Annotated in this window: 52 protein-coding genes (2 of these 52 running past the window's edge); 37 read left to right on the top strand and 15 right to left on the bottom strand. The window is 62.8% G+C overall.

The genetic code is table 11. From position 1 onward, the window contains the following. Positions 1-2176, bottom strand: the 5' portion of a protein-coding gene (locus tag B0G73_RS11135) for a type VI secretion system tip protein VgrG (RefSeq protein ID WP_308706117.1). 518 nt of this gene lie to the left of the window's left edge; only the first 2176 of its 2694 coding nucleotides appear in the window; the start codon lies at positions 2174-2176; its stop codon lies beyond the left edge, outside the window. Between the two features lie 297 nt (positions 2177-2473). Here B0G73_RS11135 and tssB point away from each other — a divergent pair, with 297 nt between their 5' ends. The 20 genes from tssB (at position 2474) to B0G73_RS41870 (ending at position 22721) form a co-directional block, all read left to right on the top strand. Beyond that, positions 2474-2983 carry a type VI secretion system contractile sheath small subunit gene (gene tssB, locus B0G73_RS11130; RefSeq protein WP_106280635.1) on the top strand — a complete coding sequence of 170 codons (510 nt, stop codon included), beginning with the start codon at positions 2474-2476 and terminating at the stop codon, positions 2981-2983. A 33-nt stretch (positions 2984-3016) separates the two neighbouring features. Next, positions 3017-4561: a type VI secretion system contractile sheath large subunit gene (tssC, locus tag B0G73_RS11125; protein ID WP_106280634.1), complete on the top strand. Its 1545-nt coding sequence runs from the start codon at positions 3017-3019 to the stop codon at positions 4559-4561. A 129-nt stretch (positions 4562-4690) separates the two neighbouring features. Further along, on the top strand, positions 4691-6037 hold the full coding sequence (tssK, locus tag B0G73_RS11120; protein WP_106280632.1) for a type VI secretion system baseplate subunit TssK: 1347 nt from the start codon (positions 4691-4693) through the stop codon (positions 6035-6037). Continuing rightward, positions 6034-6690, top strand: a complete 657-nt coding sequence (locus B0G73_RS11115) for a DotU/TssL family secretion system protein (protein ID WP_106280630.1) — start codon at positions 6034-6036, stop codon at positions 6688-6690. The genes tssK and B0G73_RS11115 overlap by 4 nt, the downstream gene beginning before the upstream one ends. Then, positions 6654-8483: an OmpA family protein gene (locus B0G73_RS11110; RefSeq protein WP_106280629.1), complete on the top strand. Its 1830-nt coding sequence runs from the start codon at positions 6654-6656 to the stop codon at positions 8481-8483. The genes B0G73_RS11115 and B0G73_RS11110 overlap by 37 nt, the downstream gene beginning before the upstream one ends. Positions 8484-8499: 16 nt before the next feature. Next, a complete protein-coding gene (locus B0G73_RS11105; RefSeq protein WP_106280627.1) occupies positions 8500-8985 on the top strand; it encodes an Hcp family type VI secretion system effector in 486 nt (161 codons plus the stop codon). Between the two features lie 132 nt (positions 8986-9117). Then, positions 9118-11805 carry a type VI secretion system ATPase TssH gene (gene tssH, locus B0G73_RS11100; protein ID WP_106280625.1) on the top strand — a complete coding sequence of 896 codons (2688 nt, stop codon included), beginning with the start codon at positions 9118-9120 and terminating at the stop codon, positions 11803-11805. Then, positions 11802-12236 carry a type VI secretion system baseplate subunit TssE gene (tssE, locus tag B0G73_RS11095; RefSeq protein WP_106280624.1) on the top strand — a complete coding sequence of 145 codons (435 nt, stop codon included), beginning with the start codon at positions 11802-11804 and terminating at the stop codon, positions 12234-12236. The genes tssH and tssE overlap by 4 nt, the downstream gene beginning before the upstream one ends. A gap of 128 nt (positions 12237-12364) precedes the next feature. Continuing rightward, positions 12365-13252: a DMT family transporter gene (locus B0G73_RS11090; RefSeq protein ID WP_106280622.1), complete on the top strand. Its 888-nt coding sequence runs from the start codon at positions 12365-12367 to the stop codon at positions 13250-13252. A gap of 104 nt (positions 13253-13356) precedes the next feature. Further along, the gene (gene sapR, locus B0G73_RS11085) at positions 13357-14253 is read left to right on the top strand and encodes a sap1 transcriptional regulator SapR (RefSeq protein WP_106280620.1); all 897 of its coding nucleotides are present in this window, start codon (positions 13357-13359) and stop codon (positions 14251-14253) included. A gap of 22 nt (positions 14254-14275) precedes the next feature. Beyond that, positions 14276-14839, top strand: coding sequence for a D-alanyl-D-alanine dipeptidase (gene ddpX / locus B0G73_RS11080; RefSeq protein ID WP_106280618.1), 564 nt, complete (start codon positions 14276-14278; stop codon positions 14837-14839). Between the two features lie 55 nt (positions 14840-14894). Beyond that, a complete protein-coding gene (locus B0G73_RS11075) occupies positions 14895-15155 on the top strand; it encodes a hypothetical protein (RefSeq protein WP_106280617.1) in 261 nt (86 codons plus the stop codon). Positions 15156-15292: 137 nt separating this feature from the next. Beyond that, on the top strand, positions 15293-15886 hold the full coding sequence (locus B0G73_RS11070) for a GNAT family N-acetyltransferase (RefSeq protein WP_106280615.1): 594 nt from the start codon (positions 15293-15295) through the stop codon (positions 15884-15886). Positions 15887-15909: 23 nt separating this feature from the next. Then, a complete protein-coding gene (locus B0G73_RS11065) occupies positions 15910-16776 on the top strand; it encodes a MerR family transcriptional regulator (RefSeq protein WP_106280613.1) in 867 nt (288 codons plus the stop codon). Positions 16777-17096: 320 nt separating this feature from the next. Beyond that, positions 17097-18089: a sulfonate ABC transporter substrate-binding protein gene (locus tag B0G73_RS11060; protein ID WP_106280611.1), complete on the top strand. Its 993-nt coding sequence runs from the start codon at positions 17097-17099 to the stop codon at positions 18087-18089. 123 nt (positions 18090-18212) lie between these two features. Further along, the gene (locus B0G73_RS11055; protein ID WP_106280610.1) at positions 18213-19814 is read left to right on the top strand and encodes an NAD(P)/FAD-dependent oxidoreductase; all 1602 of its coding nucleotides are present in this window, start codon (positions 18213-18215) and stop codon (positions 19812-19814) included. Between the two features lie 74 nt (positions 19815-19888). After that, positions 19889-20797 (top strand): SDR family oxidoreductase, encoded by a 909-nt coding sequence (locus tag B0G73_RS11050; protein ID WP_106280608.1) that lies wholly within the window; start codon positions 19889-19891, stop codon positions 20795-20797. Positions 20798-20879: 82 nt separating this feature from the next. After that, positions 20880-21761, top strand: a complete 882-nt coding sequence (locus B0G73_RS11045; RefSeq protein WP_106280606.1) for a metal-dependent hydrolase — start codon at positions 20880-20882, stop codon at positions 21759-21761. After that, positions 21758-22513 carry an alpha/beta fold hydrolase gene (locus B0G73_RS11040; RefSeq protein ID WP_374957004.1) on the top strand — a complete coding sequence of 252 codons (756 nt, stop codon included), beginning with the start codon at positions 21758-21760 and terminating at the stop codon, positions 22511-22513. Before B0G73_RS11045 ends, B0G73_RS11040 begins: the two co-directional genes overlap by 4 nt. Continuing rightward, positions 22488-22721, top strand: coding sequence for a hypothetical protein (locus B0G73_RS41870; RefSeq protein ID WP_374957003.1), 234 nt, complete (start codon positions 22488-22490; stop codon positions 22719-22721). The genes B0G73_RS11040 and B0G73_RS41870 overlap by 26 nt, the downstream gene beginning before the upstream one ends. Here B0G73_RS41870 and B0G73_RS11035 read toward each other — a convergent pair. Beyond that, positions 22696-23250 (bottom strand): putative glycolipid-binding domain-containing protein, encoded by a 555-nt coding sequence (locus B0G73_RS11035; RefSeq protein WP_106280604.1) that lies wholly within the window; start codon positions 23248-23250, stop codon positions 22696-22698. The two genes, B0G73_RS41870 and B0G73_RS11035, sit on opposite strands and share 26 nt — an antisense overlap. Positions 23251-23508: 258 nt before the next feature. Here B0G73_RS11035 and B0G73_RS11030 point away from each other — a divergent pair, with 258 nt between their 5' ends. The 4 genes from B0G73_RS11030 to B0G73_RS11015 all read left to right on the top strand — a co-directional run bounded on the left by B0G73_RS11030 (position 23509) and on the right by B0G73_RS11015 (position 25857). Continuing rightward, entirely contained in the window at positions 23509-24462 is a 954-nt protein-coding gene (locus tag B0G73_RS11030) for an urea transporter (RefSeq protein ID WP_106280602.1), read from the top strand. A gap of 85 nt (positions 24463-24547) precedes the next feature. Next, positions 24548-25324 carry a class II aldolase/adducin family protein gene (locus tag B0G73_RS11025; protein ID WP_106280600.1) on the top strand — a complete coding sequence of 259 codons (777 nt, stop codon included), beginning with the start codon at positions 24548-24550 and terminating at the stop codon, positions 25322-25324. 52 nt (positions 25325-25376) lie between these two features. Next, positions 25377-25562 carry a 4-oxalocrotonate tautomerase gene (locus B0G73_RS11020; RefSeq protein ID WP_106280598.1) on the top strand — a complete coding sequence of 62 codons (186 nt, stop codon included), beginning with the start codon at positions 25377-25379 and terminating at the stop codon, positions 25560-25562. A gap of 112 nt (positions 25563-25674) precedes the next feature. Further along, positions 25675-25857 (top strand): hypothetical protein, encoded by a 183-nt coding sequence (locus B0G73_RS11015; RefSeq protein WP_146144166.1) that lies wholly within the window; start codon positions 25675-25677, stop codon positions 25855-25857. Between the two features lie 53 nt (positions 25858-25910). Here B0G73_RS11015 and B0G73_RS11010 read toward each other — a convergent pair whose 3' ends face one another. The 7 genes from B0G73_RS11010 to garD form a co-directional block, all read right to left on the bottom strand. Then, positions 25911-27110 (bottom strand): porin, encoded by a 1200-nt coding sequence (locus tag B0G73_RS11010; RefSeq protein WP_106280594.1) that lies wholly within the window; start codon positions 27108-27110, stop codon positions 25911-25913. 99 nt (positions 27111-27209) lie between these two features. Next, a complete protein-coding gene (locus tag B0G73_RS11005; protein ID WP_012426747.1) occupies positions 27210-28562 on the bottom strand; it encodes a TRAP transporter large permease in 1353 nt (450 codons plus the stop codon). A 7-nt stretch (positions 28563-28569) separates the two neighbouring features. Continuing rightward, on the bottom strand, positions 28570-29049 hold the full coding sequence (locus B0G73_RS11000) for a TRAP transporter small permease (RefSeq protein WP_106280592.1): 480 nt from the start codon (positions 29047-29049) through the stop codon (positions 28570-28572). 158 nt (positions 29050-29207) lie between these two features. After that, positions 29208-30200 (bottom strand): TRAP transporter substrate-binding protein, encoded by a 993-nt coding sequence (locus B0G73_RS10995; RefSeq protein ID WP_106280590.1) that lies wholly within the window; start codon positions 30198-30200, stop codon positions 29208-29210. Positions 30201-30825: 625 nt separating this feature from the next. Further along, positions 30826-31755: an SMP-30/gluconolactonase/LRE family protein gene (locus B0G73_RS10990; RefSeq protein WP_106280589.1), complete on the bottom strand. Its 930-nt coding sequence runs from the start codon at positions 31753-31755 to the stop codon at positions 30826-30828. After that, positions 31752-32594 (bottom strand): NAD(P)-dependent oxidoreductase, encoded by an 843-nt coding sequence (locus B0G73_RS10985; protein WP_106280587.1) that lies wholly within the window; start codon positions 32592-32594, stop codon positions 31752-31754. Before B0G73_RS10985 ends, B0G73_RS10990 begins: the two co-directional genes overlap by 4 nt. Before the next feature lie 49 nt (positions 32595-32643). Next, the gene (garD, locus tag B0G73_RS10980) at positions 32644-34233 is read right to left on the bottom strand and encodes a galactarate dehydratase (RefSeq protein WP_106280585.1); all 1590 of its coding nucleotides are present in this window, start codon (positions 34231-34233) and stop codon (positions 32644-32646) included. Positions 34234-34459: 226 nt separating this feature from the next. Here garD and kdgD point away from each other — a divergent pair, with 226 nt between their 5' ends. The 3 genes from kdgD to B0G73_RS10965 all read left to right on the top strand — a co-directional run bounded on the left by kdgD (position 34460) and on the right by B0G73_RS10965 (position 37899). Further along, a complete protein-coding gene (gene kdgD, locus B0G73_RS10975) occupies positions 34460-35377 on the top strand; it encodes a 5-dehydro-4-deoxyglucarate dehydratase (RefSeq protein ID WP_106280583.1) in 918 nt (305 codons plus the stop codon). 225 nt (positions 35378-35602) lie between these two features. Next, a complete protein-coding gene (locus B0G73_RS10970; protein WP_106280581.1) occupies positions 35603-36955 on the top strand; it encodes an MFS transporter in 1353 nt (450 codons plus the stop codon). A gap of 200 nt (positions 36956-37155) precedes the next feature. Beyond that, positions 37156-37899: a FadR/GntR family transcriptional regulator gene (locus B0G73_RS10965; protein ID WP_106280579.1), complete on the top strand. Its 744-nt coding sequence runs from the start codon at positions 37156-37158 to the stop codon at positions 37897-37899. 81 nt (positions 37900-37980) lie between these two features. Here the strand turns inward: B0G73_RS10965 and B0G73_RS10960 are convergent, their stop codons facing one another. Continuing rightward, positions 37981-39564 (bottom strand): aldehyde dehydrogenase (NADP(+)), encoded by a 1584-nt coding sequence (locus tag B0G73_RS10960; protein WP_106280578.1) that lies wholly within the window; start codon positions 39562-39564, stop codon positions 37981-37983. Positions 39565-39786: 222 nt separating this feature from the next. Between B0G73_RS10960 and garL the strand changes: the two genes are divergently transcribed. The 3 genes from garL (at position 39787) to B0G73_RS10945 (ending at position 43769) form a co-directional block, all read left to right on the top strand. Then, positions 39787-40587, top strand: a complete 801-nt coding sequence (garL, locus tag B0G73_RS10955; RefSeq protein WP_106280576.1) for a 2-dehydro-3-deoxyglucarate aldolase — start codon at positions 39787-39789, stop codon at positions 40585-40587. A 31-nt stretch (positions 40588-40618) separates the two neighbouring features. Then, entirely contained in the window at positions 40619-41512 is an 894-nt protein-coding gene (locus B0G73_RS10950; protein WP_258193267.1) for a 2-hydroxy-3-oxopropionate reductase, read from the top strand. 241 nt (positions 41513-41753) lie between these two features. Beyond that, on the top strand, positions 41754-43769 hold the full coding sequence (locus tag B0G73_RS10945) for a glycoside hydrolase family 28 protein (RefSeq protein ID WP_106280573.1): 2016 nt from the start codon (positions 41754-41756) through the stop codon (positions 43767-43769). A gap of 167 nt (positions 43770-43936) precedes the next feature. On the opposite strand, the gene B0G73_RS10940 is transcribed toward B0G73_RS10945, so the two are convergent. Both B0G73_RS10940 and B0G73_RS10935 read right to left on the bottom strand, forming a co-directional pair. Further along, entirely contained in the window at positions 43937-45229 is a 1293-nt protein-coding gene (locus B0G73_RS10940; RefSeq protein ID WP_106280571.1) for an MFS transporter, read from the bottom strand. Between the two features lie 29 nt (positions 45230-45258). After that, complete coding sequence (locus B0G73_RS10935) at positions 45259-46095, bottom strand: NAD(P)-dependent oxidoreductase (protein ID WP_106280569.1); 837 nt, start codon at positions 46093-46095, stop codon at positions 45259-45261. 390 nt (positions 46096-46485) lie between these two features. Between B0G73_RS10935 and B0G73_RS10930 the strand changes: the two genes are divergently transcribed. Continuing rightward, complete coding sequence (locus B0G73_RS10930) at positions 46486-47028, top strand: DUF2867 domain-containing protein (RefSeq protein ID WP_106280568.1); 543 nt, start codon at positions 46486-46488, stop codon at positions 47026-47028. Positions 47029-47146: 118 nt separating this feature from the next. On the opposite strand, the gene B0G73_RS10925 is transcribed toward B0G73_RS10930, so the two are convergent. Continuing rightward, positions 47147-47968, bottom strand: coding sequence for an alpha/beta fold hydrolase (locus B0G73_RS10925; protein ID WP_106280566.1), 822 nt, complete (start codon positions 47966-47968; stop codon positions 47147-47149). 282 nt (positions 47969-48250) lie between these two features. Then, positions 48251-48559 carry a hypothetical protein gene (locus tag B0G73_RS10920; protein WP_146144165.1) on the bottom strand — a complete coding sequence of 103 codons (309 nt, stop codon included), beginning with the start codon at positions 48557-48559 and terminating at the stop codon, positions 48251-48253. A gap of 171 nt (positions 48560-48730) precedes the next feature. Here B0G73_RS10920 and B0G73_RS10910 point away from each other — a divergent pair, with 171 nt between their 5' ends. The 4 genes from B0G73_RS10910 (at position 48731) to B0G73_RS10895 (ending at position 52472) form a co-directional block, all read left to right on the top strand. Then, positions 48731-50143, top strand: a complete 1413-nt coding sequence (locus B0G73_RS10910; protein ID WP_106280561.1) for a cytochrome ubiquinol oxidase subunit I — start codon at positions 48731-48733, stop codon at positions 50141-50143. A 40-nt stretch (positions 50144-50183) separates the two neighbouring features. After that, entirely contained in the window at positions 50184-51188 is a 1005-nt protein-coding gene (gene cydB / locus B0G73_RS10905) for a cytochrome d ubiquinol oxidase subunit II (protein WP_106280559.1), read from the top strand. Continuing rightward, positions 51163-51372: a hypothetical protein gene (locus B0G73_RS10900; RefSeq protein ID WP_106280558.1), complete on the top strand. Its 210-nt coding sequence runs from the start codon at positions 51163-51165 to the stop codon at positions 51370-51372. The genes cydB and B0G73_RS10900 overlap by 26 nt, the downstream gene beginning before the upstream one ends. Before the next feature lie 329 nt (positions 51373-51701). Then, positions 51702-52472 carry a response regulator transcription factor gene (locus B0G73_RS10895; RefSeq protein ID WP_106280556.1) on the top strand — a complete coding sequence of 257 codons (771 nt, stop codon included), beginning with the start codon at positions 51702-51704 and terminating at the stop codon, positions 52470-52472. A gap of 129 nt (positions 52473-52601) precedes the next feature. On the opposite strand, the gene B0G73_RS10890 is transcribed toward B0G73_RS10895, so the two are convergent. After that, positions 52602-54629: a hybrid sensor histidine kinase/response regulator gene (locus B0G73_RS10890; RefSeq protein WP_106280554.1), complete on the bottom strand. Its 2028-nt coding sequence runs from the start codon at positions 54627-54629 to the stop codon at positions 52602-52604. A gap of 366 nt (positions 54630-54995) precedes the next feature. Between B0G73_RS10890 and B0G73_RS10885 the strand changes: the two genes are divergently transcribed. Further along, a complete protein-coding gene (locus B0G73_RS10885) occupies positions 54996-55787 on the top strand; it encodes a hypothetical protein (protein WP_106280553.1) in 792 nt (263 codons plus the stop codon). A gap of 204 nt (positions 55788-55991) precedes the next feature. Then, positions 55992-57671: the 5' portion of an alpha/beta fold hydrolase gene (locus B0G73_RS10880; protein ID WP_106280551.1), read on the top strand. 1779 nt of this gene lie beyond the right edge of the window; only the first 1680 of its 3459 coding nucleotides appear in the window; it begins with the start codon at positions 55992-55994; the stop codon falls past the right edge of the window.

The raw sequence follows: 57671 nt of genomic DNA, 5'->3' as shown, positions 1-57671 counted from the left end.
TTACCGTATGGCAAAGTATGTTGTCCGGCGTACCGAGATGAATCTTGCCGTCCTTCAACTGTATGTAAGCCCGGCCGCACGTGAGCAACAGCTCGTCTTTTGCCGTGACCACGACCTTGCGCTCAGTGCTGGTGATGGACAGATCGTGTCGTGCCGTCAATTCCAATGCATCGTTCTGCGCCTGAACCTGGATCTTGCCCTTGTTCGCAAACAGCTTGATGCCGGACTTCTGCGCAAACAGACTAATTGCATCGCCGGCGCCGACAGCGAACCGTTTCCATGCGCTCACCTGCACATCGCGCGCGGCATCGAACACGACGTCGACGCCGGCGCTTTGTCGAATATTTCCAGGCGTGGTGGCCACAATCGCGGCCGGAGATGAAAGCAGCAGCACTGCTGCCTGCAATCCCTTTACCTGATCATGGAGCAGATCGTTTTGTGTCTTCAGGTCGAGCAGGTCCGCCTGTGCGGTCTGCGCGGCGTCATTGAGCAGTCGCATTCTTTCGTGTGATTGCTCGAGCTGCTGCAACGCTGCCCGCATCTCCAACTGCAATCCACCCGCCTTCGGCTGATCGTCTGCCGAAATAAAAAGTCCCTTTCCACCGCGAATCGCACCCCAGCCCGACGAGCGCAATTCAAACCCTTCACCGCGCTTCTGCTTCTTGCTGTCGACCAGATGCCCAAGATTCAGCTGACTCTTCCCCGAATGCTCAGTGGACAACTTGATCCCTTCCTGCCCCTCCCAATCCTCCATGCGCAGCTTGTTATTTGCCTGCGTCCGGATCACATTGCGCGAGAGCCAGCGGTCCTGATTCGTGATCAGATCGATGGCCTGGCTGTGGTGATGAAACTGTGAGATATATGGCTTATCCGGATTGCCGTCGCGGAACTCCACCACGGCTTCGTCGCCGTCAAGCGCCGGAAAGTGAAACCCCGTCTGCAATTTGCCCGCGAATGGCTTCGCCAGCCGCAGCGGCACGCTCTCTCCGCCCGGATTCCATTCGTCGAAGTCCAGGTCGAAGCGCACCACATAGTGGCCCTGCTGCGTCAGATAGGCATACTTGTACTGATCGGGGGAAGTCACCCGCGCGCTGAGCGTGCCGGGGATCTTCGGCCACGTGTCCTCTTCGAGTCTCAGCCGGAAGCGCCGGTCAGCGGGAATTGCCCGGTAGCTGTTGCGGTACGCCTGATCACGCGCGCCACTGTGTGTCACTTCGACAATCACCTGGCCATTGGGCGCGTCGGGCAAATCGTCATCCATGCGCAGCACGCGCGCCGGCCGCACACCGAGCACGTTGCTCTCGCCTTCGTAGACCACTTGCCACGCGATCTCGGCCTCGTGGCGCAGTTGAGCTTCCCACTGCGCCCCGCCCTGATCGAGATGATGCGTGCCGTACACGTATGACTGGCCGTAGGTCGTGGTGTCCTTCATCGCCACGTTCGCGTCGGCTTTGAAGCGCTCCCACGCCTGATCGGGGTTGTAGTCCGCGACACGAATCGATTGCGGCACCGCGCGCGCGTGCATCTCCAGCGCGAAGACCGCCTCGATACCGGACTCCAGTCCAGCCTTCTCGCGGTACGGCACCTTCAGTTCCGGCGTGTAGACGTAATGGTCGATGTCATCGGCTATCACCACGACGTCGCCGAATTTTCCCCTCTCGGTGTAGCTGTAGATACCCTCCTTCTGCATCAGGATCTGGATGTAAGACCAGTCATCGATCTGATACTGAAAGCGGAACGCGTGCTGCGGAAAGTTCCGACGTAGCCTGAATACAAACTGGTTACCGTTCAAACCGTGACGACGCAGGATCGCCTCGATGATCTGCGGCGCAGTCTGCCGCTGATAGATGCGGCTCGTACGCGTGAGCTTCAGACGCGCGATGTGCGCCTCGACCACGATGCGGTAGCCGCTGAAATCCTTCGTCGTCTTCGTCCTGCTGAAGCCCGTGATGCAGCCGGCAAATACGCGTGGCGCGGTGCCGTCCGCTGGCTGGATAGTGAACGTGGCATCACGGCCCAGGTAATCGGCCCGCGCGAGACTTTCCGGATGCGTGAGTTCGACGGTGACCCGGTAGGGCTCGCCCATTCGTTCAACCGCTGTGAACGACACTACCGAGAGGTCCCGGCCATTGCCCGGCCCTGTCACGTCCAGAAAATACGACTGCTGCACAGTCATGGGCCTCAAACTACTCCCGTACGTCTCCACGTCCCCCAGCAGACTCGCCATTGCTTTTATCCCCCACGTATAGCTTCGACCATAAGCACTCGAAAAAAGTGCTTATGGCATTCCGTCAGATGAGCCGAGGTGCAACGGTAAACGCTTTGGATTCCTTTGTGAATATGCCACCACTCTTTTTCTTACCAATTCTCAAAAAATACTGGGCAGGATATTTCGAGATGAAATTTATATGCTATTAATAAAAAACGCGATTCTGTTGCACTGATCGTTGTCTCAAACTAAAAGGAAATAAAAATGGCAGAGAGCTTCCAGAACGAGGTGCCCAAGGCAAGAATTAACATCAAACTAGACCTGCATACAGGAGGCGCGCAAAAGAAGGTCGAGCTGCCGCTCAAACTTCTGGTCATGGGCGATTACAGCAACGGTCAGGACACTCGGGTGCTGGCGGAGCGCGCCAAGGTCGACATCAACAGGAACAATTTCAACGCGGTACTCGCCGGCTACAACCCGAAGGCAAAGATTGCCGTCGAGAACACGCTCGCGGGCGACGGCTCAGAATTGCCAGTGGACCTCGACTTTAAATCAATGGACGATTTCAAGCCCGACGCGGTGGCCGGCAAAGTTCCGGAGTTACGCGCGTTAATGGCTGCGCGCAATCTGCTGCGTGATTTGAAATCCAACTTGCTCGATAACGCAATGTTCCGGCGCGAGCTCGAGAAAATCCTGAGAGACCCTGGCCTTTCCGATCGCCTTCGCGCCGATTTGCAGAAGATTGGTGAAACCGCTCCGTCGAACCAGAAATAAACACTGACCATTGCGGAAATTTCCTTAAAACAAATGGCTAAAAACGAAACCCGTCTTCAAGAATCGGCAGCGGATACGACAACACTCGACGCACCGGGTAAAAGCGTCTATGAATCGCTATGCGAGAAAATTAATCTGACACCTGTCAGGGAAACTCGATCATTCGAATCCTTTCAGAATCCGGACGCGCTGTCGGAATCATCGCTCGACGAACGCGTCGCACAAGCCATGAGCGTGTTCCTGAAGATGATCAAGGACTCGTCGCAGCAGGTGGACCGGCTGGACAAGAGCTTGCTCGATTTTCACATCGCTCATCTGGACCAGCAGATCAGCCGCCAGCTCGACGCGGTCATGCACAATGAAACGTTCCAGCAGATCGAATCGGCATGGCGCGGGCTGAAGTTCCTGGTCGATCGCACCGACTTCCGCAAGAATGTCCGCATCGAAGTGCTGGACGTGTCGAAAGATCAACTACGTCAGGATTTCGAAGACACGCCTGAGGTAATTCAGAGCGGGTTGTACCTGCACACCTACATCCAGGAATACGATACGCCGGGCGGCCAGCCCATCGGCTCGATCATTTCGAACTACGAGTTCGACCGCAGCCCGCAAGACATCGCGCTGCTACGCAATATATCGAAGGTGTCGGCGGCAGCGCATATGCCATTCATTGGTTCAGTCTCGCCGCAGTTCTTCGGCAAGGACTCAATGGAAGAAGTCGCGAGTATCCGCGACATCGGCAACTATTTCGATCGCGCCGAGTATCTGAAGTGGAAGAGCTTCCGCGAATCGGACGACGCGCGCTACATCGGTCTCACGCTGCCCCGCTTTCTCGCGCGCCTGCCGTACGGTCCGGACACAACGCCGGTGCGCGCGTTCAACTACGAGGAAGCGGTCAAGGGTCCTGATCACACGCGCTATCTGTGGGCGAACGCATCCTTTGCGTTCGCGGCCAACATGGTGAATAGCTTTGTCAAAAACGGTTGGTGCGTGCAGATTCGCGGGCCGCAAGCGGGCGGTCTGGTCGAAGACCTGCCGATCCACCTTTACGACCTTGGCACGGGCAATCAGGCCAAGATTCCGAGCGAGGTATTGATCCCCGAAACGCGTGAATTCGAATTCGCCAATCTCGGCTTCATTCCGCTGTCGTACTACAAGAACCACGATTTCGCGTGCTTCTTTTCGGCACACTCGGCGCAAAAGCCGGCCCTGTACGAAACCAAGGAAGCGAGTGCGAACAGTCGCGTCAACGCGCGTCTACCGTACATCTTCCTGCTCTCGCGGATTGCGCACTACTTGAAACTGATCCAGCGCGAAAACATCGGCACGACGAAAGACCGCCGTCTGCTCGAACTGGAACTGAACACGTGGGTCAAGTCGCTCGTCACCGAAATGACGGATCCGGGTGACGATCTGCAGGCTTCGCACCCGCTGCGCGAAGCCAAGGTAATTGTCGAGGACATCGAGGACAACCCGGGGTTCTTCCGCGTCAAGCTGTTCATCGTGCCGCACTTCCAGATTGAAGGAATGGATATCAATCTGTCGCTCGTGTCACAAATGCCAAAGGCGAAAAGCTAAATACGGCCCCACAGAGGTAAGCAAGAGATTTAACCCAGACGTAATCGGGTAGTTCCCGCGCGGCGCCCAGTGAGGTGTCGCGCGGCATGCATTCAATACGAAACGCTGTTCGAGCATCATCCAATAACGATGAACATAACCAGACCGCTGTGGGCGCAGGGGATTTTCATGACGCCCCAGCATTTCCAGCAACAGGCACTGTGGGAACGCTTTGCTGATGAACGCATCGCGCGCATCGCCAGCCCTGAACCGTGGGGGGCATCACGCGTTGTCTTCGACGCACAAGCGTTGTCGATCAATCGTCTGCAGTTGTCGGTGCTCGATCTGAGGCTGCCTGACGGCACGCAGATCGATACGGAATCCGCCGACCGTCTGCCGGCTCCGCGCGACCTGGGGGATGTGCCCGCGCAGAACGATTCGGTCGTCGTGCTAGCCGCGCTGCCGCTGCTCGATCCGCAAGGCGGCAACTGCTTCGAAACCGGCGAGAAGCCCGCTCGTCCACGCCGCTTCGCGCGTGAATATCTGCTGATCGCAGACCTCAACGGTGACGGCAAGGAAGAAATCAGCGTCGAGCGACATGCGCTGGCGCTACTGTTCGACTTCGAAGAACCGGACAACTACGTCACGTGCCCGATCGGCCGGATCGTGCGCAACGCACAGGGCCGCTTCGAACTGGATCCGGCGTTCGTGCCGCCATGTCTCGTGCTGTCGGCGAGCACCCAATTGACCGCCCGCATGAACCGTCTGTCGGAAATACTGAGCGCCAAAAGCGCCAGTCTGGCGGTGCGCCGGCGCGAACGCTCCGATCAGATCGCCGACTACGCGGTCGCCGACGTGTCACTGTTCTGGCTGCTGCACAGTGTGAACAGCAACTGGCCCGATCTCGCGCGTCTGTGCCAGGCGCCCGATCAGCATCCCGAACGACTGCATGCAGTCCTGGCACGTCTGGCCGGCTCCCTGCTCACGTTCTCGACCACTGAGACGCTTCAGGCGATTCCCCGGTACGACCATCACGCGCCCGAGCCTGTATTCGCCGAGCTGGAATCGCTGATCCGCACGCTGCTCGATACGGTCATTCCGTCGCGCGTCGTGCCGATCGCACTGGAGCGGATTCGAGGCACGGCATGGCTCGGCAAGATCTTCGACGAGCGACTCGTCGAAGGCGCCGACTATTACCTGTCGGTTCAGTCCGGATTGCCCGCGCACGCACTGCTCGAACAGTTGCCGCGTCTGTGCAAGGCGGGAGCACCCGATGAAGTCGAGCAGATCGTCAACTCAGCGCTGCCCGGCATCCCGTTGCGGCCAATGTCCCGATTGCCGGCGGCAATTCCGGTGCGCATTGAAAATCAATACTTCGCTCTCGATAGCGCCTCTCCCGCTTTCAAGCGCATGGTAGATGCACGCGCGTGCCAGTTTTACATCCCGGCTTCCATGCCGGAGGTTTCGCTCGAACTTTACGCGGTGTTGCCGGCATGAACTCCGCACCTGACGCCGACACGATCTTGCTGCCGGTCGCCTTGCGCGACACCGCGTTGAGCATCGCGAGTCTCGCCGGCAATTCGGCGCCGCAGTCCTTCACGACGTTCCGAGACACGTGCAAGCAACAGGTCCGTGCTCTGCGTCAACAGCTGACAGCCGCGGGGCATCCGTCCGACGTCGTCGAAGACGCTGTCTATGCGCAGTGCGCCTTGCTCGACGAGAAGGCGCTCAGCAACCTGAAGGGCAACGATCGCGACGCATGGGAACGCGAGCCGCTGCAGGTCGACGAGTTCCAGAGTCATGACGCGGGCGACGAACTGATCCGGCGCATCGAGCGCCGTCTTGCGCAACCGCAACCGGTTCTGCCGCTGCTGGCCATCTTCGGCGCAGTGCTCGACCTCGGATTCGTCGGGAAGTTCGCGCTGGTGGGTCACGATGCCCGCACGGCACTCATGCGGGCGATCAGTGAGCGGCTCTGTCGGGATCCGGATACGAGCAGCGTTCTCGTCGTCAAACCCGAGGGTGTGCGTCGCTGGAACGTTCGCCTTTCGCCGCTTATGTGGGTCGCCATCTCAAGCATCGTGGCCGGCATCGCATACCTTGCGCTCGATCAATGGCTCAACGCCTCGATCGCTCGGATCACACATTGACGGGGTCGCGCTTGACTGGTTATCCCAACGGTTATCCCTACCGCACGCTTGTCCTGTGGATCTCGATCCTTGCATTGATCTGGCTCACGCTATCTTCACCCTGGTCGGCGGGATGGAACGCGTGTGGCGCCATGATCGTCGTCGGCCTCGCGCTCGTTGCGACGGTAGTCGCGACCCGACGCGTGCGGGCGCGCCGTGAAGCCACGCACCATCTACTGAGTGCTGTTGATGCCGCGCTCAGTTCGCTTCCTGCCGATCTGAAACGTAACACGCCACTGGTGCTCGTCATCGGCGACACCAGCGGTACCCTAGGGTACGTATTCGGCGAGGACCTCGTGCGCATCACCGACGCCGCGATCTGGGTGCGTGGCGACGATCCGGTCCGCCTCGCCCATCTGGCCGACGCGCTGAAGCGCTGGCGCGAAGGCCAAGGGCCCGACGCCCTCGCCTACCTGCTTGCAGCGGATCACGCGACGGGCGCCGTGACCCTGCAGGCAGGATTGCGGCGTTGGCGCTCGGCAATTGGCGAGGCGAGCCGCGCGATCGGCTACCCGCTACCTGTGTGCGTGGCGATATATGCACGAGCAATGGACCGCACCGCGGACGAATCCCCGTGGTTCGGCGTGTCGGGGGCGCAGCCCCTGCAGTTCGACAATCTGCCGGCACTCATTGCAAGGCGCCTCGCGCAATACATACGCGTGGCCAGCCCGGGCATTCAGCACGAGCGCCAATCGCGGGCTTATCGCGCAGCCCGGCTCGACGCTGTCACGCGCTGGGCGAGTGAAACGGTGCTGCCTGCGTTAGCCGATACTCAGCGTGGCATGCCGCCGTTGCAGACCGTCGCGTTCGGCGTGACGGCGATAGACGGACTGCCCGCCGCGGACTCGCTCAGTGGCGAGTTTGTCGCAAAGCTGACGGCGTTGCCGCTTTCCCCCGCGCAAGGCGCGGTAATCTCTCAGGCACGGCAAAAGCAAACGTATTGCCCGTTGCCGGAAGCGCTTATTCGCGGCATTCCCCTTCAGCCAGTACGGCGTGCGTTGCCGCGTGCACTCGCGCATGCGTTCGGATGGCTGGCGGTGTACTTTTGCGCGGCTGCCGCCGCGTCGGCCTGGCAGAATCGCGCGCTGGTCGAACGGGTGATGAGCGACATGAGCCGTTATAAGACCATCGCGCCCGCCCGCGACGCGGCCCGCGTCGACGCGCTCAACGCCGTCAAGCGCGATCGCGACGAACTCGAACGCTACGCAAGCGTCGGCGTGCCTCCGCGACTAGGCCTGGGTTTCTATCGAGGCGCGTCGCTGCTGCCGTCGGTCGGCGAACTGATTGCCGGCTACCAGCCGCCGGCTCCCGCGCCGGCCATGATCGAACTGGACAGCATGTCCCTGTTCCGATCAGGCAGCGCGGTCCTGAATCCGGGTTCAAACGGTGTGCTGGTCAGTTCGCTGGACCTGATCAAGGCGCACGCGAACAAACGCGTACTGATCGCCGGCCACACCGACTCGGTCGGCAATCCGGCGAGCAACCTGAAACTGTCCGAGGCGCGCGCCGCATCCGTACGTGACTGGCTCGCGGACGCGTCAGGTATCGCGCTCACTCATTTCGCGATTCAGGGTTATGGCGACACGCGTCCCAAGGCTTTGAACGACACAGAGGCAGGACGCGCCGCAAACCGCCGCGTCGAAATCACGCTCGTTCCAGAGTGCAGAGACACCGAAAGAGTCAGCCCGGACAGCAAGAGCCGCAATAACGGCAGTTCAACCACCCAAGGCCAAACGGCCTGTTCAATCGAGTAAAAAGGAGAACAACAAGATGGCAATTCCAGCCTACATGTGGATCAAGGACGATGGCGGCGCCGACATCAAAGGCTCGGTCACGGTGCAAGGACGTGAAGGCAGTGTTGAGGTCGTGGCTCTCGATCACGGCGTGAGCATTCCCACTGACTCGAACACCGGCAAGCTGACCGGCACGCGCCTTCATCTGCCAATCACCTTCACAAAAGAAACCGACGCGTCGACGCCCTATCTGTACAAGGCCGTGACGAGCGGCCAAACCCTCAAGTCGATCGAGATCAAGTGGTACAAAATCGACGACGCGGGCAAGGAAAAAGAGTACTTCAACACGAAGCTCGACAACGTCAAGGTCGTGTCGGTCAATCCGAAGATGCTCGATATCAAGAACCCGGCGTTCGAGAAGCACAACCACCTGGAGAACGTCCAGTTGCGCTACGAGAAGATCACGTGGTCGTACAAGGACGGCAACATCATCCATACCGACACCTGGAACGAACGCTCGTAACGACGTGTGACATCGCGGCTGGCGTTCGCTCCTTTTCCGATCCATCACAGGTGTCGAACCTCAGCCGCTCTTCGCCAGACCGCCCGGCGCGGGCTGGCATTTTTTAGTCGCACTTCCTGGGTGCTTGCTGCCATGACTCATCGCGATCTCTCCGCGCTTCTGCGCCGTCTCAACGATCACTGCGCTCGCGCGCTTGCCGACGCAGCGAGCCTTTGCGCGACACGTGCGCATCGCGAAGTCGAAGTCGAACATTGGCTGATCAAGCTGCTCGAATTGGGCGAAGGCGATCTTGTCGCCATTGTCGGCAGCTATGAACTGGACGTGAACGGTATCCGGAACGGCCTCCTCAGCGCAATCGAACGGTTGCCGCATGACCTGCGCGGCAAACCCGGGCTGTCCCGCCGGCTTGGCAAACTTCTTGAAGCCGCGTGGATGCGCGCCTCGCTGGAAGCGGACTCGCCGTCCATCCGTTCCGCGCATCTGCTGGCTGCGCTCGCCGACGCGCCGCATCTGCTGCACGCGCCGGACGCGTGGGCGCTGCTCTCGCTGTCCGCGACGCAGATCGAGCGTCTCCTGCCGGAACTCGATTGGACGTCCGTCGAGGCGCCGGTCGTCGATACCGACGCGCGCGATTTCGGCCATGCCCGCTCTGCGACACCGGCAGAAGCAGAAGCGCCCGGTCGCCGATCCGCTATCCAACGCACGCAACCGGGCGCCGATGCGCTCGGCCGCTTCACCATCGACATCACGCAGAAGGCTCGCGAGGGCCGCATCGATCCGGTCTTTGGCCGCGACGTCGAGATCCGGCAAATGATCGACATCCTCACCCGGCGGCGCAAAAACAATCCGATTCTCGTCGGCGAGCCCGGGGTCGGCAAAACCGCGCTGGTCGAAGGTCTGGCGCTGAAGATCGCGCAAGGCGACGTGCCCTCGGTGATTCGTGACGTCGGTGTCCTCACGCTCGACCTGGGCTTGCTGCAGGCAGGCGCTGGCGTCAAGGGCGAATTCGAGCAGCGTCTGAAGAACGTCATTGAAGCGGTCCAGCAGTCGCCAACGCCCATTCTGCTTTTCATCGACGAAGCCCACACCCTGATCGGCGCAGGCAATACCGCCGGCGGCGCCGACGCTGCGAACCTGCTGAAGCCTGCATTGGCGCGCGGTGAATTGCGCACCATCGCCGCGACAACCTGGTCCGAATACAAACAGTACTTCGAGCGCGACGCGGCGCTGGAGCGGCGTTTCCAGATGGTCAAGGTCGAGGAACCCGACGACGACAATGCGTGCGTGATGCTGCGCGGTCTGAAGGAGCGCTACGCACAACACCACGGCGTGCACATCACCGAGGCCGCGGTCGGCGCCGCGGTGCGTCTGTCGCGTCGCTATCTGACGGGACGCCAATTGCCGGACAAGGCCGTCGATCTGCTCGACACCGCCGCCGCGCGCGTGCGCATGAGCACCGACGCGACGCCGGTCGCAATTTCCGCGTGTCTGGCACGACGGACCGCGCTCGAAGTCGAGCGCGCGGCGCTCCAGGAAGATCAGGGTGCGATGTCGGCCGACGTCGGCGAACGGCTCGGTGCGATCGAACTGCGCCTCGTCGAGATTGCGGACGAGTTTCATACGCTCGACCAAGCCCATGCAGAACAGAAAAAACTCGTCACCGCCCTCGTTGCGCTGCGTGAGCAATGGCGAACCGCGACCGACGTTTCAACGCGGCGCGATTTTCAACACGAGATCAAGGCCGTGCACGACAAACTCGCGGCATGGGGCACGAATGCGCTGCTCATGGCCGAAGTCGACGAAGCCGCGATTGCGCGTGTCATCGCCGACTGGACCGGCGTACCGGTAGGAAGCCTGCTCGAAGATGAACTGACCGCCCTGCTCGAACTGGAAACGCGGCTCGGACACGTGGTCGTAGGGCAGGACGACGCCCTCGAAGCCATCGGCAAAAGTCTGCGCGGCGCCAAGGCCGGCCTGACTTCCGAAGAGGCGCCGTTGGGCGTGTTCCTGCTTGTCGGTCCTTCGGGCGTGGGCAAGACCGAGACGGCGCGCGCGCTGGCCGACCTGATGTTCGGTGGTGAACGTGCGCTCGTGACGATCAACCTGTCGGAGTATCAGGAAGCCCACACCGTTTCGCAGCTCAAGGGCTCGCCGCCAGGCTATGTCGGGTACGGCCAGGGTGGCGTGCTGACCGAAGCGGTGCGTCAGCGTCCATACAGCGTGATCTTGCTCGATGAAGTTGAAAAGGCTCACCGCGACGTACTGAACCTGTTCTATCAGGTGTTCGACCGCGGCTCCATGCGTGACGGTGAAGGTCGCGTGATCGACTTCCGCAACACGGTGATCGTGATGACGTCCAACCTCGGCAGCGAGCAGATCATGGCCGCGACCGAACCCCATGCCGAAGTGACAACCGCCCTGCTACTGGAAGCGATACGGCCGCTGCTCGTCGAGCACTTCCAGCCCGCGTTGCTCGCGCGCTTCCAGACCGTGGTGTACCGGCCGCTCTCGCCCGACACTCTGGCAAGAATCGTGCGAATGAAGCTCGACAAGGTCGCGCGAAGGATCGAGCGCCGCTTCAGCGTGCCGCTCGACTGCAGCGACGCGCTGGTCGCCGAACTCGTGCGCGCATGCCTGTTGCCCAACTCTGGCGCGCGCAATATCGACAGCCTGCTCGATCAACAGATCCTGCCCGTGCTGTCGCGTGCACTGCTCGAACGAATCGGCAGACAGGCGTTGCCGCGACGCGTCGGTCTCGCGTATTCGGACGAGCGCGGTATTGCAGTCGACTTCGACGACGCCGTCGAGGTGGCGACATGACACGCGGCGGACCTGGACTTTTCGAAGCCATCACGGGTCATTTCGCAAACGGCGCGCCAGTCGATAATTTCGACGTGGAAACCCAAACGTTCCTGTCGGTGCAGGACAACATTCAACGCATCCTGAATAGCCGCCGCAATGGACTCGCCCATCTGCCCGACTACGGACTGGACGACCTGTCGGAGATTTACCGGCATCTTCCGTCGTCGGCGCACAGGCTTCGCCGTGCGATCGAATCGACGGTGCTGAAGTACGAACCGCGAGTGAAGGCGATCGACACCCTGATCAGGGAAACCGAACCGGGCATGCTGCTAAGCTTCACGATGTGTTGCCACCTGCATCGGGAGGGGCTGGTGCGCTTCGGCACGCACTTCACGCCTGACGGACAGACACGGCTCGATTTGCTGAGAGCGGAGCTGGATCGTGACTGACGGCGGCCCGACCGCTGTACCGCCCCATTCCTCGGTACAGTTTGGACGATTTGCATCGATCCGTACCTTACTGTCCATAGCCGGATAGCGGATGCTATCAATCCTCTTTCCCGCGCACGGACTCTCCGATGGACAAAACGACGAATGGCTGGCTGAGCGGCTTCATAGGGGTATTGATCTTCAGCGGCTCGTTGCCGGCCACGCGCGTCGCCGTGCAGGGCCTCGACCCGCTATTCCTGACGGTCGCCCGCGCAACGATCGCCGGCACGCTCGGTCTGCTGCTCCTGCTCGTATTCCGGCAGGCGCGGCCGTCCCGCCCTGACCTGATTCCGCTGGTAATCGTCGCACTTGGTGTGGTGATCGGATTTCCGTTACTGACGGCGCTGGCGCTGCGCCACGTGAGCGCGGCGCATGCGGTGGTGTTCGTTGGCCTCCTGCCGCTCGCCACGGCGATCTTCGGCGTGCTGCGTGGCGGCGAGCGTCCACAGCCGGCGTTCTGGCTGTTCTCGGCGCTCGGCAGCGGCGCGGTGGTGGCCTTTGCCCTGCGTCACGGCCTTGACGCAGCGCCGCTCGGCGACGCGCTGATGCTGGCCGCCATCGTCGCATGCGGGCTCGGCTATGCCGAAGGCGCGCGGCTGTCGCGCCGCCTCGGCGGCTGGCAGGTGATCTCGTGGGCGCTCGTGCTGTCGTTGCCCCTCATGCTGCCGCTTGCGGTGTGGACACGGCCCGCGTCGCTCGACGGCGTCAGTCAGGCGTCGCTCTGGGGTCTCGCCTATGTGTCGCTCTTCAGCATGCTGATCGGCTTCGTGTTCTGGTATCGCGGCCTCGCGCTCGGCGGCATCGCGGGCGTCGGGCAGTTGCAGTTGCTGCAGCCGTTCTTCGGCTTGCTGCTCGCGGGACTGCTGCTGCACGAGCAGGTGCCGCCCGCGATGATCCTGGTTACCGTCGTCGTGGTGGGCTGCGTGGCGGGCGCGCGGCACTTCTCGCGGGCGGCCCCGGCGCGGCCGGCAGTCTGATGCGTGCCCGGCATCGACTTTCGAGAACCCGCGCGGCGCGGGCGGCCGGTCGAGTATGTCATCATTCCACGTTCGACTAACCACCACCCAGCGCCGCGACTACGATGCCGACCGCTTTTGCTCAAACCGTCGAAGCCCGCTTTGCCGAACTCACGCCCACCTCCAAGCGCGTCGCCAGCTACATGCTGGCCAATCTCGACCGGCTCGGCCTCGAAACCGCCGACCAGATCGCCCAGCAAGCCGGCACGAGCGGCATATCGGTCGGCCGTTTCCTGCGCAGCGTCGGCTATCAGAATCTCGACGACCTGAAGCGCGAACTGCGCGGCGCTCAGGAGCGTCCGTGGCTGATCACGGACCGGCTCGATGCGTTCCGCCGCGTCGCCGGTCAGCACGACGGCACCACGCCGGACGCTAGTTCGCCTGCCGAGCCCAACCCCGCGCTCGCCCATTCGCTCGAACTCGAAATCGGCGCGATCCAGCACGTTTACCAACTCGCGCAATCGCCGGTGTTCGCGCACGTGGCCGAGCGCATCTCGAACGCGGATGCCGTCTACATTCTCGGCATTCAGTCCACGCGCGGCATCAGCAACGCGTTCTACAGTTACCTCGAATACATCCGTCCGCGCGTGTTCTATTCAGACGGCATGTCGGGCTCGTACGTCGATTCGCTGAACGCCGGCTTCGAATCGCCGTATCTGATCGTCACCGACACACGCGCCTACTCGAAGGTCGCGCGACGCTATTGCGAAGCCGCCACGCGCCGCGGCTTGCCCTTCGCGCTCGTTACCGACATTTACTGTCCGTGGGCGCGCGAATTCAACGGCGACCTGCTGCAGGTGAAAACCGACGTCGGCCAGTTCTGGGATTCACTCGCGCCGCTCACCTGCCTTTTCAATCTGCTGATCTCGGCGGTCGTCGAAAGACTCGGGCCGCGTATCGACGAACGGGTCGCGCGCAACCGCGAACTGCAAAGCGAATTCGATCAATTCGACGACCTCTGATGCACGCCACGTCCTTCGCCTCATGACCGACCATCGACTCATCGAAATCACGCCCGCCACGCATGGCGTGGATCTCGACCTCGTCTACGCCACCGCGCGTAACCTCACCGGGAAACCGATCTACCAGGCCGCGCATTGTCTTCTGCTCGAACCAGCGGAAGCGGCACTGCGCCGTGCGATCGAACTCGCCCGCCAGATCGGCACGACGTTACGCATTTTCGATGCATACCGGCCGCCGCAAGCGCAGCAGGTGCTGTGGGATTTTCTGCCCGATCCGACCTACGTGGCGGACCTGACGCGCGGCTCGAACCATAGCCGCGGGACAGCGCTCGACCTGACATTGCTCGACGCGCACGGCGAAGAACTCGACATGGGCACCGGCTTCGACGCCATGACGATCGAATCGGAGCACTTTCATCCCGGCTTGCCGGAAGAGGTGCAGCGCAATCGCATGCTGTTGCTGGGTGTGATGCATGGCGCGGGCTTCACGCACATCAAGAGTGAATGGTGGCATTACGAGTTGCCCGGTTCTCGCGCATTGCCGCTGATCGACAACAGCGCGAGCGGGCCGCTTCGCCTGATGTGACGATCGATCGCCAGGAAAACAGGTATCCTCACCGGCTCGTTCAGAAGGAGGATCCATGAAGTTTTCAATTTGCCTGGCGGTTGCCGCCCTGACGGTTTCTGCCGGCGCATATGCCCAGACCGCGCAAACCTTCCGCTTCGGCGAGGGCCAAAGCTCGCTGCCGTCCGGTCATGCACAGGCCCAGCAGGCGCCGGCTCCGCGGCAATCCGCCGAACAGCATGCGCCGACAACCGAGGCCAAACCGAAACATAAGGTCAGGCATAAACGGCATCATCGTGGGTACGTGACGCAGCCCGATACGTACTCGCATAGCTAAGCGGTGCCAGGCGCGTGGGCGTGGGTGTGTGTCACCTTCGCCATACGTCGCGGCGATTTTTGACTCGCTTCAAATTCGCGCGCGCGGCGGGCATAGTCAAGCGTATCCGCCGAATGATCGCCACGACAGGACCACGTATGAGCATCACCCACACCACGACCGCCACTTCAGGATCAGCGTCCGCAACCGCCCCGCTGATCCGCGACGCCACCGAAGCCGATCTTCCGGCGATCCAGGCGATCTACGCCCACCACGTGCTGACCGGCGTCGCCTCGTTCGAAGAAACCCCGCCCTCCGTCGACGATCTGCGCACGCGGCTCGCGTCGGTACGCAGCCACGGGCTGCCGTACATGGTGGCGGAGATCGACGGCGAAGTCGCCGGCTATTGCTACGCGACGCCTTATCGGCCGCGCGCCGCGTATCGCAACACCATCGAAGATTCCATCTATGTGAACGACGCCTATCGAGGCCGCGGTCTGGGGCGCGTGCTGCTCCAGGCGCTGATCGAACGCTGCGAAACCGGACCATGGCGTCAGATGATCGCCGTGATCGCGGACGGCGGCAGCGGCGGTTCGCTGTCGCTGCATACGCAGTTGGGTTTCGAGCTAACCGGCACGCTGAAGGCGGTGGGCTTCAAACACGGCCGCTGGCTCGACACAACGCTGATGCAGCGCGCACTCGGCAAGGGTGATTCGAGCGTGCCGGACGACGTGTCGGCAGGACGCGACTGAAGCGCCGCGCTAGAATCCCTCCCATGCCCAACACCCCGCCTCCTGTCCCACCGTTGTCCGCCGACGCGCACGAAGCAGCCGGCGCCACGCCGCGCAACGAATACACCGTCGACGAACTCGCGCGCGTTACCGACACCACCGTGCGCAATGTGCGCGCCTATCAGGATCGAGGCCTGCTCGCGCCGCCGGAAAAACGCGGCCGCGTCGGCGTGTACGACGACACGCACGCTTCGCGTCTGAAGCTGATCAACCATCTGCTCGCGCGCGGCTATACGCTCGCGAACATCCAGGACCTGATCATGGCCGTCGACGAAGGCCACGATCTGCGCTCCATCCTCGGCCTGGAAACGGCGATCGGCGGTCGCTGGTCGCGCGAGCGGCCGAAAAAATACTCGCTGCTCGAACTGCTGCACATGTTCGGCGACAAGGCTTCGCCGAGCGCGCTCGGCAAGGCGGTCGACCTCGGTCTGCTGGAGCGCGACGGTCTCTCGTTCGTGTCGGGCAGCCCGACGGCGCTGGCCGCCGGCGCGACCATGGCGAAGGAAGGCATTCCGCTTGCCGATCTGCTCGACGCGGTAGGCATCGCGCGGCCGCATTTCAACGCGGTCGCTAAAGCGCTCGTCGATCTGGTGGTCCGTCAACTGGACCGCTACGACGCCGACGCGCTGCCGCCGCCCGCCGACGTGCCGGCTCTAGTCGAAGCGATCTGGCGCCTGCGGCCGCTCGCGATGGTGCTGGTGGAAAGCGAAATGAACCGGGCGCTGGAAGAAGCCTCGGGCGATTACCTCGGCGACCGTGTCGCGGCGATCATGGAAAAAAAACTGGGGCATCCTGCGGAAGGCGCTGCGAGCGCTGCGGGCACGACAAAGAAGCACAAAACAAAGAAGTAGTCTGCACGCGCGGTCTCGCTCTCGCCTTCGCGTCCGCCTGCGCCCGCGTACTACCCTTCGCCTTCACTCGTGCTTATACGCACGCCCGCTTGCGCGTGCTCGCTGGACGCACCGGGACCGCGCATGTTCCGCCCCGCGTCATATTCAAATCTGCATTGCTTCGTTTGAACCGCGCGAGCTCCATGCGACGATCCCCGAACGTCGCCGCAACGCGTTTTCTGCCGCATCCGCGAGTCCGCGCCATGCTTTTAGCGGACCGAACGAAGCCCGCAGACAACCCACGGCGGCCACACCAATCGAACGCAATGGAGATTCGCAGGATGGTCCGTCACGCCCGTTATTCGCTTCAACTCGCCGCCTTGCTCGCGGCCTTCACCACCTTGAACGCCACCGCGCAGACCGGCGGCAACGGCAGCGAGCCGGCCAAGGTACTGCGCATCGGCTATCAGAAATCGGGGCTGCTCGCGATTCTCAAGGCGCAAGGCTCGCTCGACGAAAAACTCAAACCGCTCGGCTACAGCATCAAGTGGTTCGAATTCCCCGCTGGCCCGCAGCTGCTCGAAGCGTTGAACGCGAACAGCATCGACTTCGGCTACACGGGCGCGCCGCCACCGGTGTTTGCTCAAGCCGGCGGCGTGCGCTTCGTGTACGTCGGCGCCGAGCCTTCGGGACGCCACGCCGAGGCGATCCTCGTCAAAGGCGACTCGCCGCTGCATAGCGTGGCCGATCTGAAAGGCAAACGCGTCGCGCTGCAAAAAGGCTCCAGCTCGAACTATCTGATACTCGAAGCGCTCAAGAAAGCGGGCCTGCGCTACGAGGATATTCGCCCGGTGTACCTGCCGCCCGCCGACGCGCGCGCCGCCTTCGAAAGCGGCAGCGTCGATGCATGGGTGATCTGGGATCCGTACTACGCGTCCGCGCAGCAGGCGTTGAAAGCGCGCACGCTGGCCGACTACACCGAACTCAACGCCCCGTACAACTTCTATGAAGCGACGCGCGACTTCGCGCAGCAGCATCCCGACGTGATCGGCGCGATTCTTGGACAGTTGCGCACCGCCGGGCTGTGGGTCAACACGCACCCGGTGGAAACCGCCGCGCTGATCGCGCCGAAGGTCGGTCTCGATCAGAAGCTGGTCGAAACATGGGTGCGCCGCTATCCGTATGGCACCACCGCCGTCACGGACGAGATCGTGCGTTCGCAGCAGAACGTCGCCGATGCGTTCTACGGCGCCAATCTGATCCCGGCGAAAATCATCGTCAAAGACAGCGTCTGGCAAAACCGCGAAATCACGTCGGCACTGGCCGCAAAGTAGCCCGGCGGCGGGCCTCCGCGCCTAGAGGCGGGCGTCTAACCGTCAACTTGCGTCATCCGTTACCAGCCTCTATTGTTACATCAACCAATGTAACAGTTTAGAAGGTAAAAGGAGACGGATCGGATGAACGCACGCACGATGCTCCACGACGCCGCGGCGCCCGAAGCGTTAGCGCCTATCGAAACCGACATCGCCATCATCGGGACCGGATTCGCGGGCCTCGGCATGGCGATCCGCCTGCGCCAGTCCGGCGTCACGGACTTCATGGTTGCCGAAAAGGCCGATTCGGTCGGTGGCACGTGGCGCGACAACCATTACCCCGGTTGCGCGTGCGACGTCCAATCCCACGTCTACTCGTTCTCCTTTGCCCCGAATCCGCGCTGGACCCGCATGTTCGCGCGCCAACCGGAAATCCGCGCTTACCTCGAAGACTGCACGCAGCGCTTCGGCGTCGAGCGGCATCTGCGTTTCGGCCATGAACTGGCCAGCGCGATCTACGACGGAGCGCGCCACCGCTGGCAATTGACCTTTGCGAACGGCCGACAATGGTCGGCACGCGTGCTGATTTCGGCTATGGGCGGCCTGTCGCGCGCGGCCGTGCCGAACATTCCCGGCCTCGAAAAATTCAAAGGCAAGACCTTCCACTCGCAGCAATGGGATCACAGCTATTCGCTCGAAGGCAAACGCGTCGCCGTGATCGGCACGGGTGCGAGCGCGATCCAGTTCGTTCCGCAGATCGCGCCGCGCGTCGCGCATCTCGACCTGTTCCAGCGCACGCCGCCGTGGATCATGCCGAAGGCCGACCGCGCCGTCAGACCGCTGGAGCGATGGCTGTTCAAACACCTGCCGTTCACGCAGAAGATCATGCGCTCGGCACTCTACTGCATGCTCGAATCGCGCGCCCTGGGTTTCGCGATTCATCCGTCGCTGATGAAGACCGCGCAGAAAGCCGCGGAGCGGCATCTGCGCCGCCAGGTGCGCGATCCGCAGTTGCGCGCCGCGCTCACGCCCAATTACACAATGGGCTGCAAGCGCGTGCTGATTTCGAACGATTACTTCCCCGCTCTGTCGCGCCAGAACGTTTCGGTGACGACCGCCGGCATCGCGCGCATCGAGGAAGACGCGGTCGTCACCAGCGACGGCGCGCGTCATCGCGCCGACTGCCTGATCTTCGGCACCGGCTTCCAGGTGGCCGACCCGTTTCCGCGCGGCGTGGTACGCGGGCGCGGCGGCGTCGATATCGTCGATACGTGGCGCGACGGCGCGCATGCTTACCTCGGTACGACATTACCTGGTTATCCAAACTTCTTCATGGTGGTTGGACCGAACACGGGTCTTGGCCACAACTCGATGGTGTTCATGATCGAGTCGCAGGTCGAGTACATCCTGCGCGCGCTGAAGACGATGCATGCTGAACGTGCCGACGCCATCGAAGTGCGTCCGCATGTGGAGCGCGCGTACAACGAGCAGATCCAGCAGAAGCTCGGCCGCGCGATCTGGTCCACAGGTGGCTGCAAGAGCTGGTATCTCGATCCGTCGACCGGCAAGAACACGACGCTGTGGCCGGGATTTGCCTACAAATTCCGCCAGGCCACCAGCACCTTCAGCATGGCCGATTACCTCGCGTATTCGCCCGCACCGCATGTGGCGAGCGTGTCGCCGGGTTCAGCGCACGGCACGCATGCTCATGGCGGCGCTGCTTCCGCGCCTGTGGAAACAGCCTGACCACACATAAAAGACAACGACAACGACAACGACAACGAAAAAGGCACCGTTCAGGGAGAACCGGAGATAAACCAATGAAAAACTTTACCGACAAAGTCGCCGCGATCACCGGCGCAGGCTCGGGCATGGGCCGCTCGCTCGCGATTCAACTGGCGCGCGAAGGCTGCCACCTCGCGCTCGCCGACCGCAATGCCGCGAGCCTCGCCGAAACCGCACAGCTGGCGCAAGCCGCGGCACCGCGGATCGTCGGTTCGCCGTTGCGTATCACCACCCGCGTGCTCGATGTTGCCGAGCGCGCCGCGATGTTCGACTGGGCCGCCGAAACGGCCGCGCAGCATCAGGGCGTCAATCTCGTGTTCAACAACGCGGGCGTCGCGCTGTCGAGCACGATCGAAGGGATGGATTACGCGGATCTGGAGTGGATCGTCGATATCAACTTCTGGGGCGTGGTGCACGGCACGAAAGCGTTTCTGCCGTACATCAAGGCCTCCGGCGACGGCCATATTGTCAATACGTCGAGCGTGTTCGGGTTGTTTTCGCAGCCCGGCATGAGCGGGTACAACGCGACCAAATTCGCCGTGCGCGGCTTTACCGAAGCGCTGCGCCAGGAACTCGACCTGATGAAATGCGGCGTCTCGGCGACCTGCGTGCATCCGGGCGGCATCCGCACGAGCATCGCGCAATCGAGCCGCATCGCGACGAACATGGTCGGCTTCATGCTGGAAACCGAACAGCAAGGCAAGGACGACTTCGAAAAGTTTTTCATCACCAGCGCCGACGAAGCCGCGCGCGTGATTCTCGACGGCGTGCGCAGAAACAAGCGGCGCGTGCTGATCGGACGCGACGCGCGAGCCGCCGACTGGCTGGCGCGCACGCTGCCGGCCGCCTATCAGGCACTCGTGGTGATACAAACGCGCCGCATGAAACGCATCGCCGAAAAACGCGCGCGGCGCGCCGCGCAGATGGACGGCAAGCGCGCCTGATGCGCCGGACTTCTTTGCCGGGCGCCACGTACGTCATTCGATCCCGATCAGCAATTCATCGAGAATCACAGGGAGAAACGCCATGATGCCGATTCGCCGCGACCTCCGTTTTAATTTGCCGCCGGAACGTGCCTGCGATTGGCACGTGCAGGGCTCGCATGTGACACACTTCTTCAACGCGCTTTCGCTGCTGTTTCCGGCCGGCGAGCGTTTTTTCATGGACAGCGTGCGCAACTACCGCGATCAGATCGACGACCCTGTGCTGAAGAAGCAGGTGCTCGGCTTCATCGGCCAGGAAGCCATGCATACGCGCGAGCATGTCGAATACAACGATCTGCTGCAGGCAGCCGGCCTGCCCGCGCACAAGCTCGACAAACGGCTGTGGGCGATTCTCAACTTCGGCCGCAAAGTCCTGCCGCATTCTTACCAGCTCGCCGTCACCGTCTGCCTCGAACACTACACGGCGATGCTGGCCGGCCTGCTGCTGGAAGACGCGTCGCGCATCGGCGGTTCGGTGGAAGGCTATACGCAGATGTGGACCTGGCATGCGCTCGAGGAAACCGAGCACAAGTCCGTTTCCTACGACGTATGGAACGCCGTGCTCAAACCCGGGCTCGGCCGCTATCTGCTGCGCACCGGCACCATGCTCGCCACGACGCTGACGTTCTGGCTGATCGTGTTCGACTACCACGTGCGGTTGCTCATCGCCGATCGCAAACGCGGCGGTCATCTACGCGGCATGTGGCGCGTCGTGAAGTATCTGTATGGCCCACGTCATGGTGTGTTTCCGCGCATCGCAGGTGAATGGCTGAGCTTTTTCCGGCCCGGCTTCCATCCGTGGGATCACGACAACCGTGTGCAACTGGCACGCATCGAGGGTCTCGTCGCCGCGGTCGATGCCGCCAATGCGCTCACGCCGAGCGCCCGCAAGGCCGCGCGGCGCGGTGTGCAGGCGGCCGCGTGATACGCGACACGCTGTCGGTCGAGGCCGGCGACGTGCGGCTCACGGTGTACGTGAGCGGACCGCGCGACGCGCCGCCAATCGTGCTGGTGCACGGTTATCCCGACTCGGCGGCCGTGTGGGAACCGGTGCGCGCGCATCTGGACACGCGCTACCGTGTGATTGCCTACGACGTGCGCGGCGCCGGCGCCTCCGAAGCGCCGGCCACGCGCCACGCTTACCGGCTCGAACGCCTCGCCGCCGACCTTGCGGCGGTCGCCGACGCAACCTGTGGCGCGCGGCCGTTCCACCTGGTCGGCCACGACTGGGGCTCGATTCAAAGCTGGGAAGCCGTGACCGACCCGGCGTTCAAAGGACGCATCGCTTCGTACACGTCGATCTCAGGGCCGTGTCTCGATCACGCGTCTTTCGGCTTGCGCGGCGAGAGCGAGAGCGAACGCGACGGCGCCGCTCGAACCGCACAGCCGACAACGAAACGCCCGTTCGGCAGCGGCGTCCGGCAAACGCTCAAGTCCTGGTACATCTTCTTCTTTCATTTGCCGTGGTTGCCCGAACTTGTGTGGCGCGTGGGCGCCGCACGCCTGTGGCCGTTGTGGCTGCGCGTGACGGAACGCGTGCGCCCCGCGCCCGATCCCGCGCAGCTGCGCAACGCGCTCAACGGCCTGAATGTACCGCGCCAATTTCATCGACAAGCTGTTGCGCCCGCGCGCGCGTCATGCGCACGCGCCGGTGCAATTCATCGTGCCGCTGCGTGACCGGTACGTCGGCCCGGCGCTCTCGCTTGGGCTGGAGGGCTGGCTCGGCGCGTATGAGCGCAATGAGATCGATGCCGGCCATTGGGTCGTGCTGCGCGAATCCGAACGGATCGCGGCGAGTATCGAACGCTTCGTGGAGCGGCATCGCGCGGACCATGGCGGCTGGGCCGCGCCGTCTACACTCAACGCCCGCGCGGCAGGCGTGTGAACAGCGTCGGATAATCGATCACGAGGCCGTCGTCGTCGACCTTCATATCTGCCGTGAAGTTGCGGAAGATGCCCTCGTAGCGATACTCGCGATGCAACTCGATGCAGGAGTACGCCTGTTCGACACGGGTGACCTGCAAATCGGGCGTCGATATATACGCCACCGAAATGGGTTGACGCTCGCCTTCGGCCAGTTGCAAGCGACGGATCGGCAGCGTGTTGGTGAACGGCGTAGCGGCGATATCGATGTCGATGCAGCCCTCGATCGCGCTCAGCGCGAGGCCGTGTCCATCGTGCCAATGGCCGGCGCCATCGCCATGCAACTCCAGTTCGCCGCCGCCGACGATCTTCAGCCACGCGTACTGTGTGCGCCATTGCGAGTCGCAGCGCACCTTGTAATGCAGGCCATACGACTTTCCGTAACGCTGGCCGACCACGACGCTTTCCACCGCGAAGCCGTCCTCGTGCGCGTCGAACGCCAGATGTTCGATGCCGTCGCCCTCTTCCGATGCCCACCGTAATTCACGCATCTGCCTGCCTCCTCGTTGGACGGCGCGACCGGGTTCTGCCGGGCCGCGCCGGGTTCTTCATATCGTAGCGCGAAAATTTTCGTTTCGGCGACGCATGGTATGGCGGGCAGGTATCGCAAATAGCCACTATCAACGCACGCGATGCCCAGCGCGGCGTGGCTGGCCTATGCTCGCGGTTCGAAGTCCTCCTACCCCGACGCGCGCCCGACGCCCGGACAGCGGAATTGCGCAACATTGAAAACACACTGCCTTCCCATCATGCACCCCGTCGCAACCGAAGCTCGATCCGCCGCCTTGCGCACGTTGTTGCGCAGCCTCGGCCAGATCGTGCTGCAACCAAACGCCTTCACTGGCGCGTGCCTGCTCGCCGCATGGCTGCTCTACGACCCGCGCCTCGCCTGCGCGGCGCTGATGGGTGCGGTCGCGGCCAACGTGAGCGCGGTATTGGCCGGCTATCGCGAGGACGATACGCGCGCCGGACTGCACGGTTTCAACGGCGCGCTGGCGGGGCTGGCCGCCTTCAACTTCATTGCCGACAATGCGACAGCGGGCGCGGTGGCGATTCTCGCCGCCACCTGCACGGCGTGGCTGTTAGCGCCGTGGTCGCGTTGGCTGCGTGAGCGTGGACTGGGCTTTTTCTCGAGCCCGTGCCTGATCGTCACGTGGCTTTGGCTGCCGATGATCACCTTCAACGCGCCGCCGGTCACCGCAAGCCCGGCGCACGTGACGAGCGCGACGAACGTGACGCAATGGGGCGGCGGCTTGCTTGCAGGTTTCGCGCAAACCGGTTTTGCGTCGGGCGCGTTGCCCGGTTTGCTCGTGTTGCTCGGGATTGCGGCGGCGTCGCGCAGGCATGCGCTGCGGGCGCTGATCGGCGCGGCGCTCGCCAGCGCCGCGCACCTGCTGCCCGGCGCAACGATGGCGTCGTTCGACGCCGGCCTGTTAGGATTCAACGGCGTGCTGACCGCGCTCGCGCTAGCGGACTGCCGCCTCGTCGCGATGCTCGGCGGCGTGGCCTTGTCGAGCGTGCTGCAAGCGGCGGCGGCATACTTCGGCTGGCCGGTCATGACCGCGCCCTTCGTCCTCGCGACGTGGAGCGTGCAGTGGCTCACACAGCGCCCGGCGCATGGCGTGGCCCCCTTTGAACCAGCACAACCTGTGGACACCACACGCCGCGCGACGACACCGGTTCCGGCCAGGCGCGCGAGCTAGTCAGGCCACGAAGTCTCGCCAAGCGCCACGCGCCCGCACGCACGCGTTTCGGCGATCGAGCAATTTCCGGATTCAGGAGACAGACATGTCATTCACTCACACCCCTGCCGGCCACGTCGCGGAAACAGGGCCATTGTCCGACGCGGAGCGCCAGACCCGTGTCGACCTAGCCGCGGCCTACCGGCTTGTGGCGCTCAACGGTTGGGACGATCTGATCTACACGCATATCTCGGCAAGTGTTCCGGGCGAGCCCGGCCACTTTCTGATCAACCCGTTCGGCCTCGCCTTCGATGAAGTGCGCGCCTCGAATCTCGTGAAGATCGATATCGCGGGTAACGTTGTCGGCGCGAGCGAACATGCGGTGAACGCGACCGGCTTCGCGCTGCACGCGGCGGTCCACGCGGCACGCGCCGATGCCTTCTGCGTGATGCATCTGCACAATACGGCGGGCGTGGCGGTCTCCGCGCAACCGGCCGGCCTGCTGCCCGCCTCGCAACACGCGCTGCGCTTTTACGGCCAACTCGCGTACCACGATTACGAAGGCCTCGCGTTTTCACCCGCGGAGGGCGAGCGCCTCGTCGCGCATCTCGCCGACAAGCCCGCCATGCTGTTGCGTAATCACGGCACGCTGACCACGGGCCGCACGGTTGCCGAAGCCTATGTGCTGATGGCAACGCTGCTCAAGGCATGCGAGATCCAGTTACAGGCCCAGGCATGCGGCGCGCAACTCGTGGTGCCGGGCGACGCGGTCGCCGCACGCACGGCGGAACAACTGTACGATGGCGGCGCCATTGAGGGTGCGCTCGAATGGCCCGCCTTGCTGCGCAAACTCGACCGCCTCGATACCAGCTATCGCGATTGAAATTGCGCCGCGCTCATTCCAACCCCACTCTCATGCTTAACGGAGTCACACCATGCCCACGTTTCATATCGAACTCTTCGAAGGCCGCTCGGTGGAACAGAAACGCCAGTTCGTCGAAGCCATCACCAAGGCGACGTGCGAATCGCTAGGCGTCGAACCGAACTCGGTGGATATCATTCTGACCGACGTGAAACGCGAAAACTGGGCAACGGCTGGGCGTTTGTGGTCCGACGCGTGAGCGTGTGAAACGCGCGGCTTGCCAGCCTACGGCCGCTGCTCGAAGCGGCCTTTCGTAGGCGATCGCGGCCGAACTGAATACAACGGAAATGGCGCGCGCGGCGTCGCGAAGCATGCGCGCTGCCACCATGGCGATGCTGAAAACGACTGGGGACGCGAAGATTGCCGATTTGGCGGTGATAACGTTTATCTGGCTGACCGCGCTAATCGGGCCGGCTCGCGCAATGCTCGAGGACCGGGTGCCAGAGATGCTGCGCGCCTTGCGCGCGCAGCTTGTGATGCTCGGCGAAGCGTAATTTAAACGCGTCGCCGTGGCGGTGTTACAACACACCGCCACGAACTTACGTCATCAGAACTTGTGGATGATGCCCACGCCGGCAGCAAACTGGCTGCGTGACGAGGACGGCGCGCTGTTCTGGCCGTCGCCGACACTGGCCGTCGCGTTGATGATGCTCACGCCGTTCGTGCCCAGGGTCTGACCGCCTGCGCGTTGATACGCCTCGAGCGCATACAGGCCGGTGCGCTTGGAGAGGCTGTAGTACTGCGAGAGGTTGAACTGCTGGTAGCTGGCCGAGCTCGTGATGCCGTTCGCTTTGGTAGCACGCGTATAGCTGTAGCCCGCAGCCAGGTCGAGTGCCGTCAAAGGCTTGAAGTGCAGCACGGCGCCGCCCGTGTTGAAGATCGCCGTGGTGTGGAACGGCGAATTGATACCCGGAATGTATTGCACGTTCGAGTACGAGAACGACACGTCCCACTGCGGGGAGAAGGCATAGCCGCCCGTTACCGCCACGCGCTGCTGTGCCTGGGCGCGCTGATAGCCATTGTTGATGGCCGACACACCCGCCTGGGCGCCGTTGTTCGACGTCGTGGAGTCAGGGCCCCATGCGCCGCCACCCGGCGTCGAGTTGTTGATGCGCTGGAAGCCCGCCGCGATGCCGAACGGACCGTTCAGGTACTGCAACGCCGCGCTCCACGTCGAACCGGCGTTGAAGCTGCCCGGCACGCCGCCCAGCGCATACGAGCCGCTCGCCGTCAGGCCATACAGGCTCGGCGACGTGTACACCAGCGAGTTGTTCACACGGTACAGCGTATCCAGCGAGTCGATATCGCCCGGGTGCGCGCCGTATGCGCCCGTCAGCCACGTGGTCGGGCTGTACGGCGAGAGCATCGTATAGTACGACGTATATTGGCGGCCGGCCGTGAAGGTACCGTAGCTGGCATTCGACACGCCGACATAAGCCTGGCGATTGAACCCGAGGCCGGAGACCGACTGCGCGCCCGTGGCGCTGTTAAAGCCCTCTTCCAACTGGAAGATCGCCTTCGTGCCGCCGCCCAGGTCCTCGGCGCCCTTCAGGCCGAAACGGCTGCCGGCCCAGATGCCGTTGACCATCTTCACGTTCGAACGGCCGCCGCTGGTCGAACCGAGCGTCGTCTGGCTGCTCTGATAGCCGATACCGGTATCGACGATCCCGTACAGCGTCACGCTGCTCTGAGCGTGCGCGCCGAGGGCGACCAAGCCAAGCGCCGAAGTTGCCAATGCCTTTTTCATTTCTGCTCCTCTTTAAAAAATTATTCTTTGACTGCGGCACGCTTCAAGTGCCGCCGAGTGTGGATATTGTTCGAATGCCCCGGTGTTAACTAAGGGATTTCAAAATACCGGGTGACCATTGATCAGGCTGGGCAACCATGTCGAGAACATCGGTACGTAAGTCACGATGTTGATCGCGCTGAAGATAGCCAGGTAATAAGGCCACGCCACCTTGGTAGTTTCACCAATCGACACATTGCCAATCGCGCACCCGATAAATTGCACCGAGCCGATCGGCGGATGCACCAGGCCCAATGCGCAATTCAGCAGGATCATGATCCCGAACTGCACGGGGCCGACGCCGGCGTGCATCGCCATCGGCAGGAACAGCGGCGTGGTGATCAGGATGTGCGCCGCCATGTCGACGAACGTGCCGAGGAAAATCTGGATCAGGTTGATGTACAGCAGCATCAGCCACGGCAGGCTGGTCGCACCGTCGAGCATGTGTTCGATCGCATCCGGAATCTCCAGATAGGCCATCTGATAACGCAGCATGTTCGACACGCCGATCAGCAGCAGCACCACGCCGGTGGTTTTGGCCGCCTTGGAGAGCGCGTGGAACAGCTTCTTCATCGTCATGGAGCGATACACGACGATTGTCAGCACCAGCGAATAAAACACGGCGATAGCGGCGGCTTCCGTCGCTGTAGCAATGCCCTTCGCCACGCAAACCAGAATGATCGCGATCACCATCAAGCCGGGCAACGCACCGAGGAACGTGCGGGCCACGGCGTACCAGCCGGGGAATTTCTGCAGTTCCGTCGAACCATCGGCACGACGCGGATAACCGTATTTGACTGCTTGCCAGTATGCGGCGATCAGCACGAAACCCATCACCCACAACACCGGCAGCAGACCGGAAAACAACAGATCGCCGATCGACACGCCGCTCATGGGATGTCCATTCAACGTGCCGGTGATGCCCTGGGCCGCGAATGCATAGATGATCATGTTGGTCGACGTCGGCATCAGCGCGCCCGCCAGCGACGAGTGAGTCGTCACGTTGACGGCGTAGGCCGCGCTATAGCCTTCACGCTTCATCAACGGAATCACTACGCCGCCCATGGCCGACGTATCCGCCGAGGGCGAACCGGAGACGCCGCCGAACAGCGTGCACGCAACCACGTTGGCCATGCCGAGGCCGCCGCGGAAATGCCCGACCGTGGCTTGCGCGAAACGCAGGATGCGGTCCGCGATGCCACCGTGCAGCATCAGTTCACCGGACAGAATGAAGAACGGCACCGCGAGAAACGAGAAGCCGTTGATGCCCGAGATCATCGACTGCATGGCGGTGGCCGCCGGCAAGCCTTCGTATAGATAAGTCAGGACACACGCGAGCCCGAGCCCGAAAGAAACAGGAACGCCGAGGAGGAGGAAAACAAGAAAACTGACGGAGAGGATGGCAAGTTCCATGATTGCTCTATTTTTGTTTCGGTGCGAAAAGCGCGAGCAGGTTCTCAATCGAGAACATTGCAATGCAGACGCTGGCAATAACCGGAATGCAGTAACGCAACGATTCAGGCAAACCGATAATGGGAATCCGGTCTTCAGCGGTGGCCTCGACCATCTGCAGACAGCCGAAGAAAACCATCACCGCAAACACGATCAGGCAAATATGCTGAAACGACGTGGCGATGAGCTGCCCTTTCGGCGGCAATTTCTTCACGAGCGAATCGAGACCGATATGGCCGCCTTCGCGCACCTTGAGCGCGGCGCCGAACATGGCGATCACGATCACCAGCAAAAGCGCGATGGGCTCGACGAAATCCGGTGCATCGCTGAAGACGTAGCGCATCACGACGCTGTAAATCACCAGCAGGCTCAGCACGGCGAGACTCAGCGACGCCACGATAACCAGCGCACGGAATAGAAAATCATTTGGGCGCTTCATGAATCTCATTGGACCCGTCCTTGCATTCGACCGACCTGTCTTTTTCTTTAATATTCAGCAATCTGCTCGATTTTTCAGTTCAGAAAGCGCACAGCGGCAAGGCCTGCGAAATCTTCTCGCAGGCCCTTCACGACTTCACCGCTGGATAGCTTCCGTTCAGGCGAACCTTATTTGACTGCCTGGATCTCGTCGACGAGCTGCTTCATTTGCGGGGTCTTTTCGTACTTTGCCCACACAGGCTGCATCACCTTGACGAACGCGGCACGATCGATCTGCGTCGAAGCGACGATGGTGGCGCCGCCCTTCGTGACCGTCTTGCTCGCGTCGGCTTCGCGCGCGGTCCACAGTTTCTGGTAGTACGGCACCGAGTCCGCCGCGGCCTTCTTGATGATGTCCTGCTCTTGCGGCGTCAGCGTGTCCCACACTTTCTTCGAGAACACCAGCACTTCCGGTGTCATCGAATGCTGGGTTTCGGAGTAGACCGGCGCCACTTCGAAGTGCTTGGTTTCCTCGTACGACGGCAGGTTGTTTTCAGCGGCATCCACCAGACCCGTCTTCAGGCCCGTATAGACTTCGGCGAACGGCATCGGCGTGGGCGTGCCGCCCATTGCGCGGATTTCGTCGACCATCAGATCGGACGGCTGCACGCGGACCTTGAGGCCCTTCATGTCAGCCGGCGTGTGAATCGGCTTCTTCGTGTAGATGGAGCGCGCGCCGCTCTCGTAGAACGTCAGCGCGATCATGCCCTTCGCCTTGAAGGCGTCGAGAATCTTCTGGCCTTCCGGGCCGTACATCACTTTGCGGAAATGGTCGATGTCGCGGAACAGGAACGGCAGCGACGGGATCATCGATTCGGGCACGATCTCGTTGAACGCGGCACCGTTGGCGCGCGCCATGTCCAGCGCGCCGATGCGCACCTGATCGATCGTGTCGTTTTCGGAGCCCAGCGCGCTATTGCCGAAGACCTTCACGGAATCCTTGCCGCCGGTTGCCTTGTTGATCTGTTCCCCCATGTATTTCACGGCCATGTTGGTCGGGTACGTGTCGCCGTGCACATCGGACACGCGGAACACACGCGCTTGTGCCGACACGGTGCTGAAGGCCAGCACCGAAGCTGCGACGATCAGCGAGACACGGGAAGAGGCAAACTTCTTGTTCATCGTGAAATTCCTTGAAAAATTGACCATCCAATCGATTGCGGAAGGCCCGCTTGCGGGTGCTACCCGCGGATGCGACATGGTTTGCTGCGTCTCCCGGCTCGGCGTTCGCCACCGTTTGCGGTCACTCACGCGTTGCCATGCTGGTCTGTGCAACGTCCCCGGCGCAGATGCTCAGCACTCCTGTCAGCCAACTCGACTCTTTTACTTTTGCTTCAACTGCATCGGCTTGCGTCTCGTGTGCGAGTAGTCGCGCACGTCGACGCCGCCTCCTTCACACCGAAAATTCGAAATTCAAAGAAAGGAATTTGTTTGGGCTTATATGTTGTACGACGACATATGAAGTCTATAAAACGCGGTTTGAGTTGTACAGACGGTATTTACCCGCACCAGGAAGGCGTCCGGCACGCATGACCGATCGACCACGCGGCGAGTCTATGCGCCGGTGGGCACGGCGCTGGAGGGGTAAAACCGGGATGCCTTGGACGCGCTGTTTTATCGCAAAAATGTGACAACAGCGTAGCCTTTACACCACAATGTTGTACGACGACCTATGAATATCGAACACATAAACAAAGGGCGCCGGACATGCGCGACATGTCCGGCGCCCTTCTCTCACACGCTCCGCTTACAGTTCGCCGGCAAACTCCGGCTCGGGCAGCCCGGTTACGCCAGGACGCACGGCGAACAGATGGCCGTCGTGCTCGCTCGCGTTCGCAGCGGGACGAATCGACGTGACGAACAGCGTATCCAGATCGCGCCCACCGAATGCGCACATGGACGGCTTGATGGCCGGCACCGCAATCTGCCGGTCCAGCTTGCCTTCGGGTGTGAAGCGCAGCAGCAGGCCCGCGTCGTTCGCACAGATCCAGTAGCAGCCGTCGGCGTCCACCGCGGCGCCATCGGGACGGCCCGCATGGTGATTCAGGTCGGCAAACACGCGGCGGTTGCGCGGCTCGCCAGTTTCGATGTCGTAATCAAAGGCCCAGATTTGCCTGCGCAACGGGTGCGAGTCCGACAGATACATCGTCGTGCCGTCCGGCGACCACGCGAGGCCGTTCTGCGTGATGAGTCCTTCGACGACCGGCGCGGACAGCGCGCCGCGTTCATCGAATCGATACAGCGCACCGGCCGGCTTGGCGGCCGCCATGTCCTGCACCATCGTGCCGGCCCAGAAGCGTCCTTGCCGGTCGCAGCGGCCGTCGTTGAAACGCATGTCGTCGCAAGCGAAGGCCGGCGCGGCGAGCTTGCGCCCTGTCACCTGCACGGGTTCGCCGCTAGCCGAGGACTCAGTCAGCTTGACCGCGAACAGCCCGGTCTCGCAGCCGGCCAGCACCGTACCGCGATGATCGAACGCGATGCACGCGACTTTCTCCGGCAGCAGCCATTCAGAGCGTTCGCCCGAATCGATCCGCAAGCGCGCGATCTTCCGCGCCGGAATATCCACCCAGTACAGCGCTTGCTCGTTAGCCCGCCACACCGGACTCTCGCCGACCGAAGCCGGCGCCTGGCCCGGCGCCTCGACCCGCTCCACGCGCGGGTTCGCCGCGGCGCTCACCGCTTCGGCTCCATCGGGCCGGCGAGCACGAACGGGCCGCCCTGGAAACGCTGGGTCGGGTCGTCGAGATCGGCAGTGGGCGCCGTGACCGGAAACAGATGCTCGAATTCCATCGAACTGTCCTGCGGACGAAAACCGAGGAACGCGGCCTTGGTGTTGTCCACCCACTTGGTCCGGTTATCCGACACACCGTAGACGATGGCGTGACCCACGCGGTTGGTGAACAGCGAGCAGCGCACCAGTTCAATCAGGTCGCGAAAGCTCAGATAGGTCACGAGCATGCGCGGATTCTTCGGCTGCTCGAACGATGAACCGATCCGCAGACACACCGTTTCCAGACCGAAGCGATCGAAGTAGTAACGCGACAGCGATTCGCCGAAGCACTTCGTCACGCCGTACAGGCTATCGGGACGCAGCGGCGCGTCGATATCGACCACTTCCGTCACCGGATGAAAACCCACCGCGTGATTCGAGCTTGCATACACGATGCGCTTCACGCCCTGCTTCTGCGCCGCCGAATAGAGGTTGTACAGGCCACGGATATTCGCTTCGAGCAGATCTTCGAACGGCGCCTCGACGGAAATGCCGCCGAGGTGAACCACCGCGTCCACGCCTTCGAGCAGCGCGTGAACCGCGGCTTCGTCGGCGATATCGACGATCGAGGCTTCTTCATGGGCCGCCACGTCGCCGAGCGGCGCGATATCCGTGACGCGCACGATATCGGCCCACGCGGCGAGCGCGCCGCGCAATTGCTTGCCGAGGTTGCCCGCCGCGCCGGTGAGCAGCAGACGGCGGAAGGGTTTCTGTGCCGCGCCGCGGTCAAGGTTCGAGTCAGTCATGTTTCTATTGGTGTAAGTGTGATCGGATCGAGCAAGGCAGCCGGATCAATCAGGTCACCGGCGCCGGATTGAACAGCGTCAACGCATTGTGGAGCTTGAGCTTTTCAGCGCAGGTCTCCTTGCGACCGCTGGCGACGTCGAGCATCAGGCGGAACAGTTCCCAGCCCACCTCTTCGATCGTCGCCGCGCCGGTCGCGATCGTACCGGCGTTGATATCCATCAGGTCATGCCAGCGGCGCGCCAGATCCGAGCGCGTCGCGACTTTGATGACGGGCACTTCGGCGAGGCTGTACGGCGTGCCGCGGCCGGTGGTGAACACATGCAGGTTGATACCCGCCGCGACCTGCAGCGTACCGCAAATGAAATCGCTAGCCGGCGTGGCCGCGTAAATCAGGCCTTTCTGTTTGACCTTCTCGCCCGGCGACAGCACGCCGGAAATCGCCGAGTTACCCGACTTGATGATCGACCCCATCGCCTTTTCGACGATGTTCGACAAGCCGCCCTTCTTGTTGCCCGGCGTGGTGTTGGCGCTACGGTCCGCGCCGCCGCGCTTCAGATAATCGTCGTACCACTGCATTTCGCGGATGATCGCTGCGGCGACTTCCGGGTTGGCCGCGCGCGCCGTCAGTTGATCGACGCCGTCGCGCACTTCGGTGACTTCGGAGAACATGACCGTGGCGCCGGCTCGCACCAGCAAATCCGTCGCGTAGCCCACCGCGGGATTCGCGGTGAGACCGGAGAATGCATCGCTGCCGCCGCACTGCACGCCGATCACGAGATCAGACGCGGGACACGTCTCGCGGCGGCGATTGTTCAAACGCTTCAGATGACCGTCGGCCATTCGCATGATCGACTCGATCATCGACTGGAAGCCGACGTGCGATTCATCCTGCAGCACGACGACGTCGCCATTCAGATCCGCCTCGATATCGCCGATGTCCGCGACCTCGGCCACGTTTGCGGCAGCGGCGATCGGAATCGTGCCGGGCGGCATCAGGCGCTCGGGCTGCAGCTTCTCGCAACCGAGGCTGACCATCATCACCTCGCCGCCGAAATTCGGATTCAGGCTGATGTTGCGCACGGTGCGTATCGGCACCATCGCGTCGGGCGCGTCGATCGCGACGCCGCAACCGTAGGTGTGGCCGAGGCTCACCACGTCGTCGACATTCGGATAGTTCGGCAGCAGCTCGGCCTTGATGCGCGCCACCGCGTGTTGAACCACGTCGGCCACGCATTGCACCGTCGTCGTGATGGCGAGAATGTTGCGCGAACCGACCGAGCCGTCCGCGTTGCGATAGCCCTCGAACGTGTAGCCCTCGAGCGGCGGCATCTCCGGCGCCTTGATCGTGGCTATCGGCAAATCTTCCAGTCCCGGCGGGCTCGGCATGCGAATCACGTGTTCGTTGATCCAGCTGCCTTTCGGCAGCGCCTTCAGCGCATAGCCGATCACCACGTTATAGCGGATGACCTCGTCGCCCTCGGCCAGGTCGGCCAGCGCGACCTTGTGGCCCTGCGGCACACGCTCACGCAGCGCCAGACCATCGGGGAAGACGGCGCCCTCACCCAGACCGCCGTCGTTGACGACGATCGCGACGTTGTCGTTCGGGTGAACGCGAATGTAGAGCGGAGATTGTTCCATTGCCTCGATCCTTATGGCGGCGTACGCCTGCTGCGCCAAACTATTCATACGTCATCCTACAACATGAAAGATTGCGCGGACGTTCCGTATTTACCCTAGGGCAGGCATTATGCCGTGAAAACACCGTTGAGTTAGCCGATTTGTTGTTGTACGATGACGTATAAGAAATCTCAATTCCTACTTAATTGAGCTACCACGAACCTTTCCGACGCTCTGGATACTTATCATGACGACACCGCAGGAACTGAAGCAGATCGTTTCCGAAGGCCTCCTGTCCTTCCCGGTCACCGACTTCGACGAACAAGGCGATTTCCGCGCCGATACCTATGCTGAGCGCCTCGAATGGCTCGCGCCTTACGGCGCTTCGGCGCTGTTCGTCGCCGGCGGCACGGGTGAGTTCTTCTCGCTGACGCACACCGACTATTCGAACGTCGTGAAAACGGCCACCGAAGTCTGCAAAGGCAAGGTGCCGATTCTGGCCGGCGCCGGCGGCCCGACGCGCGTCGCGATCGCCTACGCACAGGAAGCCGAGCGTCACGGCGCGAACGGCATTCTGTTGATGCCGCATTACCTGACGGAAGCCTGCCAGGAAGGCATCGCCGCGCACGCCGAAGAAGTTTGCAAGTCCGTGCCGAACATGGGCGTGATCATCTACAACCGCGCGAACTCCAAGCTTAACGCCGATATGCTCGAAGGTCTGGCCGAGCGCTGCCCGAACCTGATCGGCTTCAAGGACGGCGTGGGCGAGATCGAGAACATGGTGTCGATCCGCCGCCGTCTCGGCGACCGCTTCTCGTATCTCGGCGGCCTGCCGACCGCTGAAGTCTATGCCGCGGCGTACAAGGCACTGGGCGTGCCGGTGTATTCGTCGGCGGTGTTCAACTTCATTCCGAAGACCGCGATGGACTTCTACCGCGCGATCGCCGCGGACGACCACGCGACCGTCGGCAAGCTGATCGACGAGTTCTTCCTGCCGTACCTGGCGATCCGCAACCGCCGCGCAGGCTACGCGGTCAGCATCGTCAAGGCCGGCGCAAAGCTGGTCGGCCACAGCGCCGGCCCGGTCCGCGCACCGCTGACCGATCTGACGGAAGAAGAAATGAGCAAGCTGGACGCGCTCATCAAGTCGCTCGGCCCGCAGTAATCGGATTGGCGTAACCGGATTGACGTAACCGCGGCAGTCGACACCCGGCGGCCGCGCGAACGATGACCGCATAAACGGCACCGCAAAGAGCGCCCGGGACGGCAACGTCGCCGGGCCTTTTTGTACCGCCGCATGAGCACGTATCGACAGGCCCGCGGCTGCATAGTGCGGTCTCGCTGCCAGGGAGAAGTCCGCTCCCGTGCATAAGAAATTCAGGAGATGACCATGGAAATGAGCCGCACCGCGAGTGCCGCCCACGTCGCAAAGCGCACCCGAGTCCGCTACGCGATCCTGTTGCTGATCTTTCTGATCACGACCTTCAACTATGCGGACCGCGCCACGCTGTCGGTGACCGGCTCGGCCATGCGCGCCGAGTTCGGCTTCGACGCGATCCGCATGGGCTACATTTTCTCGGCGTTCAGTTGGGCCTACGTGCTGTCGCAACTGCCGGCCGGCTGGTTGCTGGATCGCTTCGGCGCACGGCGCGTTTACGCGGCAAGCATTTTCTTCTGGTCGCTCTTCACTTTGCTGCAAAGTTCGATCGGTCTGCTGGGCAGCGCGGCAGCCGCCGTCACCGCGCTGTTCGCGCTGCGCTTCGCGATGGGCGCGGCCGAATCGCCGGCGTTTCCCGCCAATGCCAAGGTAGTGGCGAGCTGGTTCCCGACCAACGAACGTGGCACGGCGTCGGCCATTTTCAATTCGGCGCAATACTTCGCCGCCGTGGTGTTCACGCCGCTGATGGCGTGGCTCACGCACGCGTTCGGCTGGCACATGGTCTATGTCGTCATGGGCGTGATGGGCCTCCTGCTCGCGCTCACGTGGCTGAAGGTGATGAAGAATCCCGCTGATCATCCGCGGGTTTCGCGTTCAGAACTGGAGTACATCGAGCAAGGCGGCGGCGTGGTCAACGGCCAGAAGACAACCCGCCCGGCCGGCAGGATCGAGCACACCGGCGGCTGGTCTCTGGTTCGCCAACTGCTCAGCAACCGTATGCTGCTAGGCGTCTATCTCGCGCAGTACTGCATCAACGTGCTGACCTACTTCTTCCTGACCTGGTTCCCGATCTACCTCGTGCAGGCGCGCGGCATGACGATTCTGCAAGCGGGTCTGGTCGCCTCGCTGCCTGCGATCTGCGGATTCTCCGGCGGTGTGCTCGGCGGCATTCTCTCCGACGGGCTGATCCGCCGCGGCCATTCGCTGACCGTCGCGCGCAAGGTGCCGATTGTCGGGGGCATGCTGCTGTCGGTTTGCATCATCGGCTGCAATTATGTGTCGACCGACTGGGTCGTCGTCGCGCTCATGTCGCTTGCGTTCTTCGGCAAAGGCATCGGTGCGCTCGGCTGGGCGGTCGTCGCCGATACATCGCCGCGGGAAGCGCTCGGTCTCTCGGGCGCGATCTTCAATATGTTCGGCAACGTCGCCGGTATCGTGACGCCGATCGTGATCGGCTATCTCGTGGCGAAGACCGGCTCGTTCAACGGCGCGCTGGTGTTCGTGGGCATCAACGCCCTGCTCACGGTGTTCAGCTATCTCGTGATCGTGAAAGACATCAAGCGGGTCGAACTGCGGCCGAGTTGATCGCGTAGCGGTTATCGTACTTCCCTGCGGACGGCGAAATGAGCGTTGCGGCAGGGTAAAACGCAGACGGGAAAGGATTCCGGCGCGGTATCGGACGCCGGTCCGAAAAATGACATGGCGTGGTTATAATCAGTCGTCAGACGACGGTATAATGAAACGCATGAAGTGTCTGCAACTATCTGATTCAAGGGGCGTTTTCGATGGCTACACCACTGGCATCCGCGGCACCGCCACGACGCGCGCGTAATCTTGCCGAGTTCGTCGTCAGCTACGTCACCGAGCAAATTGCGTCCAACGCCTTGAAGCCCGGCGACAAACTGCCCACCGAATCGCAACTCATGGTCACGCTGAGCGTGAGCCGCACCGTGATTCGCGAGGCGATTTCGCGTTTGCAGGCGGGCAAGATCATCGAGACGCGGCACGGCATCGGCAGCTTCGTGCTGGAGCCGCAGCGCGAAAAGCTGGGCATCGACATGGTCCCCGCCACCACCTTGCGCGACGTGTTGTCCATCCTCGAACTGCGCATCAGCCTGGAAACGGAGTGCGCGGGTCTCGCGGCCCAGCGCGCCAAGCCGGACGACCTCGCCCGCATGCGCACCGCGCTCGACGCAATCGAAGCTACGCGTCACAACGGGCTGGACAGCGTGGACGCCGATTTGCAGTTTCATATCTCGGTGGCGCGCGCCACCGGCAACCGCTATTTCGTCGACATCCTCACGCAAATGGGCAGCGCGCTGATTCCGCGCAACCGGCTCGATTCGGCGGGCATTGCGCGCGCGGAGCCGGATGCGTATCTGTCGCTCGTCAACCTCGAGCACGAAAGCATTCTCGAAGCGATCTCGCGCCATGATGCAGAAGGCGCGCGCGCGGCGATGCGCATGCATCTGTCCAATAGCCGCGAGCGCTTGCGGCGGGCGAATGAAGCGGCTGAGGCGAATAGCTGAGTCGGTTCATTCAGTTACACGCCAATGAAAATGGCCGGGATCGCTCCCGGCCATTTTTCATTTCACTCGACCACCCGCCAATTAGCTGCGCGTGATCTCGCCATCGCGACGACGCCACAGATCCAGCGGATTGCTGTCGGTCAGCGCTTGCGGCAGCAGATCAGCCGGGAAATCCTGGTAGCACACCGGACGCAGGAAACGCTCGATCGACGTCGTGCCAACCGAAGTCGCGCGGCTATCGGACGTAGCCGGGAACGGGCCGCCGTGCACCATCGCGTGCGACACCTCGACGCCCGTCGGGAAACCGTTCACCAGAATCCGCCCGGCCTTGCGTTCGAGAATCGGCACCAGCTTTTTCGCCGACGCCAGATCGGCGCTGTCCATCTGCACCGTGGCCGTCAACTGGCCGTCGAAGTACTCGGCGACCGCCAGCATTTCCTGTTCGTCCTTGCAACGCACGATGGTCGAGGCCGGGCCGAACACTTCGTCTTCCAGCGCCGGCGTGGCGAGGAACGTCTGCGCATCGGTCACGAACAGCGCCGCGCGCGCCTGGGTCGGCCCGGTTGTATCGACACCGCGAGCCACGGCTTCGACGCCCTTGATCGCGGCCAGCTTGCCCTCGCCTTCCTCATAGGCCGCGCAGATGCCCGACGTCAGCATGGTCTGCGCGGGCTTGCCGCTCAGCGCGTCGGACGCCGTTGCGACGAATGTCTTGAGCGCGTCGCTGTCGACGGCAATCGCGAGGCCCGGATTGGTACAGAACTGACCGGCGCCGAGCACGAGCGAATCGACGAAGCCGCGCGCGATGCTCTCGCCGCGCGCCGACAGCGCATTCGACAGCAGAAACACGGGGTTGATGCTGCTCATTTCCGCATAGACCGGAATTGGCTCGGCACGCGCCGCCGCCACGCGCATCAGCGACGTGCCGCCCGCGCGCGAACCGGTGAAGCCGACCGCCTTGATCGCCGGATGCGCGACCAGCGCCTCGCCGACGGAATTGCCCGCGCCGACGATCATCGAGAACACGCCTTCAGGCAAGTCCATTTCCTGCGCGACCCGCTGGATCACACGGCCGACCATCTCCGAGGTGCCGAGGTGAGCGCGGTGCGCCTTCACCACCACCGGGCAGCCGGCCGCGAGCGCGGCGGCCGTGTCGCCGCCCGCCACCGAAAACGCGAGCGGGAAATTGCTGGCGCCGAATACCGCGACCGGGCCGAGCGGAATCTTCTGCATGCGCAGGTCCGAGCGCGGCAACGGCTTGCGCTCCGGCAACGGCGAATCGAGCGTGGCGGCGAGCCACTGGCCGGCACGCACGACTTGCGCGAACAGCTTGAGCTGGCCGGTGGTTCGGCCGCGTTCGCCTTCGAGACGCGCCTTCGGCAGACCCGATTCCTGGTGCGCCCGTTCGATCAGCGCGTCGCCCAGCGCCGTGATGCCGTCGGCGATACGCTCCAGGAACTCCGCGCGCACCGTGAGCGGCAGTTGACGGTACGGATCGAACGCTTGCTGCGCCAACTCACACGCCTGTCCGACAAGCGCCGCCGAGCCGCTGCCGAAAACCGGCTCCGCGATATCGGATCCCGTGGCAGGATTGAACGCATGCAATGGTTTTTCCTCGCCGCGCACCGCTTTGCGGCCGATCAGCATTTCGCCGGTAATTGTCATTTGCTTTCCTTGAGTGAAGGCCTAAGATATAGGTCATCCTACAACATTGTGAGGCGTGCGCGCAACCTGAAACGCTTGCCTGGCGAGGAATTCGGGTTAACGTGACCGTTACAATCGGCGAGGCCGGTGCTAATCTGCAATCAAGACATACGACGACCTATAACCCATGTTGAGCCGTCTTCGGAGCTTGCCCGACCCATTGTCGCTTGAGGAAACCCGCCCATGCCCGCCGTCACACCTTACCAGCCCTTACCCAATAGTTTCCGCCGGGCAGTCTGCGGCGGCGAAACCCTGATCGGCTGCTGGGCGTCGCTCGCCAGCCCGATCGTCACCGAGCTGCTCGGCATTGTCGGTTTCGACTGGATGCTGCTGGACGCCGAGCACGCGCCGAACGACGTGCTCACGCTGATTCCTCAACTGATGGCGCTCAAAGACAGCGCCAGCGCGCCGGTCGTGCGGCCGCCCGCCAACGACAGCGTGTTCATCAAGCGACTTCTCGACAGCGGCTTCTCGAATTTTCTGGTGCCGTTCGTGGAAAGCGCCGACGACGCGGCCCGCGCCGTCGCCGCCACGCGCTACCCGCCGCAGGGCATTCGCGGCGTATCGGTGAGTCATCGCGGCAACCATTATGCGACCGTGGCCGATTACTTTAGCGTCGCCAACGACAACGTCTGCGTGATCGTGCAGATAGAAAGCCGCAAGGCTGTCGACTCGATCGACGAGATTCTCGCCGTGGACGGCGTGGACGCCGTGTTCGTCGGCCCATCCGACCTCGCGGCCGCTTACGGCCAACTCGGCAATGCGAATCACCCGGACGTGCAGGCGGCGATCGCGCACGTGTTCGAACGCGCGCAGGCGGCGGGCAAGTCGAGTGGCATCCTCGCCCCGGTGCAGGCCGACGCCGAACGCTATATTTCCATGGGCTGCCGCGTCGTCGCGGTGTGCGCGGATATGGGGCTGCTGAAAGGCGCCGCGCAGACGGTTCAGAAACACTTCATGCAGAAACAGGCGGGCCAGCAGTAACGCGGCCGCCATGACATCTTCGGAGCATTCCATGCAAAAAGCAGGCTTTATCGGACTCGGCATCATGGGCAAACCCATGGCCGCCAACCTTCTCAAGAACGGCGTCGCGCTGGCGGCGTTCACGCGCAGCGGCGTGCCCGACGATCTCGTCCAGGCGGGCGCCGTCGCGTGCGATAGCCCCGGCGCGGTGGCCGCGCAGGCCGACGTGATTTTCATCATGGTGCCGGATACACCTGATGTCGAGCGCGTACTGTTCGGCGAGCAGGGTCTCGCGAGCGTGCTGCGCGCGGGACAAACCGTCGTCGACATGAGCTCGATTTCGCCGATGGCCACGCGCGAGTTCGCGGCCCGCGTGCGTGAGAGCGGCGCGGACTATCTGGATGCGCCGGTTTCCGGCGGCGAAGTCGGCGCCAAGGCCGGCTCGCTGACCATCATGGTGGGCGGCGAAACCGCCACGTTCGATGCCGTCAAGCCGCTGTTCGACATGATGGGCAAGAACGTCACGCTGATCGGCGGCGTCGGCGCCGGACAGGTGTGCAAGGTCGCAAACCAGGTGATCGTCGCCGCGACGATCGAGGCTGTGGGCGAAGCGCTGCTGCTCGCCTCCAAGGCCGGCGTCGATCCGGCGCGCGTACGTGAAGCGCTGATGGGCGGCTTCGCGTCGTCGCGCATTCTCGAAGTGCACGGCGAACGCATGACCAAACGCACTTTCGATCCGGGCTTCCGCATCGAACTGCATCAGAAGGATCTGAACCTCGCGCTCTCGACCGCGCAATCGCTCGGCGTGTCCCTGCCGAATACCGCCACCTGCCAGGCGCTGTTCAACGCCTGCGTCGCGCACGGCGGCAAGGCGTGGGACCACTCGGCAATGGTGCGCGCACTCGAATTCCTCGCCGATCACGAGATTGGCCAGAAAACCGCTTAAGCCGCACGCCGCTGTTTGATGCGCCGCTCCGCTTGCCGTGAAAGATAGGCAAGCAGCGGCGCATTCGTGCATTCCCTCCTCTCTGCCGTGAGTTGACAAAAGTTGCGCCGCTTTTATCGGCAGAGCTTTTTTACAAATATTAAGGATGCCTTACGTAAACAAACGGCTTTGACGAACTGCCTCTGCATCCCAAAAGTAGCAACGATTACTGACAACGCCCGCAAAGGGCAAGGAGACATCCGTGGCAAACATAGATAAAACCAGCGGCAAGCGGGCAGCATCGAAAACACCCGGCCAGGCCGAACCGAATTCGCCCGCTCGCCGCGCGTTTATCGTGCTGGCGGGTACATCAGCGGGGGCGACGTTGCTCGGCGGCCTGTCCGCTTGCGGCGGCTCGGTCAACGGCGGGACAACCACGCCGCCGGTCGTGCAGGATCCGATCTGGGGCACCTCGGGCGCCGCGACACAGATCATCGCGTCCTTGCAGGGCATCACCCAGTCGATGTTTCCCATACGCGACTTCCTCGTCACGCAGTACGGCGCCGCACCGTGCGCCGTCGTCGCCGCGACCAATCCGTACACAGGCTCGGCGTCGGCCGTGAGCCCTGGTTCGAACCACACCAACGCCGCCGCTTCGTTCGACTCGCGCCCCGCGTTTCTCGCTGCGATCCAGGCCTGCAACGCCGCGGGCGGCGGACGCGTGGTCGTGCCGGCCGGCACCTGGTACTGCGCCGGACCGATCGTGCTGCTGAGCAACGTGAACTTCCACCTCAGCGCGAATTGCACGATCTATTTCAGCCCGAACCCGGCCGACTACGCGAAGGACGGCCCGGTCGCTTGCGGCGCCAACGGCAATCTGTTCTATAGCCGCTGGCAGGCAAACGATTGCCTGAACTACGGCTCGCCGGTGTACGCACGCAACCAGACCAACATCGCGCTGACCGGCGAAGACGCGACCTCGGTGCTCAACGGGCAAGCCATGACACCGTTCGCCGGCAGCGGCAACACCGCCACGTGCTGGTGGACCTTCAAGGGATCGAATGGCGCGTACGGTTGCGTGAATTCGTCGACGCCGTCGCAGGTGTATCTCAATCCGAAGAACGTCGACCTGAAAACCGCCGCGCCGGGCATTTCCGATGCGCTTTATGCGCAGCTGACCAGTCCCACGACGCCGTGGCAGGAGGACCAGAACTACCTGCCCGCGCTCTCCGAAGCCGGCGTGCCTGTCGCGCAGCGAGTCTTCGGCGTCGGCCACTATCTGCGTCCGTGCATGGTCGAGTTCATCGGCTGCACGAATGTGTTGATGGAGAACTACTGCACCAACAACACGCCGTTCTGGCAGCATCATCCGACCGATTGCAAGAACGTCGTGATTCGCGGCGTGACGACCAACAGCATCGGCCCGAATAACGACGGCTTCGATCCGGACGCGTGCGACAACGTGCTGTGCGACAGCGTCACGTTCAACACCGGCGACGACTGCATCGCAATCAAGTCGGGCAAGGATCTGGATACGCAATACGGCCCCGCGCAGAATCACGTGATCCAGAACTGCATCATGAACAGCGGCCACGGCGGCATCACGCTCGGCAGCGAAATGGGCGGCGGCGTGCAGAATATCTACGCCCGCAATCTGCAGATGCTCAATCAGAACTGGGCGACCAATCCGCTGAACATCGCGATTCGCATCAAGACGAATATGAATCGCGGCGGCTTCGTGAAGAACTTCTATGTCGATACCGTCACGCTGCCGAACGGCGTCAGCCTGAAAGGCGCGGGTTACGGCAGCGCGTTGCTGAGCGGCAGTCCGATCAACGCCACGGTGCCGCTTGGTGTCGTGACAGCGGGCGCGGCCAATCCGTCGGCGGCACAGGGCGGCCTGATCACGTTCGACTGCGACTATCAGCCGGCCAACGACGCCATTCGCATCCGGCCGGCGGTCGTGCAGAACGTGAACATTTCAAACGTGAAGGCGAGCAACGTGACGCTTAACGGCGTGACCGGCTCGTGCTTCCAGGCGATCGTCGCGCAAGGCCCTGTCGCGTTCGACTACAACGGCGCGGCCCCGACGCCGACCATTCCGCCGATTACCGGCGTGACGATCTCGAACTGCAATCTGGGCACGGCCGTTTCGGCCGGACCCGCGAGCGCGACCACGCCCGGGCCGATCTACGCGTACAACGTCAACGGCATTACGTTGAACAATGTGGTGATCGGCGCGACGACCTATAACACGACGGTGGTTGATAAGCGGTAAGCATCACGCGGTTGAACGGCTGGGCGAAGCGCGAGCTTCGTCCAGCCGTGAGGACTGAAACAACGCAGTGAACAAGAGCAAAAAAATGGCGACGCCCGAAAGCGCCGCCATTTTCATTTCCCGACTCGCTGAACCAGCGTCCGGAATTCATCGTCACTTAACGCGCCTCACTTGGCCACCGCACTCGCCGGGGTCCAGCGCGGCTCGGGCGTCTTGTCGGCGCTCTTCGCCAGCAGACACACAACCGCAGCCGCGATGATGTCGAACACCGCCAGCACCACGAACAGCGGGCTGTACCCGACCTGCGTAACCAGCACGCCGAACAGCGCCGTGAACGCAGCCGCGCCCAGGTAGCCCGCCATGCCGCCCATGCCGGTCGCGGTCGCGACTTCGTTCTTGCCGAACATATCCGACGTGATCGCATACAACGCACCCGACAAGGTCTGATGCGCGAACCCGCCGACGCACAGCAGCGCCACCGCCACATACGGACTGGCCACGAGGCCGACACAGGCCGGTCCGATCATGAACAGCGCGCCGACCACGAACACCATTTTCCGCGACGTGAACAACGACACCTTCACGTACTTATGAAACAGCGGGCTGAGGTAGCCGCCCAGCACGCAGCCGATGTCGGCCGCGAGAAAAGGCATCCATGCATACAGCGCGACTTCCTTCAGATTCATGTGACGCTCGGTCATCATGTACAGCGGAATCCACGCGTTGAAGGTCTGCCAGGCCGGCTCGGACAGCATGCGCGGAATGCCGATCGCCCAGAAATCGCGGCTGCCGAGCATGGCAAACCAGTTGCGCTTGGCGGCGCCGGCGTCGCTGTGCTTCGCTTCCTGGCCGCTGAGAATGTAGTCGCGTTCAGCGTCGCCCAGCAGCTTCTGATTGCGCGGATGTTTGTAGAGCACCATCCACACCACGCTCCACACGATCCCGGCCACGCCGACGATCACGAAGGCCAACTGCCATTCGCCGTGCAGCAATGCCCACACCACCAGCGGCGGCGCCAGCAACGCGCCGATCGACGAGCCGATGTTGAACCAGCCGATCGCGACCGAGCGCTCCTTGGCCGGGAACCACTCGCTCGTCGCCTTGACGCCGGCCGGAATGCCGGCCGCCTCGGCAATGCCGAGCAGCCCGCGGAAGAACGCAAGGCTGCGCCAGCCCGTCGACCACGCCGCCGCGGCGCATGCCAGCGACCAGGCGAGCGCGAACGCCGCGAAGCCGATCTTGGTGCCGACCGTGTCGAGCAGGAAGCCCGCGACCGGCTGCATGAATGCATAGCAAAGCTGCCACGCCACGACCACGTGCGCATACTGCTCGGTAGTGATGTGGAGGTCTTTCATCAACGTCGGCGCCGCGACTGACAGCGTATTGCGCGCGAGGTAATTGATAATGAGCCCGGCCGCGACCAGACTGACCATCCACCAGCGGATGCCCTTGATTTTCATTGCTGCGTCTCCTCGTAATCCTGAACGGCTTAAACAGGCCGCGTGGCGGAAGCGGCCGAGCCGTCCGGTGCGGTGTCATCGCGCGAATAATCGATACCCACGAAGCTGCCGCCCTGGAAGCGCTGGCCCAGCGCGTCGAGCGGATTCGGACGCGCAAGGATTTCCTCGGCGTAGACCTCGGCATCCTGGGTCGGCTGATAGCCCAGACGTTCGGCGCCGCTGTTGTCCCACCAGCTGCGTGTGTTGGCCGACACGCCCCAGATGGTCAGGAAGCCGACGTTCTCCGCTTCGACGCAACGATCGAGGAAATGCAGCAGATCGCGATGACCGAACCAGGTGCTCAAGTGCCGAGGCTCGGTCGGCCGCTCGAGACAACTGCCGATGCGCACGCAAACACTCTCGATGCCATGCTTGTCCCAATACATTCTGGCGAGCGCTTCGCCCCACACTTTGCTCAGTCCGTAGAAACCGTCCGGGCGCAGTTCGCAGTCGAGGCTCAGATGCTCGGTGACCGGATACATGCCGATCGCGTGATTGGAACTCGCGAACACGATGCGCTTCACACCTTGCCGGCGCGCGCCTTCGTACACTTCGACGAGTCCGCGCAGATTGTTTTCGATGATCTCGGGCAGCGGACGCTCCACACTCGTCCCCGCGAAATGGATCAGGACGTCGACGCCTTCCAGCAGACGATCCACGACCGCCGGATCGCGCAGGTCGCCGTGCATCACGTCCTCGCCATCCACGAGCGGCACCAGGGCCTTCGAACCCGCCGCCGAACGCAACGGCGTGCCGCGCGCGACCAACGCGGCGCGTACCACCGAGCCTAGCTGGCCGCCGGCTCCACTGAGAGCAATCTTCTTCATAAGCATCCTTTCCTGCGCCGCGCGCGATCGAACTTGGGTACAGCACTCGCTTCTGTCATCACGGCAGTGTCTGCCGGTTCAGCGTTAGTTGTACGATAACGTACTATCGGCGATGCCAGGCCGGATTTCAATTAGGCACTTACCCTTATTCGGATTCGCTGCAACCTTGTTTCTCCTTATCAAACAAGCAAATACACTTCGATTATTTATGTGACATCGTATAACTAGGACGACCTTTTACGCAGATGCACGACCTGAACAACCGCGCCGGCCGCTCCGCGCGGACGCCCACAATCGCGTAGACTTGATGCGCTCCCGTTTAAGCCGACCTGCCGCCATGACCCGGCGCAGCGTCCCTCTTCAATTCATCATTTAGCGCCGCACGTCACCATGCTCACTGCCCGCTGTCCAGTGCAACCCGTTGCCGTGCCGGCTGAATCAGGCGTCGCGCGTTTCTATGACGCGCCGGACCTGGCCGACGCGTACGCCGTCCGCTTGCCCGAGAACGCCATCGACGATCCGGAATTGCTCGCGCGCTTCGTGTTCAAGCATCAGGCGGGATGGGTCGCGAAACTGATGAGCGTGCGCGATGCGATCGTCGCGCGTGCCGGCTTGAAGACTGCCAGGCAGTTACGCAGCATCAAGGATCCGGCCGCCGCAAGGGAGCGCCTCGACATCTTCAGGATCTACACGCGCAGCGCGCACGAGATCATCCTCGGCGAAAACGACCGTCATCTCGACTTCCGGGTTTCAGTGCTGCAGCAGACCCGCAGCACGCGCGAAGGCAGTTCGCGCTATCTGATCCTGTCGACCGTCGTGCATTGCCACAATCGACTCGGCCGTTTCTATATTCGCGCGATCGCGCCGTTCCACCGGCTGGTGGTGCGCTCGTCGTTGCAACGAGCCGCGCGGATCGGCTGGCCGACCGCCTGAAGCGGCTCGAACCGCGGGCGCGAAGGCCCGCGGTTCAGGCTTGAGTGCGACCGGGCGCGCGTGCCTGCACACGACCCGCCGCGCTCGCGGCATCAATACAAATCACCGCAGCATCGCATCACGATCCGATGAACTCCAGCAGGTCGCCGTTCACCTTGGCGGCCTCGACGGTGCACATGCCGTGCTGGCCACCCGGATAGACCTTCAGCGTGGCGTTCTTCACGATCTTCGCGGTCAGACGGCCGGCGGCATCGATCGGCACGATCTGGTCGTCATCGCCGTGCAGCACCAGGGTCGGCACGTCGATCTTCTTCAGGTCTTCGGTGTAGTCGACTTCGGAGAACTGCTTGATGCAGTCGTACAGCCCCTTGATCGAGCCGGCCATGCCCTGGACCCAGAACGAATCGATCACGCCTTGCGACACCTTCGCGCCCGGACGGTTGTAGCCGTAGAACGGCAGCGCGAGATCCTTGAAGAACTGCGAGCGGTCGTCTTCCACGCCTTTGCGGATGCCGTCGAACACGTCGATCGGCGTGCCGTTCGGATTGTTCCCTGTCTTCAGCATCAACGGCGGCACCGCGCCGATCAGCACGGCCTTCGCGACGCGTTGCGTGCCATGCCGGCCGATGTAATGCGCGACTTCGCCGCCGCCTGTCGAATGGCCGACGAGCGTGGCCTCCTGCAGATCGAGGTGTTCGATCAGCGCCGCGAGATCGTCGGCGTAGGTGTCCATGTCGTTGCCGTCCCACGTCTGCTCCGAGCGGCCATGCCCGCGCCGGTCATGCGCGATCACGCGAAAGCCCTTGCTGCCGAGAAACAGCATCTGCGCGTCCCAGGCGTCCGCGCTCAACGGCCAGCCGTGCGAAAAGACGACCGGGCGGCCCTTGCCCCAGTCCTTGTAGAAAATGCTCGTACCGTCTTTCGTCTTGATCGTGCTCATCTGCTGACTCCTTGTAGTTGAAGTCTGCCGTTGCCGGCAGGTGGATGATGCGTGCCTTCTCGAAGCATTCTCGCGGCGCGCGACACGACGCCCATTCAGGCACGACATGCCCTGCACCACATCTGGATAACGGATTCGCGACGCGCCGGGCCGTTCGGCTGGTCGGTACGTCGGCTATGACTATTCGAAGCGGATAACGGGAAAAAATATTGGACTGGCTATACGGCGTGCACGCGCCAACTAGCATGCGCTGTTTTGAAAAATGCTGCCGTCTGGCTGCCTTCATGGTATGGGCAATCGGGCTTGATGGCTAGCCGCCGCGCGCATGGAAAGTCGGTTCGGACGGAGCGATTGTCGGTTGATGACGAGCGAATCCCAATTGCCGAATATCGCCTTGCCGATCGAATCGCCGAGCAAAGTCGTTGCCGCGGGAAACACTGCAGCCGCGTCAGAAGCGTAGAACGCGCCGCGCGACAATGCTGCAGCGCGGTCGATTGCCGCAGTTGCGCAGCCAAAGTGTGCATGCGCCCGCATAGTGCTCAGCGATGCGATCAGAAAAAATTGATGTTCATCAACGGTTTGCCGTCCCAAAAAAGAAAATCACCATAAAACAAGGTGGTTTTTTGACGCACGTCGCGTCGCAGCACAGAACTCGACCATCCCCTACTCTTGCGCCATCTGCCCAGCGCAGTGCGCACCGACAACGGTCGACGCGCGTAGTCCGCCCTCACGGATCCCACGCACTTCAAGTACGTCACGCTCATGAACTCCGCTCTATCGGCATTCGATCTTGCCCGCATCCAGTTTGCGTTCACCGTCTCTTTCCACATCGTTTTTCCGGCGCTCAGCATCGGCCTCGCCAGTTTCATCGCCGTCCTCGAATGGCGCTGGCTGAAAACCCGCAAGGCGTACTACAAAGACCTTTGCCTGTTCTGGTCGAAGATCTTCGCCGTGGCCTTCGGCATGGGCGTGGTTTCCGGCGTCGTGATGAGCTATCAGTTCGGCACCAACTGGTCGGGCTTCTCCAGTTTCGCCGGCCCCGTCACCGGCCCGCTGTTGATGTACGAAGTGATGACCGCGTTCTTCCTCGAAGCGGGTTTCCTCGGCATTATGCTGTTCGGCTGGCAGCGCGTGAGTCCGCGCGCGCACTTCGGTGCCACGCTGATGGTGGCGGTCGGCACGCTGATCTCCACCTTCTGGATTCTCGCCTCCAATAGCTGGATGCAAACGCCGCAAGGCTTCGAAGTCGTCAACGGGCGCGTCGTGCCGCTCGACTGGTTCAAGATCGTTTTCAATCCGTCGTTCCCATACCGGCTCGCGCATATGGCGCTCGCGGCGTTCATCGTCGCCGCGCTGGTGGTGTCGGCGGTCGGCGCGTGGCATCTGCTGCGCGGACGGCGCGATCCGGCCGTCAAGAAAATGTTCTCGATGGCGCTCTGGCTGCTGCTGATTCTCACGCCGATCCAGGCATTCGTCGGCGATCAGCATGGGTTGAACACGCGCGAATATCAGCCGGCCAAGATCGCGGCGATCGAAGGTCTGTGGGACACCGAAAAAGGCGGCACCGCGCTAAACCTGTTCGGCATTCCCGACATGCAGGCCGAAACCACGCGCTATGCCGTGTCGATTCCGCATCTCGGCAGCCTGATCCTCACGCATAGCTGGGACGGCGAAATTCGCGGTCTCAAGGACTTTCCGCCGCAAGACCGGCCCAACTCGACGGTGGTGTTCTGGAGCTTTCGCATCATGGCCGGCCTCGGCGTGCTGATGATCCTGATGTCAGTCGCCGCGTGGGTACTGCGCCGCCGTGGACGCCTCTTCGAATCGAAGTGGTTCCAGCGCGTTGCCGTGGCAATGGGACCGACGGGTTTCATCACGCTGCTGGCCGGCTGGGTCACCACCGAAGCGGGCCGTCAACCGTGGGTCGTGTACGGCGTGATGCGCACCTCGCAGGCCGTGTCGCCGCTCACCACGCAGCAGGTCGGCATCTCGCTGATGACGTTCGTGGTCGTGTACTTCCTCGTGTTCGGCACAGGCGTCTACTACATGCTCAAGCTGATGCGCGCGGGTCCGGCGCTGCCCGGTCACACGCCGCACGACGCGCCGGAGCGCTCGTCAAACGAGACCGCGCGCCGCCCGCTTTCCGCCGCCGATCACATGATCGACGCCGCCTGAACCACCCTGCTGCAGCAGCTACTTGCGATAGAGAAAAAACATGGACGTAACCGTAGTGTGGGCCGCGATCATCGCGCTGGGCCTTTTCATGTATGTGGTGCTGGACGGCTTCGATCTGGGCATCGGCATCGTCTTCCCGTTCTTCCCCGATGAGAAGGAACGCGACCTGATGATGAACACCGTCGCGCCGGTGTGGGACGGCAACGAAACCTGGCTGGTGCTCGGCGGCGCGGGTCTGTTCGCCGTGTTTCCCGCGGTCTATTCGACCGTGCTGTCCGCGCTGTATCTGCCGCTGATCTTCATGCTCGTGTGTCTGATCTTTCGCGGCGTGTCGTTCGAGATTCGCGCCAAAGCGAATCGTACGAAGCATTTGTGGGATCTGGCGTTCATCGGCGGCTCGGCGGGCGCGACGTTCTTTCAGGGCATTGCGCTGGGCGCGTTCCTGCAAGGCATCCCCGTGATCGACGGCGCATATGCCGGCGACGCCTTCGGCTGGCTCACGCCGTTCAGCCTGCTCACGGGCCTCGGACTCGTGGTCACGTATGCGCTGCTCGGCTGCTGCTGGCTGGTGGCGAAGACCGAAGGCGATCTGCAACGCCGGCTGCATCGCGTGGTCTGGCCGCTGACCGTCGTGCTGCTCGGCTTCGTCGCGATGGTCAGCCTGTGGACGCCGCTGCAGGATCCGAATATCGCGCAACGCTGGTTCCACGACGGCCTGTTCTACCGTCTGCTGCCGGTGCCGTTCCTCGTGGCGGTCGTGGCATTCCTCATGCATCGCGCGGTACGCGAGCGGCATCACAACACGCCGTTCGCGCTCGCGCTGCTGCTGGTGCTGCTCGGCTACGCGGGGCTGCTGGTGAGCTTGTGGCCGTATGCGATTCCGTCGAGCATGACGCTCTGGGAAGCGGCCGCGCCGCGCTCGAGCCAGATGTTCACGCTGGCCGGCGCGGCGGTCATTCTGCCGATCATCATCGCCTACACGACGATGGGTTATTGGGTATTTCGCGGCAAGGTGCGTCATGGCGACCAACATCACTATCACTGAGCAGACGGACGCCGGCGCGACTCACGGCGCATCGACAGCATCGACAGCAGCGGCGGCAACGGCGCGCAAACTGCCGGGCTGGCTCTGGTTTATCGCGCTGTGGTGCTTCGGCGTGGGCTCGGCGATGTCGCTCGGATTCGCATTCAAGATTTTGATGAATGCGACGTTATTTGCAGTCAAATAGAGACTGCTTCAGCGCACTTCGATCCGGCGCGCATAACCTTCGGAATCCTTGATGGATGCCTTCAAAAAAGGGCCGTTCCGCTCGTCTACCATGCAAGCCGGAACCTATGCGCGGGAGACCTGCCTTACAGATCATGTGGCGCATCGGATCAGTCGGCGATTTAACGAATATACGGTTATATAAGCGGCCGCCGCAAGGTGCGCCGCGCCACCGATCAGGCATATGATCGCGGGGTGGGCGGCAATGATGCGATTCACGAGGCTAGAAGTAAAACGAGACCCTATAACGGCGGTAGCCCACATCGGGCAGGCCCGACTCGCGGAGACATCATGAAGTTTCTTGTAGCCGACGACCATGAACTGATCCGGCAGGGTGTCAAAGGCATGCTGCGCGGCCTCGATCCCGACGCCCAGTTCGACGAAGCCGACAACTGGGAGACGCTTGCCCTGCTCGCGCGTCCCGACGCCGATCACGATCTCGCCATTGTCGATCTGCATATGCCGGGCATGAGCGGCGCTTCATCGCTCGAAGTGCTGTTGAAAGCGAATCCGGCGCTCCCGCTCGTCGTTCTCTCCGCCGAAGAATCGCCCGACGAAATGCGCGCCGTGCTGGCCGCCGGCGCGCTCGGTTTCGTGCCGAAGCGCCAGCCCGCCAGCGTCATGCTCAAGGCGATCGAACTGGTGCTCTCAGGCGGTGCCTATGTGCCGATGGAAGCGCTCAGCCTGCTGGGCTCGCGCGACGCGCAGGCCGCGCCCGCGCGTGCCGAAGCGCTCGCCGAACCGGCGCCGCAGCATGTGGCTCCGGTCGGTGCGCACGCAGCCAGCCAGGGCGGCGCCACGCTCACCGAACCCCTTACGCAGATCCAGGCGTTGCAGCCGCACCAGCAGCATCTGCTGGAGAATCTGTCGCCGCGTCAGCAGGACATCATGCGGCTCGTGCATCGTGGCTGGACCAACAAGATGATCGCGCGCGATCTGGGCGTTGCGGAAGGCACGGTGAAGGTGCATCTGTCGGTGATCTTCCGGGCACTCGGTGTGCATAACCGGTCGACGGCGATTGCCGTCATCAATGGCTGGCTGGAAGCTGGGAAAACCCTGTAGCACGAGGTCGGCGGCGGCCGGCGGGCGCGCCGCCGTGTGCAGCAGGCGCGCCTTTACTTTTGCGCCGCCCATCCACTTCTCCGGTTCGCCTGTCCTTTTGTGCCGCGCCTCAACTTCTCCGGTTCGCCTCTACTTTTGCGGCTCCCTTTGCGACTGGGTGCTTCGGGTCAAAATGCTTTGCGGCTCGCTCTTCGATCCCATTCTCGCGTCCCCTTGCGCCGCGCTCCCAGCAGCCGCCATCGCGCCATGCATCACCTGGCCGCTCGCTTCATTTCCCGCTTCATTTCCCGCTTCATTTCCCGCTTCATTTCCCGCTTCATTTCCCGCTTCATTTCCCGCTTCTGGTCCCGTTTGCCCCACGCGTAATGCCAGCGCCGCAGCTGCCCGCCCCTTGTCCAGTTCGGCCTGCTGCCACAGCATCTCCAGCGTGCGCCGCAAGCGCGCCGGCGTGACCGGTTTATGAAGCACCGGGATCCCCTGCAAGGCGAGCGCCGCCAGTTCGGCCGACGCCATGTCGCCCGTGATCAGCAGCGTCACCACATTGTCATGCCCCGCGCGCGCGAGCACGTTGCGCACGGCCGTGAGCGCCTGCGCACCGGTCCGGTGATTCGCCAATTGGTAGTCGCACAGCACGGCATCCGGCACGAAGCCGCCTTCGAGCGCCGCGAGCGCATTGGCTTCGTCGCGCGCGCCTAGCACGCTGCAACCCCATCGGCCCAGCAGACTGACGAGGCCTTCGAGAATCGACGGATCGTCGTCGATGCACAGCACGTGCCGCCCTTGCGCCGACGGACCGCCCGCCACGGCTTCGTTCAGGCTCGCCACGATGCCGCCGGGGTCGCCCGCCTGCACCGGAAAGCGGAACACCGACCCGCGGCCCGGCGCCGAGCGCAATTGCAACTCGCCGCCGAGCATCTCGACCAGCCGCTTCACCGTCGGCAAGCCGAGGCCGTGCCCCTGGCGCGCGTCGCGTTGCGGATTGGCGACCTGATAGAACTCCTCGAAGATGCGCGCGTGCTCCTCTGCGGGAATGCCGATGCCCGAGTCGCGCACTTCGATAAAGCCGCCCGTCTGCCGCCCGGCGCGGCGCAAGCCCAGCCAGATCGCGCCGTCTTCGGTATAGCGCACCGCGTTCGACAGCAGATTGCTCAGCACGCGTTCGAGCAGCACCGGATCGTCGTGCACCACCATCGCGGTCGGCGCGATGCGCAGCGCCAGCCCCTTGGCGGCCGCCTGCGGACGGTATTGGCTGCCGACCCGCTCGAACAGTTCGGACAGCCGGAAATGCAGCCGGATCACCTGGGTCACGCCGCTTTCGAGCCGCGCCAGATCGAGCACCTGGTTGAACAACTGGTTCAGCGCCTCGACATTGTAGACAATGTGCTCGGCGGTTTTCGCGTGCTGCACGGGCGTCGCCGCCGCGTCGTTCAGCGAGGCCGCGAGCAGGCCGATCGCATGCAGCGGCTGGCGCAAATCGTGGCTGGCGGCCGCAAAAAAGCGCGTCTTGGCAAGACTCGCTTCTTCGGCGACCCGTTTTTGCGCGGCCAGCGATTCCGCCAGATACTGCTGATCGACGCGCGCCTGCACGACCTGCTGGAACAGCTTGCGATAACTCAGCGCGTAGACGTTGATCGCGCAGAAGAAAAACGCGAGGACGATGGCGAGCAGCGTGCGGTCGAACGTATGCGTGCCGAAATGCATGACGATCGACGGAAACAGCAGGAACGGAATCGAGGTCGAGAAATTCAGCAGGTCGAAGCCATTCGACATGAACACGCCGGCGGCCAATGTGACGAGCATGACCGTGTGCAGCAGCGGCAGGTCGGACTGCGGACTCTGGAACGCGAACCACACGGCGATGCCCGGCCCGCTGTAGAGCAGCATGCCGCGCACCGCGTGAAGCACGATCCAGCCGCGTGGCGAGACGAGTTGCGGGTAACGGCGGTTGACGAGCCACAGCGCGAGACTGGCGCAATTGGCCGCGGCATAGAAACCGAAGCACGCGATAAAGAGCGGCGGCGACGGTATGTTCGGCCAGTAAATCGACACCAGCACCGCGATCGAAAACCAGTGCGAAAAGAAAGCAATCGGATCTTGCGCGTACAGCACACGCACCAGGTCTTCGTCGATGGCACGCTGGATCGGGTCGGCCCGCATCACGCGGTCTCCTCGGACTCGGCAAATTCGGTTAGGTGGATCGAAGCGCGGCGACGCAAGCGGCGCAAGCCGCATCGGACACTTCGGATACGGCGTGGCTCTACGTCTGCGATGCAACTGCGTAGCCGCAGTGCGATGCAATTTTCCGGTGCAAGCCCGTTTTACTTCAGACGAATAAGATGCACTTTGCCGGATGGTTTACCCGGCAGTTTACCCATCAGCTACCACTTAATCCATATAGGCGAAGCCGCCGCTGGAAACCATACTGGCTTCACATTCCAGCGCGGCCTCAAAGCTTCAACATCCACACCCCGCCTGCAGTTCAGGCTCACCGCGCTCCTTGCCTTTCCCCTTATGGAGGTTTTCATGGGCGCAGTTCCGAGCCACGAGTTCGTCCGCAATCTCGACGATGCAATCCTGCCGGATTTGTGGCGCCGGCGCACCCGGTTGTCCGGCGACGAAATGGTGTCGATGGTCGAACTGGTCAAGCGGGCTTTGCGGACCTATCACCCGCTCGAACTGCAGGCGCTCGGCGAGGACAAGGAAGAACTGGTCGCCCAGTTCATCTACGCGAAGGTGCTGCGTCTCGCGCCCGGCCACACCGAAACCCACGCCTGCGCCGACAGCGCGCCGTCCAACGGCTACGCATTGTGCGCGTATTTCCGCCGCTACCTGATCGACTGCCTGCGCAGCGCCGGCCATCAGCGCAACGTATCGATGGAAAACGACGGCATGGCGCAGGAAATCGATCTGCACGCGCAGGCGCTGGAAGATCCGGTGGAAAGCGTGCTGCTGCAATACGGCCTCGACGAACAGCGCGTGCGGTTCTCGGCGCGCGCCTTTATCGAAAGCCTCGACGAACCGGAGCGGATCGTGCTGGCCGGCAGCCTCGGCTGGTGCTCGGAAGGCAAAGGCGGTTTGTCGGCAGTCGCAGCGCAGCATCGTGTGCCCTCGTATCACTATCGCGCCGTCAAGCTCGGCGTCACCATGAAGAAGACGGCTGGCGCCGAGGATTTTTCGAATACGAAGATCGGCCGCTGGCTCACGGACGTGCTCGGCATCGAGATCGACGTCGACAATCGCCCGGCGATCCTGCTCGCGCTGAACCTGCTCGCCGCCGAATCGAGCGACAGCGAAATGAATGAAGCGGCCGCGTAATAGCACGCGGCCGTGCGCCCGCTGGGCCTCGGCGCCCTCTCACGACGTCCCGGACGCGGCACAGCCGGCCCGCGCGCCACCTACGATGCGCCTTTTTTTGTGAGCGCGCACCGCCTAGGATAAAAAAGCTGTCGCCGCACGCCGTCTTGCTTCCGAAGTCCTGGTTGTCTTTCCCCGCATTCCATTCCAGACGAGGTGGTCGTGATGAACCGCTTATCGAGCGTCGTGACTGCAATCCAATCGCATTATGACGTGGTTGTGGTGGGTTCCGGCTATGGCGGCGGGATCGCCGCGAGCCGTATGGCGCGTGCCGGGCGCCGCGTGTGCGTGCTCGAACGCGGACGCGAATTCATGGCCGGTGAATTTCCCCGCACGCCGTTTCAGGGCACCGAAGAAGTGCAATACAACACGGCGCTGGCGCATATCGGCTCACCGCTGGCGCTGCTCGAAGTGCATGTGAACGACGATGTGAACGCGGTAGTGGGCTGCGGTCTCGGCGGCACCTCGCTGATCAACGCGAACGTCGCGCTCGAAGCCGACCCGCGCCTGTGGGACGACCCGCGCTGGCCGGCCGCGTTGCGCGCCGACAAGGCTGGACGCGACAAAGGGTATGCGGACGCGCGAGCGATGCTGCAACCGTCGCCGGTGCCGCTGAGCTATCCGGCCTTGCCGAAACTGCAGGCACTCGAAAAGTCGGCGCAGGCGCTCGGCATGGAAGACCAGTTCTCGCGTCCGGAGATCACCGTCACCTTTGTGGACCGCACGAATGCCGCGGGCGTCGAGCAGAAGGCTTGCGTCGGCTGCGGCGACTGTAATTCCGGCTGCAATTACGACGCGAAGAATTCGACGCACATGAACTATCTGCCCGACGCCGTCGCGCACGGCGCGCAGATTTTCACGGGCACCGCTGTCCATTCGGTGCTGCGCGACGCGGCCACGGGGAAATGGATCGTGGGTTATCAGCTGGTGAGCCTCGGCCGCGAAAGCTTTGGCGCGCCCGATCTGTTCGTGAGCGCCGATATCGTCATCGTGTCGGCCGGCACGATCGGCTCGACGGCCTTGCTGCTGCGCTCGCGCAAGCAGGGCTTGAGCGTCTCCAACATGCTCGGCAAACACTTTACCGGCAATGGCGACGTGCTCGCTTTCGCCTACAACACCGAGCCGGTAATCAACGGCGTCGGCTGGGGTGCGCATGAAAAGGGCGAGATTCCTCCGGTCGGGCCGACGATCACCGGGCTCATCGATCATCGCGGCACGCCCAACGTCAGAGACGGGTATGTGATCGAAGAAGGCTCGCTCGCCGGTCCGGTGGGCGCGGCGCTGGTCGGCCTGCTCGGCGCCGCCGCGCCGATAGAAGGCGTGGATGTCGCGCCGCGCTCTTTCGAGGAACAACTTGCTTACGACGCCCGCGTAGCCACGAGCTTTCTGCGCGGCCCGTATCACGGCGCGCTGCATCACACGCAAAGCTACCTCGTCATGGCGCACGACGACGAAAACGGCGAGATCGACGTGGACGACAAAGGCCAGCCGCGCATCGTGTGGGAGAACGCCGGCAAGCAGCCGATCTTCCAGGCAGTCGAAGAGGTGCTCAAGCAGGCGACGGTGCCGCTTGGCGGCAAATACATGCGCAATCCGATTTCCACCGATATTCTCGGCAACCGCACCGTCACCGTGCACCCGCTCGGCGGCTGCGGCATGGGCGAAGATGCGGAGCACGGCGTGGTCGATCACATGGGCCGCGTGTTCAGCGGCGCCACGGGCAACGCGGTGCATGACGGCCTGTACGTGATGGACGGCGCCGTCATGCCGATGTCGCTCGGCGTCAATCCGCTTCTGACCATTTCCGCGCTGGCCGAACGCAACTGCGAGTTGCTGCTCGCCACG

Source organism: Paraburkholderia sp. BL25I1N1, assembly GCF_003002025.1.
In the GTDB taxonomy this organism is placed as follows: Bacteria; Pseudomonadota; Gammaproteobacteria; order Burkholderiales; family Burkholderiaceae; genus Paraburkholderia.
Note: the sequence above shows the minus strand (reverse complement) of the source record. Positions and strands in the feature narration are given on the sequence as shown.

What these genes read in the sequence shown, in the direction of transcription:
- B0G73_RS10895 (WP_106280556.1), top strand. Translation starts at nt 51,702, where the DNA reads ATGAAGTTTCTTGTAGCCGACGACCATGAACTGATCCGGCAGGGTGTC.
- tssH (WP_106280625.1), top strand. Translation starts at nt 9,118, where the DNA reads ATGACTCATCGCGATCTCTCCGCGCTTCTGCGCCGTCTCAACGATCAC.
- B0G73_RS11055 (WP_106280610.1), top strand. Translation starts at nt 18,213, where the DNA reads ATGAACGCACGCACGATGCTCCACGACGCCGCGGCGCCCGAAGCGTTA.
- B0G73_RS11115 (WP_106280630.1), top strand. Translation starts at nt 6,034, where the DNA reads ATGAACTCCGCACCTGACGCCGACACGATCTTGCTGCCGGTCGCCTTG.
- garD (WP_106280585.1), bottom strand. Translation starts at nt 34,233, where the DNA reads ATGGAACAATCTCCGCTCTACATTCGCGTTCACCCGAACGACAACGTC.
- sapR (WP_106280620.1), top strand. Translation starts at nt 13,357, where the DNA reads ATGCCGACCGCTTTTGCTCAAACCGTCGAAGCCCGCTTTGCCGAACTC.
- B0G73_RS11020 (WP_106280598.1), top strand. Translation starts at nt 25,377, where the DNA reads ATGCCCACGTTTCATATCGAACTCTTCGAAGGCCGCTCGGTGGAACAG.
- B0G73_RS10970 (WP_106280581.1), top strand. Translation starts at nt 35,603, where the DNA reads ATGGAAATGAGCCGCACCGCGAGTGCCGCCCACGTCGCAAAGCGCACC.
- tssB (WP_106280635.1), top strand. Translation starts at nt 2,474, where the DNA reads ATGGCAGAGAGCTTCCAGAACGAGGTGCCCAAGGCAAGAATTAACATC.
- B0G73_RS11030 (WP_106280602.1), top strand. Translation starts at nt 23,509, where the DNA reads ATGCACCCCGTCGCAACCGAAGCTCGATCCGCCGCCTTGCGCACGTTG.
- B0G73_RS11090 (WP_106280622.1), top strand. Translation starts at nt 12,365, where the DNA reads ATGGACAAAACGACGAATGGCTGGCTGAGCGGCTTCATAGGGGTATTG.
- B0G73_RS11110 (WP_106280629.1), top strand. Translation starts at nt 6,654, where the DNA reads ATGGCTCAACGCCTCGATCGCTCGGATCACACATTGACGGGGTCGCGC.
- B0G73_RS10900 (WP_106280558.1), top strand. Translation starts at nt 51,163, where the DNA reads ATGGCGACCAACATCACTATCACTGAGCAGACGGACGCCGGCGCGACT.
- B0G73_RS11000 (WP_106280592.1), bottom strand. Translation starts at nt 29,049, where the DNA reads ATGAGATTCATGAAGCGCCCAAATGATTTTCTATTCCGTGCGCTGGTT.
- kdgD (WP_106280583.1), top strand. Translation starts at nt 34,460, where the DNA reads ATGACGACACCGCAGGAACTGAAGCAGATCGTTTCCGAAGGCCTCCTG.
- B0G73_RS10930 (WP_106280568.1), top strand. Translation starts at nt 46,486, where the DNA reads ATGCTCACTGCCCGCTGTCCAGTGCAACCCGTTGCCGTGCCGGCTGAA.
- B0G73_RS10950 (WP_258193267.1), top strand. Translation starts at nt 40,619, where the DNA reads ATGCAAAAAGCAGGCTTTATCGGACTCGGCATCATGGGCAAACCCATG.
- garL (WP_106280576.1), top strand. Translation starts at nt 39,787, where the DNA reads ATGCCCGCCGTCACACCTTACCAGCCCTTACCCAATAGTTTCCGCCGG.
- tssK (WP_106280632.1), top strand. Translation starts at nt 4,691, where the DNA reads ATGAACATAACCAGACCGCTGTGGGCGCAGGGGATTTTCATGACGCCC.
- B0G73_RS10960 (WP_106280578.1), bottom strand. Translation starts at nt 39,564, where the DNA reads ATGACAATTACCGGCGAAATGCTGATCGGCCGCAAAGCGGTGCGCGGC.
- B0G73_RS10985 (WP_106280587.1), bottom strand. Translation starts at nt 32,594, where the DNA reads ATGACTGACTCGAACCTTGACCGCGGCGCGGCACAGAAACCCTTCCGC.
- B0G73_RS10940 (WP_106280571.1), bottom strand. Translation starts at nt 45,229, where the DNA reads ATGAAAATCAAGGGCATCCGCTGGTGGATGGTCAGTCTGGTCGCGGCC.
- B0G73_RS11015 (WP_146144166.1), top strand. Translation starts at nt 25,675, where the DNA reads ATGCGCGCTGCCACCATGGCGATGCTGAAAACGACTGGGGACGCGAAG.
- tssE (WP_106280624.1), top strand. Translation starts at nt 11,802, where the DNA reads ATGACACGCGGCGGACCTGGACTTTTCGAAGCCATCACGGGTCATTTC.
- B0G73_RS10965 (WP_106280579.1), top strand. Translation starts at nt 37,156, where the DNA reads ATGGCTACACCACTGGCATCCGCGGCACCGCCACGACGCGCGCGTAAT.
- B0G73_RS10890 (WP_106280554.1), bottom strand. Translation starts at nt 54,629, where the DNA reads ATGCGGGCCGACCCGATCCAGCGTGCCATCGACGAAGACCTGGTGCGT.
- B0G73_RS10935 (WP_106280569.1), bottom strand. Translation starts at nt 46,095, where the DNA reads ATGAAGAAGATTGCTCTCAGTGGAGCCGGCGGCCAGCTAGGCTCGGTG.
- B0G73_RS11005 (WP_012426747.1), bottom strand. Translation starts at nt 28,562, where the DNA reads ATGGAACTTGCCATCCTCTCCGTCAGTTTTCTTGTTTTCCTCCTCCTC.
- B0G73_RS10885 (WP_106280553.1), top strand. Translation starts at nt 54,996, where the DNA reads ATGGGCGCAGTTCCGAGCCACGAGTTCGTCCGCAATCTCGACGATGCA.
- B0G73_RS11070 (WP_106280615.1), top strand. Translation starts at nt 15,293, where the DNA reads ATGAGCATCACCCACACCACGACCGCCACTTCAGGATCAGCGTCCGCA.
- B0G73_RS11010 (WP_106280594.1), bottom strand. Translation starts at nt 27,110, where the DNA reads ATGAAAAAGGCATTGGCAACTTCGGCGCTTGGCTTGGTCGCCCTCGGC.
- ddpX (WP_106280618.1), top strand. Translation starts at nt 14,276, where the DNA reads ATGACCGACCATCGACTCATCGAAATCACGCCCGCCACGCATGGCGTG.
- B0G73_RS11075 (WP_106280617.1), top strand. Translation starts at nt 14,895, where the DNA reads ATGAAGTTTTCAATTTGCCTGGCGGTTGCCGCCCTGACGGTTTCTGCC.
- B0G73_RS10995 (WP_106280590.1), bottom strand. Translation starts at nt 30,200, where the DNA reads ATGAACAAGAAGTTTGCCTCTTCCCGTGTCTCGCTGATCGTCGCAGCT.
- B0G73_RS11105 (WP_106280627.1), top strand. Translation starts at nt 8,500, where the DNA reads ATGGCAATTCCAGCCTACATGTGGATCAAGGACGATGGCGGCGCCGAC.
- B0G73_RS11060 (WP_106280611.1), top strand. Translation starts at nt 17,097, where the DNA reads ATGGTCCGTCACGCCCGTTATTCGCTTCAACTCGCCGCCTTGCTCGCG.
- cydB (WP_106280559.1), top strand. Translation starts at nt 50,184, where the DNA reads ATGGACGTAACCGTAGTGTGGGCCGCGATCATCGCGCTGGGCCTTTTC.
- B0G73_RS11050 (WP_106280608.1), top strand. Translation starts at nt 19,889, where the DNA reads ATGAAAAACTTTACCGACAAAGTCGCCGCGATCACCGGCGCAGGCTCG.
- B0G73_RS10925 (WP_106280566.1), bottom strand. Translation starts at nt 47,968, where the DNA reads ATGAGCACGATCAAGACGAAAGACGGTACGAGCATTTTCTACAAGGAC.
- B0G73_RS10910 (WP_106280561.1), top strand. Translation starts at nt 48,731, where the DNA reads ATGAACTCCGCTCTATCGGCATTCGATCTTGCCCGCATCCAGTTTGCG.
- B0G73_RS11025 (WP_106280600.1), top strand. Translation starts at nt 24,548, where the DNA reads ATGTCATTCACTCACACCCCTGCCGGCCACGTCGCGGAAACAGGGCCA.
- B0G73_RS11065 (WP_106280613.1), top strand. Translation starts at nt 15,910, where the DNA reads ATGCCCAACACCCCGCCTCCTGTCCCACCGTTGTCCGCCGACGCGCAC.
- tssC (WP_106280634.1), top strand. Translation starts at nt 3,017, where the DNA reads ATGGCTAAAAACGAAACCCGTCTTCAAGAATCGGCAGCGGATACGACA.
- B0G73_RS11035 (WP_106280604.1), bottom strand. Translation starts at nt 23,250, where the DNA reads ATGCGTGAATTACGGTGGGCATCGGAAGAGGGCGACGGCATCGAACAT.
- B0G73_RS11045 (WP_106280606.1), top strand. Translation starts at nt 20,880, where the DNA reads ATGATGCCGATTCGCCGCGACCTCCGTTTTAATTTGCCGCCGGAACGT.